The sequence below is a fragment of the Amycolatopsis sp. lyj-109 genome (assembly GCF_046548995.1).
GTDB lineage: Bacteria > Actinomycetota > Actinomycetes > Mycobacteriales > Pseudonocardiaceae > Amycolatopsis.
On sequence record NZ_JAJPWR010000005.1, the window covers coordinates 1 to 57671 of the forward strand.

The 57671-nt window shown below is 70.7% G+C and carries 24 protein-coding genes, 2 tRNA genes and 3 pseudogenes (1 of these 29 running past the window's edge); 23 read left to right on the plus strand and 6 right to left on the minus strand.

Annotated features, from left to right (window positions below; all coding sequences use genetic code 11):
- The first annotated feature begins 789 nt into the window (after nucleotides 1-789).
- Together cimA and ACLJQF_RS12175 are read left to right on the plus strand one after the other, a co-directional pair.
- Nucleotides 790-2394, plus strand: a complete 1605-nt coding sequence (gene cimA, locus ACLJQF_RS12170) for a citramalate synthase (protein WP_410608385.1) — start codon at nucleotides 790-792, stop codon at nucleotides 2392-2394.
- Nucleotides 2395-2486: 92 nt separating this feature from the next.
- A complete protein-coding gene (locus ACLJQF_RS12175; RefSeq protein WP_410608386.1) occupies nucleotides 2487-3254 on the plus strand; it encodes a fumarylacetoacetate hydrolase family protein in 768 nt (255 codons plus the stop codon).
- Between the two features lie 10 nt (nucleotides 3255-3264).
- Here the strand turns inward: ACLJQF_RS12175 and ACLJQF_RS12180 are convergent, their stop codons facing one another.
- Entirely contained in the window at nucleotides 3265-4512 is a 1248-nt protein-coding gene (locus tag ACLJQF_RS12180; protein WP_410608387.1) for an FAD-dependent oxidoreductase, read from the minus strand.
- Between the two features lie 410 nt (nucleotides 4513-4922).
- Here ACLJQF_RS12180 and ACLJQF_RS12185 point away from each other — a divergent pair, with 410 nt between their 5' ends.
- The 3 genes from ACLJQF_RS12185 (at nucleotide 4923) to ACLJQF_RS12195 (ending at nucleotide 6058) form a co-directional block, all read left to right on the plus strand.
- Nucleotides 4923-5762 carry an HAD family hydrolase gene (locus tag ACLJQF_RS12185; RefSeq protein WP_410608388.1) on the plus strand — a complete coding sequence of 280 codons (840 nt, stop codon included), beginning with the start codon at nucleotides 4923-4925 and terminating at the stop codon, nucleotides 5760-5762.
- A gap of 49 nt (nucleotides 5763-5811) precedes the next feature.
- Nucleotides 5812-5883 (plus strand) — tRNA-Gln (locus tag ACLJQF_RS12190).
- A gap of 102 nt (nucleotides 5884-5985) precedes the next feature.
- Nucleotides 5986-6058 (plus strand) — tRNA-Glu (locus tag ACLJQF_RS12195).
- Between the two features lie 821 nt (nucleotides 6059-6879).
- Here the strand turns inward: ACLJQF_RS12195 and ACLJQF_RS12200 are convergent.
- Nucleotides 6880-7185, minus strand: a pseudogene (locus tag ACLJQF_RS12200) (recombinase family protein); the annotation flags it as partial.
- A 397-nt stretch (nucleotides 7186-7582) separates the two neighbouring features.
- On the opposite strand from ACLJQF_RS12200, the gene ACLJQF_RS12205 reads away from it, so the two are divergent.
- Nucleotides 7583-7723, plus strand: coding sequence for a hypothetical protein (locus tag ACLJQF_RS12205; RefSeq protein ID WP_410608389.1), 141 nt, complete (start codon nucleotides 7583-7585; stop codon nucleotides 7721-7723).
- A 120-nt stretch (nucleotides 7724-7843) separates the two neighbouring features.
- Here ACLJQF_RS12205 and ACLJQF_RS12210 read toward each other — a convergent pair whose 3' ends face one another.
- Nucleotides 7844-9958, minus strand: a complete 2115-nt coding sequence (locus tag ACLJQF_RS12210; protein WP_410608390.1) for a phospholipase effector Tle1 domain-containing protein — start codon at nucleotides 9956-9958, stop codon at nucleotides 7844-7846.
- Nucleotides 9959-10158: 200 nt separating this feature from the next.
- Between ACLJQF_RS12210 and ACLJQF_RS12215 the strand changes: the two genes are divergently transcribed.
- Nucleotides 10159-10560: a hypothetical protein gene (locus ACLJQF_RS12215; protein ID WP_410608391.1), complete on the plus strand. Its 402-nt coding sequence runs from the start codon at nucleotides 10159-10161 to the stop codon at nucleotides 10558-10560.
- Nucleotides 10554-10694 (plus strand): hypothetical protein, encoded by a 141-nt coding sequence (locus tag ACLJQF_RS12220; protein WP_410608392.1) that lies wholly within the window; start codon nucleotides 10554-10556, stop codon nucleotides 10692-10694. The genes ACLJQF_RS12215 and ACLJQF_RS12220 overlap by 7 nt, the downstream gene beginning before the upstream one ends.
- 39 nt (nucleotides 10695-10733) lie before the next feature.
- Here ACLJQF_RS12220 and ACLJQF_RS12225 read toward each other — a convergent pair whose 3' ends face one another.
- Nucleotides 10734-11147 carry a histone-like nucleoid-structuring protein Lsr2 gene (locus ACLJQF_RS12225; protein ID WP_410608393.1) on the minus strand — a complete coding sequence of 138 codons (414 nt, stop codon included), beginning with the start codon at nucleotides 11145-11147 and terminating at the stop codon, nucleotides 10734-10736.
- 157 nt (nucleotides 11148-11304) lie between these two features.
- Between ACLJQF_RS12225 and ACLJQF_RS12230 the strand changes: the two genes are divergently transcribed.
- The 6 genes from ACLJQF_RS12230 to ACLJQF_RS12255 all read left to right on the plus strand — a co-directional run bounded on the left by ACLJQF_RS12230 (nucleotide 11305) and on the right by ACLJQF_RS12255 (nucleotide 18199).
- Nucleotides 11305-11769 (plus strand): hypothetical protein, encoded by a 465-nt coding sequence (locus ACLJQF_RS12230; protein WP_410608394.1) that lies wholly within the window; start codon nucleotides 11305-11307, stop codon nucleotides 11767-11769.
- Nucleotides 11770-11995: 226 nt separating this feature from the next.
- Nucleotides 11996-13333, plus strand: coding sequence for a helix-turn-helix domain-containing protein (locus tag ACLJQF_RS12235; protein WP_410608395.1), 1338 nt, complete (start codon nucleotides 11996-11998; stop codon nucleotides 13331-13333).
- A gap of 726 nt (nucleotides 13334-14059) precedes the next feature.
- The gene (locus ACLJQF_RS12240) at nucleotides 14060-14488 is read left to right on the plus strand and encodes a bacterial transcriptional activator domain-containing protein (protein ID WP_410608396.1); all 429 of its coding nucleotides are present in this window, start codon (nucleotides 14060-14062) and stop codon (nucleotides 14486-14488) included.
- A gap of 292 nt (nucleotides 14489-14780) precedes the next feature.
- The gene (locus ACLJQF_RS12245) at nucleotides 14781-15476 is read left to right on the plus strand and encodes an HU family DNA-binding protein (protein WP_410608397.1); all 696 of its coding nucleotides are present in this window, start codon (nucleotides 14781-14783) and stop codon (nucleotides 15474-15476) included.
- Between the two features lie 170 nt (nucleotides 15477-15646).
- Complete coding sequence (locus ACLJQF_RS12250) at nucleotides 15647-16108, plus strand: hypothetical protein (RefSeq protein ID WP_410608398.1); 462 nt, start codon at nucleotides 15647-15649, stop codon at nucleotides 16106-16108.
- 78 nt (nucleotides 16109-16186) lie between these two features.
- Complete coding sequence (locus tag ACLJQF_RS12255) at nucleotides 16187-18199, plus strand: tetratricopeptide repeat protein (RefSeq protein WP_410608399.1); 2013 nt, start codon at nucleotides 16187-16189, stop codon at nucleotides 18197-18199.
- Here ACLJQF_RS12255 and ACLJQF_RS12260 read toward each other — a convergent pair.
- Nucleotides 18165-19745 carry a hypothetical protein gene (locus ACLJQF_RS12260; RefSeq protein ID WP_410608400.1) on the minus strand — a complete coding sequence of 527 codons (1581 nt, stop codon included), beginning with the start codon at nucleotides 19743-19745 and terminating at the stop codon, nucleotides 18165-18167. The genes ACLJQF_RS12255 and ACLJQF_RS12260 overlap by 35 nt on opposite strands.
- 1336 nt (nucleotides 19746-21081) lie before the next feature.
- Nucleotides 21082-21525: pseudogene (locus tag ACLJQF_RS12265) on the minus strand (DUF2637 domain-containing protein); the annotation flags it as partial.
- A 525-nt stretch (nucleotides 21526-22050) separates the two neighbouring features.
- Between ACLJQF_RS12265 and ACLJQF_RS12270 the strand changes: the two are divergent.
- The 9 genes and pseudogenes from ACLJQF_RS12270 to ACLJQF_RS12310 all read left to right on the plus strand — a co-directional run.
- On the plus strand, nucleotides 22051-23634 hold the full coding sequence (locus ACLJQF_RS12270) for an MFS transporter (protein WP_410608401.1): 1584 nt from the start codon (nucleotides 22051-22053) through the stop codon (nucleotides 23632-23634).
- The gene (locus tag ACLJQF_RS12275; protein ID WP_410608402.1) at nucleotides 23631-25478 is read left to right on the plus strand and encodes a DEAD/DEAH box helicase; all 1848 of its coding nucleotides are present in this window, start codon (nucleotides 23631-23633) and stop codon (nucleotides 25476-25478) included. The genes ACLJQF_RS12270 and ACLJQF_RS12275 overlap by 4 nt, the downstream gene beginning before the upstream one ends.
- Nucleotide 25479: 1 nt before the next feature.
- Nucleotides 25480-26043: a hypothetical protein gene (locus ACLJQF_RS12280; RefSeq protein WP_410608403.1), complete on the plus strand. Its 564-nt coding sequence runs from the start codon at nucleotides 25480-25482 to the stop codon at nucleotides 26041-26043.
- 199 nt (nucleotides 26044-26242) lie between these two features.
- Entirely contained in the window at nucleotides 26243-26950 is a 708-nt protein-coding gene (locus tag ACLJQF_RS12285) for a response regulator transcription factor (protein WP_410608404.1), read from the plus strand.
- 312 nt (nucleotides 26951-27262) lie between these two features.
- Nucleotides 27263-28831: a class I adenylate-forming enzyme family protein gene (locus tag ACLJQF_RS12290; RefSeq protein ID WP_410608405.1), complete on the plus strand. Its 1569-nt coding sequence runs from the start codon at nucleotides 27263-27265 to the stop codon at nucleotides 28829-28831.
- Nucleotides 28832-28886: 55 nt separating this feature from the next.
- A complete protein-coding gene (hemA, locus tag ACLJQF_RS12295) occupies nucleotides 28887-30176 on the plus strand; it encodes a 5-aminolevulinate synthase (protein ID WP_410608406.1) in 1290 nt (429 codons plus the stop codon).
- Complete coding sequence (locus tag ACLJQF_RS12300; protein WP_410608407.1) at nucleotides 30173-31714, plus strand: long-chain-fatty-acid--CoA ligase; 1542 nt, start codon at nucleotides 30173-30175, stop codon at nucleotides 31712-31714. Before hemA ends, ACLJQF_RS12300 begins: the two co-directional genes overlap by 4 nt.
- Nucleotides 31715-31812: 98 nt before the next feature.
- A complete protein-coding gene (locus ACLJQF_RS12305) occupies nucleotides 31813-50247 on the plus strand; it encodes an SDR family NAD(P)-dependent oxidoreductase (RefSeq protein WP_410608408.1) in 18435 nt (6144 codons plus the stop codon).
- A gap of 5 nt (nucleotides 50248-50252) precedes the next feature.
- Nucleotides 50253-57671 (plus strand): annotated as a pseudogene (locus tag ACLJQF_RS12310) (type I polyketide synthase) (its annotated part continues 3873 nt past the right edge of the window); the annotation flags it as partial.

Here is a 57671-nt window from a genome sequence, read left to right on the forward strand (position 1 = left end):
CCCCGACGACCGGAGACCTCACCGTGGACGTGCTGGACCAGCCAGCACGACCCAGCACGCCCACCACCCACAACAAGATCAACAACCCAGCCTCAAGATCACCAAAAATCAAATCGGTGGATCCGGGTCGGAGGTCCTGAATGAGTCATTCAAGACGTTGGCTGAGCTGAGCTGCGCTGCCGGGTGAGCGAGTCACCGCGGCTTTGCCGGGGCTCTGCGCGGGGTGGCGGGGTTTCGGCGAGGTCGCTTCTCGTGGGCCGGGCCGAGGTCGGCGAGGCTGTGGCTGCCCCGGCGGCAGGTCCCCATGCGCTCGGCCACCGGCGAAGGGTCCCCTGGCGGCCGGCGTTGCCGGGACCCCGCCCGAGGAGGGGGAGGCGGCGGCAAGGCCGGGGTTGGGCAGTCCGGCCGGGGTCACGGAAGTCGGGGCGCGCCGTGCTGCAGCGTCTTGAATGACTCATTCAGGACCTCCGACGCCAGGAATGAGTCATTCAAGACACCCGGCGAGAGCCCCCAACGCCCCTTGGCCACTCACAAAGGGCTCGAGCGATCGACTCTGCCGGGGGACGGGTGGGCATGCGTGGGCGGACGTCCCGGATGGTGGGAGCTTCGCCCAGCTTCTGGACTTCCGTCGAAGCGCTGTGGCATGATGCGAACATGACCAGCTTCGCGATCATTATCGACGAGCGCGCCGGACGATAGCTCCACAAGAGCCCCCGGCGCGCAACCTCTCGCACCCATGCGGGAGGTTTTTTTGTTGCCTTGAAACGCCAGGAACGCTAGGAGAAGACCGTGACCCGCAAGGAGCCCGCCGATACCCCGCTCGGCGACGCCTTCCACCTCTACGACACCACCCTTCGCGACGGTGCGCAGCGGGAGGGCATCTCCTACTCCGTCCAGGACAAGCTCGCCGTCGCGCGGCTGCTGGACGAGCTCGGCGTCGGGTTCATCGAAGGCGGCTGGCCGGGTGCGCTCCCCAAGGACACGGAATTCTTCGCCCGGGCCGCGAAGGGCGAGCTGAAGCTGAGGCACGCCGCGCTCGTCGCCTTCGGCGCCACCCGCAAGGCCGGCACCACCGCCGACGTCGATCCGCAGGTCCGGGCCCTCCTCGACAGCGAAGCACCGGTTGTCACCCTTGTCGCCAAGTCCGACCTGAGGCACATCGAACGCGCTCTCCGCGTCGACGTCGACGAAGCCTGCGCCATGGTCCGGGACACCGTCGCCTTCCTCACCAAGGAAGGCCGCAGGGTCTTCCTCGACGCCGAGCACTTCTTCGACGGCTACGTGCATTCCCCCGAGACGTCGCTCAGGGTCCTGGACGCGGCCGCCCACGCGGGTGCCGACGTCCTCGTGCTCTGCGACACCAACGGCGGCCAGCTGCCGCTCGACCTGGCCGGAACCGTCCGGACCATCAAGGAAAAGACCGGATTCCGGCTCGGGATCCACTGTCAGGACGACACTTCCTGCGCCGTGGCGAACTCCGTCGCCGCGGTGCAGGCCGGCGTGACGCACGTCCAGTGCACCGCTAACGGTTACGGGGAGCGGGCCGGCAACGCCGACCTCTTCGCCGTGACGGGAAACCTGGTGACCAAGCTCGGCCTCGACGTCCTCCCGACCGGAGGCGCCGCCGAACTCACCCGGGTCTCCCATGCCCTTGCCGAAATCGCGAACATCGCCCCCTACACCCACCAGGCCTACGTAGGGGCGTCGGCTTTTGCCCACAAGGCAGGACTGCACGCGAGCGCGATCAAGGTGGATCCGTTGCTGTACAACCACATCGATCCATCTTCCGTCGGCAACGACATGCGGGTACTGGTCACCGAGATGGCCGGCAGGGCCAGCCTCGAGCTCAAGGGACGTGAGCTCGGGGTCGACCTTGCCGGCCGGCCCGAAGCGCTGACGAGCGCCATCACGAAGGTCAAGCGGCTCGAAGCGGAAGGCTGGTCCTTCGAGGCCGCCGACGCCTCCCTGGGTCTCCTGCTGCGCCAGGAGGCCGACCTCCCGGTGGAGGCGCCGTTCGAGCTCGAGTCCTACCGCGTGGTCCTCGACCACCGTCCGGACGGCGAGGTGATGGCCGAGGCGACGGTCAAGGTGCACGTCGGCGGGCAGCGCGTCATCGCCACCGCCGAAGGCATCGGGCCGGTGCACGCCCTCGACGCCGCCCTGCGGAAGGCGCTCTCGCCGCACCTGTCCTGGTTGGACACCGTGGAGCTCGCCGACTACAAGGTGCGCATCCTCCAGGGCCACCCCGGCACCGACGCGGTGACGCGCGTGCTGGTCGAAAGCACCGACGGCGAGCGCGAGTGGACCACAGTCGGCGTGCACGGCAACATCGTCGAGGCCAGCTGGCTGGCCCTGTGTGACGCGCTGGTGCACAAGAGCACCACCGTGGCCTGAAGCTGTGACATCCGGGCCTTCGGCCCGGGCCGGGGGCTCCGCCACCCGGAACCCCCGAAGGCCGTGGGATGGGCGCACGTAGACTGAGCGACGTGCGCCTAGCCCGTATTGCTCATCCCGGTGGTGTCGCGTTCGCTTCGGTCGAAGGGGACGGTGACGACGCCCAGGTCCTGGAGATCGCCGAGCACCCGTTCGGCCAGCCCAACTTCACCGGCAAGCGGTGGCCGCTGGCCGACGTCCGGCTGCTCGCGCCGATCCTGCCGTCCAAGGTGATCGCCGTCGGCCGCAACTACGCCAAGCACGCGGCCGAGTTCGGCAACGAGGTGCCCAGCGCCCCGATGCTGTTCCTCAAGCCGTCGACGACGGTCATCGGCCCCAACGCGGCCATCCGCCGCCCGGACGTCGGCCGCGTCGACTTCGAGGGCGAGCTGGCCATCGTCATCGGGCAGCCGGTGAAGAACGTGCCCGCCGCGCGCGCGGCGAGTGCGATCCTCGGCTACACCGTCGCCAACGACGTCAGCGCCCGCGACCTGCAGAAGTCCGACGGCCAGTGGGGCCGTGCCAAGGGCTTCGACACGTTCTGCCCGCTGGGGCCGTGGATCGAGACGTCGCTCGACGCGTCCGACCTCTCGCTCACGGCCGAGGTCGACGGCGAGCTCAAGCAGGACGGCCGTACTTCGGACCTCGTCCACAAGATCCCCGAGCTGGTGGAGTTCGTGTCCGGCGTGATGACGCTGCTGCCCGGCGACGTCATCCTGACCGGCACCCCCGAGGGCGTCGGCCCGATCGAGGGCGGCCAGAGCGTCTCGATCACCATCGAAGGCATCGGCACCCTGACCAACCCGGTCGAGAACGTCTAGCGCGTCCGGCTCAGCGCTGCACCGGCTCCATCGGCCGCCGGGCGAACGCCGGAGCGTGCTCCGGCCGCAGCCCCAGGCCGAGGAGGCGGGCCGGGAAGTACGACAGCCGCGGGAACCGGGCGAACAGCTTGATCATCGGCTCCGGCGGGCCGTTGCGCTTGCCGTTCATCACGCCGCGCACCACGGTCCGGTGCATCAGGCGCTGCAGCCCCTGCACCATCAGCGTCGGCGCGAGGCGCCGCGAGCGCACCTTCGCCAGCTCGGCCTCCGTCGGACGCCCCCGGCGCAGCGGCTCGGCCAGCAGCGTCGCCGCCGCGACCGCGTCCTGCACCGCCAGGTTGATGCCCACGCCGCCGATCGGCGACATCGCGTGCGCCGCGTCGCCGATGCACAGCAGCCCGTCGACGTGCCACTTGCGCAGCAGGTTGAGCCGCACGTCGAGGAACTTGACGTCGTCCATCGTCGCCAGCTCGCCCACCCGGTCGGAGAACTCGGGGCAGATCTGCGAGACGTTTTCCCGGAACGCCTCGATGCCGTGGGCGCGCAGGTCGTCGCCCTTCGGCGCGAGGTAGGCGACCTGGTAGAAGTCCGGCCGGGGGAGCGGCACCGCGAAGCGGCGGTCCCGCATCTTCGGCAGCAGCATGTTGCCTGCCTCGCCGTCGCCGCGTGAGAGCCGGAACCACCAGACGTCGAACGGGCAGTCGTACTCCCGCGGCACCAGGCCGGCCTCGCGGCGGGCCAGCGACCAGCGGCCGTCGGCGGCGATCACCAGGTCGGCGCGGATTTCGCCGGTCTCACCGGCGCTCGTGCGGTAGGTGATGCCGGCGACCCGGCCGCCATCGCGCACCAGGCCGGTGCATTCGGTCTCCATCCGCTGGACGAACGTCGGCTCCTTGCGCGCGCTTTCGGCGAGCAGGTCGAGGAAGTCCCACTGCGGCACCATCGCGATGTACGGGTGCGCCACCTTCAGCCGGGTGAAGTCGGCCAGCTTCATCAGCTCGCCGTTCTCCTGGGGGAACCCCGCCGCGGTCAGTTCGCTGTGCGGCAGCGCGTGGAACTTCTCGCCGAGGCCCAGTTCGTCGAGCAGCGTCAGCGTCGACGGGTGGACCGTGTCCCCGCGGAAGTCGCGCAGGAAATCGGCGTGCTTCTCCAGCACCGTCACCTCGACGCCCGCCCGGGCCAGCAGCAGCCCCGTGACCATCCCGGCCGGCCCGCCACCGATGACGACGCAGCTCGTGCGCTCGGTCATCTCGACCATCTCCCTTATTCATCGCTTGTTGAATAACCTGAGGATGCACCGGTCCGGCACCGGCGTCAAGGGGTGTGACCGGAGATACGCTGATCGGGCGACGGCCGGTGCGTCCGCGGCCCGGTTGCCGGAAACCGTCCAAACGCGACAGTTGGTCGAGCGTGTTCCGGTATCGCGCGGCTTCGGCGACGGTATGCGGATGTGCCCTTGTGGACGGAGCGGATTCGCAGTGGGGACAAGGGTTTTCGCCGAGGAATCGATTGCTGCCCCGCGAGAGCCCGCGCCGGTGGTGCGTTCCGCCGGATAACCGAATGGGGACGGCGCACCGACTGGGAGTAGAGCTGATGCGCCGGAACAGGCGAGCGGCAATCACCTCTTTGGCAGCGTCGCGAACGCGGCGGTTGCCCTAGCCTCACTGGGTGGATTTCGCCCTGGCACCCCGGACCCCTTCGCGAACCGCCCCGCCCGCCGCGGTGGCGTCCGAGCCCTGGGCGCCGCCCGAGCTGCGGTTGGTGTGCCTGGACATCGACGACACGCTCATCGACTGCACCGCCGCGATCCGCCGCAGCCTCCACATCCTCACCGGCCGGGGCGACCTGTGGCCGTTGTGGGACCTCATCACCGAAGAGCACGTCGCCCTCGTTGTCGCGGGCGAACTCGACTACGCGACGATGCACCAGCGCCGCACCGACTGCTTCCTCGCCGAAATCGGCATCTGCGCGGACGCCGAGCAGGTGAGCTCCTTCGAGCGCCGCCGTCGCGAATTGCTGGACCACTCCTGGCAACTGTTCGACGACGTCCTCGACTGCCTGGAGTGGCTGCGCGCCGCCGGCCTGATGCTGGCCGCGGTGACGAACGCCTCGGGTGGCCACCAGCGGAAGAAGATCGCGGACCTGGGCCTGGCGCCGTTCTTCGACCACGTCGCCATCGCCGGCGAGCTCGGGGTGGCCAAGCCGGACCCGGTGATGTTCCACACGGTGTGCCTCGGTCTCGGCTGCGCGCCGGCCCAGGCGGTCCACGTGGGCGACAAGCTGGACACCGACGCGATCGGCGCCCGCGGCGCGGGTCTGGGTGCGGTCTGGCTCGACCGCGACCGCATCGGCGAGCGCGCCCCCGACGGCGTCCACACGGTGGCCGGCCTCGCGGAGCTGCCTGAGCTGCTGGTTTCGGAATACGCGACGATCGGCGTCCCGGCCCAGCGCGGCAGCGTCACTCCCGCTGGCACCCCCGCGTTCACGGTCCGGAGCGCCGTGCTCTAGTATTTCTCCTCGTGCGGTGCTGAACCGGCCAGCCGGAGCAGTACCTCACTGGGGTATGGTGTAATTGGCAGCACGACTGGTTCTGGTCCAGTTAGTCTAGGTTCGAGTCCTGGTACCCCAGCTGCGGAGAGTGACCCCCCTGCGAAGCGGGAAAATCGCTTCTGGTAGGTTCTCTCCAGCAAGAAAACAGAAAAGCCCCTGGGAAACCAGGGAAAGATCCTAAGCCCCCGTCGTCTAGCGGCCTAGGACGCCGGCCTCTCACGCCGGTAGCGTGGGTTCGAATCCCATCGGGGGTACAAACAGCATCCACGCAAGCGGTGTTGACCGAGGTCAACACCGCTTTTTGCTGTGTGGATGCCATGGCGTCGGAGATCCTTTCCGCGGCTTGTGCCGTCTTGGGTAAGCGATCAACGGGTAGTTTAACTGTGATCGTCACCTCTTCACCGAGTCCATCGACGTGAACGCTGAGCTGAGTGATTTCGAACAACTCGTACAGCAGCTCCCGTGGCGCCTTCGCCAGGTTGATGGCGAGGAAGGGGAGTGCTTCCAGCAGGCTGAGGTCGGCCTCCTTCGATCCCGCCGATTGGTCGGCTGTGTCAAGCTCCGCGATGGCAGCGAGTGACGCGTTCTTCTGGCTCTCGAGGTCGTTGTAGCTCTCGCGGAGTCCCCGGGTGAAGGGGTCGTCGGGGTCTCCTTCGCGGGCCTGCCTCATGATCGAGTGCTGCTGACGTGCGATGGTGGCCAGGAGCTTCTGCCGGCGGGCCCGTTCGGCCTCCCTGCCTCGGTCGGCGGCATCTTCGACACCGCCCAGCTCTGCTTCGAGGATCGCTCGTCGTCGGGTGCCGAAGAGCCTGTCGGCGTAGAACCGGCAGATCGCCTCGAGGAGTTCGTCCTCGCGCACGCGGATCGACGTGGGCAGGCCGGGGTGGAGGTCGGGCGTGGCTTGGTTGTTCTTACGAGGCCAGCACAGGTAATAGACCGGCTTCTTCGGCTTCATGTCGCCGGTCATACGCCGGCCGCAGCTGTGGTGGACTCGGCCACGAAGGAGGTACTTGCGCTTGGTGAGCGGATGATTGTTGAGCGTGTCGTTGTTGCGGGAGCCGCGGTTCTTGGTGCGGTCGCTATTGATTCCGTCGAACAACCACTTGGGGATCAGCGGTTCGTGCGCGGGGTTCGGCGACCAGACCCACTTGTACTGCTCATTGACCCGACCACGCTTCGACGTGGTCGCGCGCCGGTTGAAGACCTGGTAGCCGGTGTACTTGGGGTTGCCGAGGATGTTGTACACGGCGCTTCTGGTCCACGCGCCCCGTGTGCGTGCCTTGCAGGGCGCTTCGGGTGGTGGGTACCTCTCGAGGTCGGCGTTCAGCCGGTGAGCGATCGCGGTGCAGCCGAGGCCTTCGTAGTAGCGCCAGTTGGCCATCTGGGTGACGGCTTGGCCGCGGAGACCGTCTGGTTCCAGCCGAGACTTGGTCTTGCCTTTCTCGGCCTTGACGGGGCTCGGGTGTGGAACGATCTTCGCTTTGTACCCGTAGGGCGGCTGGCCGATGTTCCAGCCGTCGCGGATGTGGGTGCAGAGGCCGCCCCATGACTGTTCGAGGGTGTTGAGGACTTCGTACTCGGCGATGGACTGGTTGATCCGTCGTTGAAGGACTCGTTGGGCCCGGCTGCCGGAGAGCGTCAGCGGCTCGTTGGACGCAAACAGCGGGACGTCGGCTCGTTCGAGCTCTCGCTCGACCGAGAGGCCTTCGAACGCGCGCCGGGCGACGCGCGAGGTTCAGAGACCCGCGGCGGGTGACGTCGGCTTCGATTGTTCGGGCTTGACCAAGGCCGCCTATGCCGCGGCCGGAGTCGACTTACCTCGCACGGCACAGACGCAAGACGGCGCCGCCCTGCGAATGCCGGCCACCGACCTCAAGCCTGGCGACCTGGTTTCTTCGGAACCAGTCCCTCCCACGTGACGCACGTCGGTCTGGTCATTTCGCGCCGCACGATGATCAATGCGCCGGACTTCGGTAAGCCCGTTCGCGTCGACCCGATCGGTACGAGAATTGTCGGGGCCGCACGGCCTGCGGCTTGAGTCAAGGCTCAGCGTGGGTAGCGCGATATCTGACCAGGTTCACTGGCTGGTAGTCGGCCATGGCAGCCATGCGTACTCGAGCGGCGTCTGAGACTTGTTCGGTGGGCGGCTCGAACTCACCGATCGGGCGAATCGACACTCCCCGGAATCGGCGTGTTGCACTGAGCGAGGCGTGCAATGTGCCGAGCGGGTCGGCCTCGATGGGAGCGTCCCGGAATGCCAGCCCTTGTTCGGTTGCCTTTTTCATCATCCAGCGCAGGCTGAGACCGGCCAAGCGGTTGTCGGCGAAGCCGCCGCCGACATCAGCGTGTGAGCCGGGGAACCAGACCTGTTCCACGCCCGGACTCCGCCGCCACAGCGCGGGCGGGAGGTTCCTCCGGTGCTCGTCGATCGCGAGCGCTTGACAGGCGGCATCCACGATCTGGCTCATCGCGGTGTCGTGGAACATCAGCCGACGCCAGCGCGGGTCAGCCAGGCGCAGCCGACCGGCCGGAATGCCCAGCGGGCCGACGGTCTCCCATACGCCCACGAACTTCACCTCGGTCTCGAATGCGTAGGAGTGCCGGAAGTCGATGGCGGTGAAGCTCCGCGGAGTGTGGCGTGACCGGGTTCGGTAGAGCGCGTAGGCCTCGTCGACACGATCGGCGTGCTCTCGGCGGAGGATCCCGACCGCCGAAATCATGCCCACGACGGTTCTGGTGACGTAGGCGCCGCGGCTGAACCCGAAGAAGTACAGCCGATCGCCTGGCCGGAAGTTCTGCACCAGCAGTCGGTAGGTGTCGAGTACGTCGAGTTCCACGGCGGCCCGGCTGCCGGACGTTCGGCAACGTTGGTGGAAGGTGAGTTGCATAGCGCCATCCGAGGAGGTTCCCGCGACCGCTCGGGCGATCCTGGTCACATTGGTCTGCCCCTGACCTCCCCAGGAGCCGTCGCAGCAAATGACCAGGTTTCGGGGTCCGGTTCGCCAGGTGGTGAACTTCGAACGTTTAAGGGGCTGTTTGGAAACCACCGCGGCCTGATCGGCGTCGAAACCGTCCGGCAGTTTCGCTCGCCACACGGTCGCGGACTCCAGGTTCGCGTCCAGCAGATTCGCCGGATTGACGTCGGCCCGGGACAGGGTCGCTTGGTAGAGGTTGGCACCTTCGAGGTTGGCGTGGCGCAGGTCGGCGCGGTCGAGATCGGCGCCGACCAGATTGGCCCCCGGCAGGGCAGCCGCCCAGAGCTTGGCGCCGGTGAGGGTGGCTGCCTGCAGGTTCGCCGAGCGGGCTTGGGCGTGCTCGAGGTCGGCGCGCTCCAGGACGGCGTCGGGCAGGCGTGCGCTGTTCAGTTCTGCGCGCCGCAGAGTGGCGTCGGTGAGATCGCTGCGGTCGAGGCGTGCCTGGTCGAGCCGGGCGCCGCCGAGGTCGGCGAACCTGAGGCTGGTGTCTCTGAGGTCCGCTGCGGTGAGGTTCGCTCCCCGGAAATCGGCGTGGTCGAGGCAGGCCCCGCGCAGGTCTGCGCCCGTCAGTTGCGCGCCGCTGAGGTCGGCATGGACGAGGTACAGGTCGCGCAGATCGGGCACGTGTCCGTTCCGGGCGCCGTGCTGGCACAGGACGGTCAGCGCGGCCTGGATGTCGGGGGCGGGCCGGCCGGGGAGATCGGGCTGGTACGCGGCCGGAGGGCCGGGTTCGGGCTTGCGCGGCGCGCGGTGGCGGACGAAGGAGGCCAGGACTTCGAGAATGGCCACGCGATCGTCGCGGGACTCGCGGACCAGGGCTTCGAGTGCGCGGATCGCGCCGACTCGCACGTAGAGCTCGGTGCCACCGAGTTGCGTGAGCGCGGTGGTCACCTGGCCCGCGGTATGGCCGCGGCGCGCCAGCCGGTAGTTGAACGCGGTGAAGAGCAGACCAGCGGCGACGGCGAGGGCGGCGCCGGCCGACGTGACCGTGACTCGCGCGTTCTGTTCTGCCGTGAGTTGTGCATCGGGGGTGGGTTGCGTGCCGGCGAGGAGCGCCGGGGCGAAGCGGATCGCCAGCAGGTAGGTGACGGCACCGGCCGCGAACAGCGTCCCGATCAGCGCACGCCGGGCGTTTGGCGAACGGCGGACAATTCGTACCTGGTCTCGATTGCCTCGCACGGCCCCTCTTCGCATGACGTCGTGATGACGACCGGCACCTGCATTCGGTGGTCATGATGCCTGGTGCGCCCATGAATCAGCCAGCTGGCACGTAATCGGCTTGTTACCGGCTGCTCGGAAGAAGATGCGGCGTGCATGATCCACCTTGGCGCCAGCCGTGTCTTGGTTCCCGGTGGAGCAAGCTTGCGAAGGGACACCTGATGGAACTGAGCGAGTTCATTGAGACGAGCGATGGCATCGACATTGGCGGCGTGTTCGCCTACCTCGAACGTCACCGTATCGTCGCAGGTCCAGGTTCATTTCGGAGTCTTGCTCCGAACGCCGACGTGCTCGCGAGCGGCGCGTTCTGGAGGGTGACCACCGCCGCGGCCGCGATCCTGATCGCGGTGTTCGTCCTCCACCGACACTTCCGTTCCCACCACCTCCGCTCCCGTGTCCGGTTCGAGCTGCTGCCGACGGCGACCTTCGATCCGTCGCCGCGGGCGGTGCTGGCGTTCGCGCATCAGCTGGGCGGGTGCGGCCGGTGCACGGGTGGGTGCCGAAGGGAGCGGTCGGGGTGCGGATCCGGTTCAGCACGGACGCGGAGTTCGGGAAGATGGTGATGAGCGTCGAAGGTCGCGAGTCGGTCACCGGTGTGTTGAACAAGCTGGTGTACCCGGACGTCGAGATTCGGCGCGTGCAGGGAGAAGCGGCCGTCGGCGACGAGGGTGAGGTGTCCTCGTCGCCGACGGAATGACTGCGATGTTCTCTCCCCAGTGATCGGCCGTCATAGTGGTTACTTCTTGGCGGCGGCGACCTGCTTCCGCGGGGCTCGCTTGCGCGGAGCCTTCACGGGCTCTTCCGCCTCGGTGATCTGGGCCTGCTCGAACGCGGCGATCACCTCGGAGGACAGACGTCCTCGTTCGGAGACTTCGTAGCCATTGGCGTTGGCCCAGGCCCGGATCTGCTGGTTGCGCTCGCGGTCGGTCGTGCTGGTCGCGGTTGATTGGCCGGTCGCGACGCGGATCTTCCGACCGCCGATACGGCGACCGGCGCCGATGAAGCGGGCGAGTTCGTCGCGCAGGGCAGCGGCGTTGTCCTCGGACAGGTCGATCTCGTAGCTGACGCCGTCGAGGGCGAACGGGATGGTGTGGGCGGCGGGCGTGCCGTCGATGTCGTCGAGCATCTCGACGAGGACCTTCTGGGCCATTCTCACTCCTTGAAGATGAATGTGGTGCTCCACTGTGGAGTGTATACGGGCCGGCCGCGTCAGGGAAATTTGTCCCCCTTCCTGTCCGCCTGCATCAAATGGAAGCACTCGTGCCGTGACTCGGATGAATCGCCGATCTGTGGGAGGAGAAGCCACCGTGAAGCCAGAAACGGCGACAGGGAGCAACGCGAATCTGCAAGTTGCACGTGCGGAGCTTGTGCTGGCCCGTCCGGCACACCTGCCGCTGGAGGCTTTGCCTGTCCGGCCGGACGATCCGCTCCAGTCGCTGGCCAATGCTCTCGGCGACGTACGCCCTGATCTGGGGGAATCGGTCGTCGTCTGTCTTGATCTGATTCCCCTCACGCCGGCGCGGATCCGCCATCACGCCCGACAGGTCGCTGGAGAATCCGGTACCGGTTACGGTGCTGCTCTGTTCGGAGCAGTGGCCGGGTTCGTGACCGATTTGATCGGAGAATTCCTGCCGATCGCGCGGGCCGCCGGCGCACGTCGGACGGCGATGAAATCGACGCAGCGGGTGACGAACAAGTTCGCGACGAATGAGCCGCTTTTCGCTGTTCAGGTGCTGATCCACTGTGCGTCGGAAATTCCCGGTCGGGCGTAGGCGCACTTGCGGAGCGTGATAGGTGCGTTCGACGTCTACCGCGGCGAGAACTACTGGCGCGTCCGCGGACCGCGGATCTTCGGCCGGCACTTCGGCGCGGACACCGTCGTCGTCCGGCGGTTGTTCGACCGCAGGTTCCGCACCGGGCTGGCCAAGCCGGCGCCGCGGTCGCTGGTGACCGCGAGTGAGATCGCGGCGTTGCCTCGTGAAGGTGGAGGACACGCCGATGTCCCCGATCGTGCCGCCGCCGCTGCGGGAAGCGATCGCGCGCCAGGACTACCCGGCGGTGCTGCGGCTCGCCCGGGAGCTGGCCGGATGGACCCAGACCGAGCTGGCGCACCGGCTGGGTTTTCACCCGAGCGTGATCTCGCGGTTCGAGTCCCGGCGGCGGCCGCTGCGCGATGTCAAGACACTGCAGCGGCTGGCCGAGGTCCTCCCGGTGCCCCTGGAAGCCTTCGGACTTCACGACCACGAAGGCGTGGCAACCCGGCGCGGCACGCCCGGTGCTTCTAGGGTGATCGGCAGTCCCGACCGGGAGGAGGACGACGTGCGTCGGCGCAGCTTCCTGAAGGTCGGCAGCCTGGCTGTCGGTGCCACCGTCGCCGGCGCCGCGCCACCCGCGGCAGCCAACCCGGCCGCCCTGGCACCGGACCCGGCCACCGTGCTCACCGCGCGCCTCTCCGACGTCCTCGTCGGCACCCCGACCGCTCATGGGGCGACGCTCCCCGCCGAACAGCTGACCCGCGGTCTCGCAGCCGCGCGCACCGCGTTCGGCAAATCCGACTTCCTCGCCTTAGCCGACGTGCTGCCGCCGGTTGTGCGGGCAGCTGAGGCCATCCAGGATCCCGGGGCGCTGGCCCAGGCGTACACGTTGATCACCCGTGCCCTCGCGAAACTGGCGCCCAACGGGCTGGAGTGGATCAGCGCCGACCGGGCCGTACGTGCCGCCGGCGCCTCGGGAGAGCCTTTGGTGCTCGCCGAGGCGGAACGGATGCTCTCGGGTGTGTGCCGCCGCGCAGGCCATCACGCGCAGGCGCAGGCTCTCGTTCTCGGCGCCGCGGACCGGCTCACGCTCGACGGGCGGGACCCGCGGCATCTGGTGCTGCATTCCAGCCTGCTGTGCACCGGCGGCTACGCCGCAGCCCGCGCAGGCGACGGCATCCGCGCCCGGGACCTGCTCGACGCGGCCGCCACGACGGCCGCGCGTCTCTCCGGCGATGCCGGCGCCCGGGCGGGAGCGAACCTGCTCAGCCATCGTGTCTCCGTCGAGCACCTGCTGGGCGACCCGGCCGCCGCCATCCAGCACGCCCGCACCGCCGGCCCGGTGAGGTTCCCCGACGCCGAACGCGAAGGACGGTTCCTGGTCGACCTCGCCGCCGTACACCTGGACCTCGGTAATCCTGGTTCGGCGTACAACACTTTGCTGGCCGCCGAACGTCGCGCGCCCGGGGAGGTCTACACCCGATCCGCCGTCCGGGACATCGTCGGAGTGCTGCTCACCCAGGCCCGCGTTCCCGTCCCGGGTATCCGCGATCTCGCCGCCCGCGTCCACGTCGCCAACTGAAGCCCGGCTCGAAGCTTCGGGTTACTCCTGAGCTGGCCGACGGCTGCTGAGGCGGTCTCGTCGTGACGGGATGCCTTGGCGCCGCCGGTAAATCGTGTCGCATGCGTCGCACTGCCGGGGAATGCCGTGGTTTCGTCGTTCGAGCAACGGCATGAACACCGGAGTGTCGGTGATACCGCACAGCATAGTGATCACTTCTGCTGCTTCGAGTGCTCCCGCGAGGCGGTGCCACTCTCCGTTGATGACCGGGTGAACGGTCTGCGCGTCGAGGTAGATCAGTGCGGCCGTCGCGACGTCTGGATCAGGGAGACTGGAAGTCGGCGCACGTGACCGCTCCGCGTTCGAGCTCGCTGAATGTCGACCGGTAGCCATGGACTGCGTCGGGTTCGTTGACAAAGATGATGTTGTCCTGGTGTCGCAGCGACGGTGAAGACTTTGCTCTGGCTTTCGTAGATCGTGAAGGGATCGATCGCCTTCGCGACGCTCGGAGGAACGATCTTGACTACCAGGCCGGGAAGGTTGGTTGCCGCCCGAAGAGCTCAACCGCCTCACGGAGCTGGCTGCGTTCCTTGCGCTGCACCCCGGGGTGACAGCCGACGAGATCTCCCGCCAGCTCGGCACGGATGCGCACCCCTGGTCGGCGGCGACCCGGCAGGGTTACATCTCCCGCCTGCGGACCTGGCTCGGCCGGGCCGAGAACGACGAGCTGTACGTACCGACTCGGAGGTGTTCCGGGACTTCGCGCGTCGCGGTCTCGCCGAAAGGGAGTGCGTCGTCGCGGACCTGCAGCAGGCACTGGATTTGGTCCGGGGAAAGCCGTTCGGCAACGTCCCGCCAGGCAGGTACGCGTGGAGTTTCTGGCTTCAGCGGGAGATGCTCGACGCGATCGTCGACGTGGCCCACACCCTGGCCGACGCCTATCAGAAGTCGGGCGACTTCGCGGCTGCGCGCCGGGCAGCGATGCGAGGACTGCTGGCCGAGCCGGTGAGCGAGATCCTCTACCGGGACTTGCTCCGTATCGAGTACCGCGCTGGAAACCATACTGGGGTGCGAGAGACAGCGGACAAGCTCACCGCGCTCGTGGCCTCTCTCGACGTGGAGCTGGACGACGAGACCAGTGTCCTGGTGAGCGCATTGCTTGCTCGCCGACCGTAAAACGGTTGCACTGTCGATCAATTGTTCGATTTTGCGATCGTCCTGTCGGGACGGTCCTGGTATCGAGCACATGTCCTATGAGGACGTTGCATCCTCTGCTCAGCTAGCTTGGAGGATGAACTCGCAGTTCAGGGGTTCGGGTTGTGAGCACGCCTCGCGGCGCGGGCCGGAATTCCGCACGACACAAGAGAGTTAAGCTGTGTCCGCTGTTTGGATTTGTGCGGCTTTGGTAATACTCTGTGCGCTGTCGGCCGTGATGGGCCTGACTGGAGTTCCGCTACGGAGGACTGGAATGACGAACAAGGCCCAGCTGATCGAGGCGCTGTCGGAGCGTCTGGGCGATGACAAGAAGGTGGCTGCGCAGGCCGTTGACGGTCTGGTGGACATCATCATCCGGACGGTCAACAAGGGCGAGAAGGTCAACATCACCGGTTTCGGTGTGTTCGAGAAGCGCGCTCGCGCGGCTCGTACGGCGCGCAATCCGCGTACTGGTGAGGCCGTGAAGGTGAAGAAGACCAACGTGCCCGCGTTCCGTGCCGGTACGACGTTCAAGGATGTCATCTCCGGTTCGAAGAAGCTGCCGAAGGCGACTCCGGTCAAGCGTGCGACTGCCGCTACCGGCACGCGGGCGACGGCCACGAAGGCCGCTGCGGCTGCCGCGCCGGTCAAGGCGACGACGACCCGCACGACCCGGGCGGCGGCGGCCAAGCCGGCCGCGACGCGTCCGGCGACCACGCGGACCCGCGCCACCGCGGCGAAGCCGGTTGCCAAGGCCACCGCGACGGCCACCAAGGCGCCTGCTGCCAAGGTGGCCCCGAAGGCCGCGGCGGCGAAGCCGGCCGCCAAGGCCGCTGCGACCACGGCGAAGGCGACCACCACGCGGGCGAAGACCGCCGCCGCCAAGCCGCCTGCGGCCAAGACCGCCGCGGCGAAGAAGCCGGCCGCTGCCAAGGCCCCGGCCAAGCGCACCTCCGCGGCCAAGAAGTAGTAACACCCCCGGCGACGATCGGAAGGGCCCTGCACCTGCCTGGTGCGGGGCCCTTCCCGTTCAGCGAAACAAGCTGCCGACGTGCGACGCAACGATTCTCGGGTGGTCTGACATCGGCCGGGACGGCGTGTGCGAGCCTCCGGCACAGGCGAATCTGGAATGGTTTCCGCATGACGCAGAACTGGGTGACGTTCCTGGTCGCGCTTCTGACGGCAGTCACCGGGCTGGCGGGTGCCATCGGTGGGCAACTCGTCAGTGCGCGCCGGGCGGTCAAGCTGTCGACGCTCGAACGTCAGGCGCGGATCGAGGACCACGACCGTGAGGAGCGGCGTACCGCCTACGCTCGATTCCTGGTCGCTACCCGGCTGGTGGGCCAAGCCGTCCAGACGGTCGACCCCGCGGCCCGCGAACCCGCTCTGTCAGCACTTCGCGAAGCTGCGGCCTACGTGGAGCTGGCCGGCCCCGAGGGGATCGAGGGCTTGGTTACCCGTGTCACCGACACTGCCGAGCGGTGGGTGAGCATGGCCCGCCGTGAAGGCCCGACCTCCGCGGGCACCCAGTCCGCGCATGACGGATACGAGGCGGCCCTGCTCGAAACGCGGGCACGCATGCGGACCGCACTCGGTGGCTGACGCCTTACCGTGCGCGGACGCTCGTGCGCGGTAAGGTCGGTCCACGTTCTGTGAGTCGCGGGCTGCGCTGGGGGTCGCATGGTCGTTCCGCACGAGGTCCCGCTGGGGCCGCGGGTGTTCGTCAACCGGATACCGGATTTCGAGCGGATGACCGAGTTCTGGCGTCGCCGCTCCGGCGTTGCCCGGGTCGGGGTGTGTTCCGGTCTGCCGGGCGTGGGCAAGACGGCGTTCGTCCGCCGGTGTGTCCAGCAGGCCAGGGACGAGGGCGCTTTCCCCGGTGGGGATCTGCACGTGGACTTCGGTCCGGTCGACGGCGAGCGGCTTTCGGTGTCCGATGCGCTGGCCTCCTGCCTGACCTCGCTGGGCGTGGCGAAGGAGGTGCTGCCCGCCTCATTGGCCGGCCGAGCCAACCAGCTGCGTTCGATGACCGCGGATCTGCCGGTCCTGCTCGTTCTGGAAGACGTCACCGACCCGGCGCAGGTTGTACCTTTCCTGCCGAACAGCCAGGCCAGTGCCGTCTTGGTTACCAGCAGTGGCCGGCTCGGGGAGCTGATCATGGACGGCGCCGAGCCCATTCCGCTCCAGCCGCTCGACGGGGCCGACGGTGCGCACTTGCTCCGCGAACTCGCCGGAGCGCGGGTTGACGCCGAACCGGACGCCGTGGCCGAGCTCGTCCGGCAGTGTGCGGGCCTGCCGGTCGCGTTGAAGGTGGTCGCGGCCCGGCTCGTCGCGCGCCCCGGATTGTCCGTCGCCGCGCTCGCCCAGCGGATCGCGGAAGACGACCGGGGATTCAGCGCGTTCTCCACCCGAGGGCAGGAGAAGCTCGCGGCGGTGTTCTCCACGGCCTATGACGCTCTCGACGCCGACGCGGCGAAGCTGTATCGGCTCCTGGGCCTTCTGCCTGGCGCCGACCTGGCGCCGGACACCGCGGCTGCGGTGCTCGACCGGCCCGCCGCTGCTGTCGCCGACCTGGTCGACTCCCTCGACGACGCCGGCCTCCTCAACATCGGCTCGACGGGGCGGCTGTCGCTGCACAAGATGGTCCGCCGCCACGCGGCGCACCTCGCCCGGCTCACCGACTCACCCGAGACCCACGAAGCGGCCAAGCGGCGGTTGGTCGAGCACCTGCTGGTCAAGGCAGCTTTCGCCGACCTGGCAGCGCTGGGACCGGGACGCTACCGGTGCACGCCCGGCGAGCTGACACGAGCACGCCGATCCCCGTTCACCGGTGCCGATGCCCGGCGCACCGCGCTGGATTGGCTCGATGCCGAACGCGCGAACCTCCTCGCCGCGCAGCGCATCGCGGCCGACGAGGGCTGGCATGACGAGTCGTGGCAGCTCGCCGAGGCGCTGACCGCGTTGTACGTGACCCGGCGATACCTGGTGGATTGGACGGTTTCCAGCGAGTTGGGCGCGGCTTCGGCACGTCAGGCCGGGAATGCCGTCGCGGAGGCACGGCTCCGCAGCTTCGTGTCGCGAGCCTGGAGCGACCTCGGCAGGCTCGATCGTGCCGAGGAAGAGCTGATCACCAAGGCCCTGCCCATCGCCGAGCAGTCGTCCGACGTCCGGCTCCGGGGATCCGTGTGGGAGATGGTCGGCCGGCTCAGAGACGCGACCGCACCTGGCGAGGCCGCGGAGGCCTATCAGCGCGCCATCGCGCTGTTCACGTCCCAGGAGGACGAGCGGGGAGTCGCGTTCGTGACCTTCTTCCTCGGCGGCTCGCAGCGCCGGAACGGTGACTGGGCGCGTGCGGAGGAGACGTTGCGCGCCGCCCTGCCGTTGATCCGTGCCGTGCCGGACACCCGGATGGAAGGCCGGTGCCTGGTCGAACTGGGCAAGACCCTGCGGGCGGCCGGGCGGCCGGGAGAAGCACGCCAGGAGTTCGCCCAGTCGGCCGAGGTGCTGCGGCAAAGCGGAGACCAGTACTACGAGGCCCAGGCTCACGAGGCGCTGCTGGTGATCGCGGAGGCCGCAGGCGACGAAAGCGCCGGGCGCGCCGCGCTGGCGCGGATGGCCGAGATCCACGTCCGCCTCAAGAGCCCGCGCGCCGAGGAGCTCATGGAGCGGCTGGCGCGGTTCCCGAAGGTGTGAACCGGAGCGAAAACTCGTGGACCCGCGCGCCGGTCCGGACGGTCAACGTCCGGTCTCCGAGGGTGCGGGACAGCCAGCAGCAGTAGACGGCGGAAGCGGCCGGCGCAACGTCTTCAGGCTGCCAGCCGGGGGAACCGACCCAGGCTTGTCCGGCACCACGGACCATGGCCGAGCATCCGTCGGGTGTCGCGGTGACGGCCAGCCGGGCACCGGGATTCGCGTCGAGGGTCGCCCTGGCCCAGGTTCGCGCCTCGGCCGCGTCGAGGACCTGGCATCGCACGATCGCGGCCGCGCGCTCGACGATCTTCAGCTCCAGCTCGGTTTCGTCGGCCACGACGTGGGCGTCCACCGGATACTCGGCTCGCATCGCGGCCGCCGGGATCCGGGTGAGATCGAGCGCCCCGTCGGCCGGTATGGCTGCCTGCACCACATGGGACCGGACTCGACGGTGCAGCGGTACGGGGAGCGGGATCCGGCGCACCGGCGCGTCCGGTCCGAGCGGAGCCAGCGCGAGCTTGTCGTAAATCAGATTCCGCAGGTTGGTGGCGGCCTCGCCGGTGTGCGCGAAGACTCTCGAGGTCACGGCGGCGTACTGCCCTGGCTGGTGTGACGCGCGCGCTTCCTCGACCTGGCTGAGCAGCGGTGCGTCCGGCACCAAGGCGGGTGCGCTGCGGGCGAGCAGGTGCGGGGGCGAACCCACGACCGTCTCCTCGGTGGGCGTGCTCAGCAACAGCGGCTTGTCCAGGGCGGCGGCGACAAGGCCGAGCGAGCCGTGGTCGGTCAGCACCTGGTCGGCGGCGATGAGGGCGGCCTGCCAACCGGCGTGCGGCGGCATCAGGACGAGCCCGGCGTCGAGCGCCGAGGAAAGCCACAGGTGGATTTGGTGACGTCCGTAGCGTGCCCAGATGTTCGGGTGGAGGACGGCGCAGACCTGGTAGGAGTCCGCGGGGAGTTCGCCGAGCAAGTGCAGGGGGAGGGAGTGCTGCCGGCCGAGCAGCGAGTCCGTGCGCCAGGTGGACGCGAGGGTGATCAGGATGCGGTCCCCGGTGCCGAGCTCGGCGCGGTAGTGGGCGCGCAGGCCGCGGCTGGCTTCCACCCGGTCGAAGGCGGCGTCGCCCACGACGGCGGTCTGGCCGGCGGTCGCGGGGCAGGCGGCGAGGAGCTGGGTGATCTGCTCGGGGTGCTGGAGGGTGACGGTGGCCTTGCCGTCGCGGAGCACCCATTCCGGGGGGAGACCGGCGATTCGCTGCCCGGTGCCGGTGCGGTCGGGAACGTACTTGTTGAAGCCGAGGCCGTGCGGGAGAACGATTGTGTGGGCCCGGATGTGCTCGAAGTCGATGTTCTCGCTCGCCGAGAGGGCGAGGTCGTAGTGGACGTCCCCGGCTGCGACCCTGGTCCAGGGGATCGGGGTGATGCCGGCGTCGCGCAGGAAGTCGGGTACGCCGTCGCTGAAGGCGGAGGTGGCGTTGACGGTGAAGACGAACCGGACCCGGAAGTCGTCACCGAAGAGGTCCAGGGCGTCGAGCAGGCGGTAGGTCGAGGTCAACGTCCGGGCGACGACGAGAACGGTCCGCTCGTAGCCGAAGGTGTCCCAAACGGCTCCCGGCTCCCGGCTCCCGGCTCCCGGCTCCCGGCTCCCGGCTCCCGGCTCCCGGCTCCTCTACTCATTGTATCAATGCCATCGCTCAGAGTGAATTCGGGCTGTTCTGCCTGGCTTCGGTGGTCAGTCGGAGCCTAACCAGCCGGGAGGTCGTGACCGGTCGCCGTGGGAGTGATCTCCGTTGCATTCCGCTCGTGATGCCGGGCTCGGGAAGCGTCGTCGTTGGTCGGTCATCGTTTCGTGGCCGCCGTTCGACCCGGCCATTGCTCTCTTCGAGATCCACAGGCGCAATCGGCGGCGGAATCGCTCTGGTGCTGGGGAGGCACGGTCGATGGCGAAAGCGGTAGGGGTACTTCTCGTCCCGGGCATCGGCTCGTTCCGGCCGGGAAAGCGAGGTGAAGAGAGGGACGAGCTGCCGTCCAAGACGGACCCCGTCCTGATCGCATGGCGGCGGCAGCTGGGAAAGGCCGCGGTGGCAGACCGATATGTCGAAGTGGAAGGGCGTCCGGTCCGGATCGTCTCGGTGAATTGCGGCGGGACGTCAGTGGAGTATGAGTTTTCGGTCGCCTGCTGGCGTTCGGCCTTGCATCGGGTGTGCGTCGGAAACAAGCTCGGGCATTGGTTGCGTGCCTGGGCCTGGATCCTGGTCCGGTTTCCGATCGTGTTGGCACTGGTCATCGGACCCGATCTGCGGGATCTGCCGGAGTCGCGCAGGTGGGGGGCCTCCAGGTCGTGGCGCTGGTGGCAGGTCCGCCGGGGCCTTCACGAGACGGTGCGGTCCTTTCCGTACGGCTCTCTTGTCCGGTTCGTATTGCTGACGACGGTCATCGGCGCTCTCGCGGGACTTGTCCTTTCGGGGTCGATCGAAACCGCAGTCGTCGGGCGGTGGAATGCTCTACCAGGTGGTTGTCGCGGCACGAGGTGGGCCGGAACGAGAGGCGATGGTGGCTGCTGTCCGGCGGGACCTGCAGCTCGTTCGAAAGCGTTCGTCCCGGGTCGTGGTGATCGCTCATTCCCTCGGTGGTTACCTCTCTTATCATGCGCTCGAAGGACTTCCGTCTCCGAGGAAAAAGGTAAGGGGGTGGAATTCGTCAGTATCGGTTCCGGGTTGCGGCCGGTCCACATACTCTCCTGCTTGCGAAGCACCGTGAAAGCGTCGTGCTTACCGGTTGTGTACTGGTGGCCGGTCTGATGCTGCTGCCAGAAGTCGTCCGATTGATCACCGGCCTCGCCGGAGCGCTCGGTGTCGGCTCTGCGGATTGTCCACAGACTGCTCAAGGTCTGTGGACAACTTGTCCGGCGTTGTGTCCTGGACCACATCGGCAGTCTGCATCAACGGCGAGCGGCGGCGCTGGAGAGCGCGATTCAGTAGTTCGACCGCGAGCAGGAGAGCCAGAGGTGGGCACGCGGCGACCATGATGCCGAAGGCGCTCAGCTCGGCGGCCGAGGCGATGTTGGCGCAGAGGGAGAGTGAGATCCCGAACACGAAGGCGAGCCAGGCCTGCCACCGGCTGCCGCTGCCGGACTTCCACAGCTCGACGGTGGCGATGGTGAGCAGGCCGTCGACGATGAGGGGCCAGATCCAGGCCGTCGTCTCGTCGGCGCCGAAGCGGAGGGCGAACCGGAGACCGTGCCGGTAGGAGGCGAACGCGGCGCCGAGTGCGACGAGCGCGGTGAAGAAGCACTGGACGCCGAGGGCGACGCCGTCGCGGGATGGCTTCTTCATCGCCGCCCCCGGCCGTACTCGACGAGGGTCAGAGTTGCGGAGATCTGCAGGTCAGAGGTGCTGCCCGGGTGCGTGGATGCTGTTCGTACCCGGTCGGGGGTACCAGCAGTAACCAAGCCCGTCTGACCCAGGTCAGGCGGGCTTTTTGGTGCGCTGGGGACCTCGTGCCGGAGAGTTGGGCCACCGGTGGGCCCGCGCCCGCCGCGGCGGGTCGTCGGCGGGCCGCATGGGTGGCTCTCGGCAGCGGCTCGGTGATCGCTCGGCCGCCGACGTCGAACCCACGGGCCCCCAGGGATGCATGGGCCGGGGCATGGAATCTGCTCGGCGGCAACCCTCAGCAAGGTATTAAATACCGCAAATCTTGAAATGGCCGGAGGGCACAAAATTACTCGGTTTGCAAGTTTGCCGGAGGGGCATATATTCGGTTCGGCTGCAATAGTCTTGACAAGAAATTCCTGACTTGACAGCCTCTCGGAGTCTGCTTATGGTCGTGCAGGTTCCCGCCGATCGATATCGAAGGTGTTCATGACCGCGCCTCCAACGCTGCCCAAGTTCAGGCAGCGGTTGATTCTTGCCGTTCTGATGTTGTGTTCACTGTTGATTTGGCTGGACAACACCGTCCTGAGCACCACGCTGGAGACGCTGGCGGACCCGGTCCGTGGCCTGGGCGCCGATCCCGGTGAGCTGCAGTGGGCAACCGGTTCCTACACGCTGGCGTTCGCCACGTTGATGTTCACCGCAGGCGCACTGGGCGATCGGTTCGGTCACCGAACCGTGTTTTCCGGCGGCCTGGTGATCTTCGCCGGCTCCTCGCTGTGGGCGGCGTACGCCAGTGACGCGGGCCAGCTCATTGCGGCTCGAGCCGCAATGGGAGTGGGCAGCGCGCTGATCACGCCCGCCATGCTGGCCATCCTCATGTGGACCTTCACCGGCCCCGCGCGGGCCGCCGCGATCGGCATTTTCTCGACGTCGGCCGGTGTCGGAATGGCCGCCGGTCCGGTGCTGGCGGGATTCCTGCTCGACCATTTCTGGTGGGGTTCGGTTTTCCTCATCAATGTCCCGGTCGCCGCATTGGCCTTGGCCGGGCTCGCCGTGCTGGTCCCGAATTTCCGCAGCCCTGCCCGGCGGCCGTTGGACCCCGCCGGAATGCTGCTGTCGATCAGCGGGCTGGTGGCACTGGCCTACGGGCTGATCCGGGCGGGACAGGTGGCCGAATGGGGCCGTACCGATGTCTGGGCGCCGATCGTCGTCGGGCTGGCACTGCTCGCTGGTTTCGTGCTCGTCGAACTGCGGGTCAAGCTGCCCAGCTTCGACCCGCGACTGCTTGCGCAACACACCTTCGGCGGCGGCAACGTGGCGCTCGGGCTCCTGCTCTTCGCCGTGGCCGCGATCACCTTCTACAACGCCTTCTACCTGCAGGGCGCCCTCGGGTTTTCGCCGATGAAGGCGGGGCTGGCCAACATCCCGACCGCGCTCGGCGCGCTCGCGGGGGCGCCTCTGGCCACGCGCCTGGTTCGGCGCTTTTCGCTACGGCCTGTCACCGTTCCGGCGCTTGCCGTGGCCGCGCTGACCATGGGCGGCTACGGGTTCCTCGGACTGCAGACCCCGCTCGCCTGGATCGAGGTCCTCCTGCTGGTCCAGGGGCTCGCGATCGGCATGGTGATCGGCCCCGTCACGGCCGCCTTGATCAGCAACCTGCCACTGGAACAGGCCGGTGCCGGATCGGCCGTCACCAACACCGTGCGGCAAACCGGCAGCGTGATCGGAATCGCGGTGGGCGGCACGATCATGTCGATCGCGTACCGGCGCGCCATCGAACCTGCGCTGGACGGTGTCCCGGGTCCGGTGCAGGACCAGGCGCGCGTGTCCGCCGAGCAGGCCCGCCACGCCGCCGCCGCGGCCGGCCGGCCCGCTCTTGCCCGGGCCGCCGACGACGCGTTCGTCCACGCCATGCACGTCGGCGCGGCCTGGATCGCGGTCATCGCGCTGCTCGGAGCCGTTGTGCTGCTGGTCACCTTGCCTGGCGCCGGAAAGAAGACGAGCGCGGCGGACGACGAAGAAGCTCCCGGCGCCACCCCGGCGGCGCGAAGTGTGCTGGAGTCCCGGTGACGCCGGTACGCGCCGCCACCGACGAGCTGGAAAACGGGCAACGCCCCCGCGTGGCCAGTGTGGACAGTGTGGACAGTCAAGCCACGTACCTCCTCGATCGTCACATGTTCGCCCTGTGGACCTGGACCGGCCGCGCCGTGGGCGCCGCCCCGCCCGTCGGTGACGTCGAATCCGTTGCCCTGGTCGTCCCGACGCCGGACCTGTCCGGGCTCGAGGTGTCCGACGTCGACTGCGCGCTGATCGAGCCGGACAAGCTCGCCGGCGCGCTCCTCGACTCGCCCGGCCGGTCGGTCGACGCCTGGCGGGCGCGGATCGAGGGCGGCGAGCCGACCCTGCCGATCGCCGGGCACGCCGTTCCCGATGCCACCGGCGCCGCCGTGACCTCGGCGGAGCACGCCGCGGCCGTCTTCCGGCACACCATCGCTGTCGCGGCCGAACTGCGCACGACGCTGACCGCCGAGCTGCGGCCGTACCAGGTCCGCGGCGTGAGCTGGCTGCGCGAGACCGTCGACGCACACGGCGGTGCCGTGCTCGCCGACGAGATGGGGCTCGGCAAGACGCTGCAGGCCATCGGCTACCTCGTCGGGCGCGCCGACGAGGGGCCGCAGCTGGTGGTGTGTCCCACGTCGCTGGTCGGGAACTGGGCACACGAGATCGCGCGGTTCGCCCCCGATCTGCGGACGGTGATCTGGCGTGGCGGGCCGCTGGGGGCGATGGCCGCCAGGACGGTCGTGATCACCGGCTATCCGACGCTGCGCCTGCACAGCCCGGTCCTGCTGGAGCACCAATGGGTCACGGCCGTTTTCGACGAGGCGCAGGTGCTGAAGAACTCCCGCACGCAGGTGTCGAAGGCCGCGCGGACCATCGCGGCCGAGGCGAGGATCGTGTTGACCGGAACGCCCGTCGAGAATCGCCTCGAGGAACTCTGGGCGCTGCTCAACCTGGTCGCACCGCAGCTGTTCGGGCACAGGGCGCAGTTCCGTCGTCGCTTCATCCGGCCGATCGCCGACGGTTCCCTCGCCGCCGCCACCCGGCTGCGCGCGGTGATCGAGCCGGTCGTGCTGATGCGGAAGAAGGCCCAGGTCGCCGGCTCCCTCCCGCCCAAGATCCACGCCGACCTGCGCTGCGATCTGACCGAGGAACAGCAGCACCTGTACGACCGGCTGCTGGACCGGGCGATCGACGACGGCTTCGGCAGCGGCGTCCAGCGCCAGGCCCGGGTGCTGGCCGCGTTGACCGCGCTCAAGCAGGTCTGCAACCACCCGACGCTGGTCGACGGCGGCTCCGCCGGCTCCGATGAACTGCCGGGGCGGTCGGGAAAGCTGGACCTGTGCACCGACATCGTGGCCAACAACCTCGAAACCGATTCGCCGACCCTGATCTTCACCCAGTACCGCAGGACCGGCGAGCTGCTCGTGCGCCACTTCGGCGAGCAGTTCCGGGTGTCCGTCCCGTTCTTCCACGGAGGCTTGAACCAGGAACAGCGGGCCGATATCGTCCGCCGCTTCCAGGCCGACCACGGACCCGAAGTGCTGGTGCTCAGCCTGAAGGCCGGGGGTACCGGGCTCACGCTCACCCGCGCCGCCGACGTCATCCACTTCGACCGGTGGTGGAACCCCGCGGTGGAAGCGCAGGCCTCCGACCGGGTCCACCGGATCGGTCAAACCCGGACGGTGACCGTCACCACGCTGACCACCAGCACCACGGTCGAGGAGCACATCGCGGCCATGCATTCACGCAAGTCCGCGCTCTCCGACATCGCCGACATGTCCGGCGTCGCCGAGCTGGCCCGGTTGGACGACGACCGCCTCGTCGCGACCCTGCGCCGGAAGCGGGGCAGCTGACATGCCGGACGACGACTTCGGGTACACGGCGTGGGGGCGGGACTGGGTCCGGCTCGCCCAGCCGTTGCGCCAGACCCGGCCCAACCCGCTGTTGCCGCGCGCTCGCAAGCTGGCGCGCCTCGGAGGTGTGCAGGTCACGATCGACGGGCGCGTCGTGCGCGGCGTCGTCCAGCGTGGCCGCACCGCATCGGTGGCCGCCATCGAGGTGGCGCCGATGCCGCCGGAGGTGATCGCGGGAATCACCGGCCACCTGTGCGGCGCCCGGCCCCTCCTGACCGACGAGGTGCACCGCGCGATCACCGAGGCCGGCCACTCGCCCGCACCGATCCTCGCGGGTGTCGACTGCTCCTGCCCGGATGGCTCCGGGAGTTGCATTCACGTGCTGGCCGTCTATTACGAGATGGCCCGCCGGGTCGATGACGATCCGCGCATTGCGCTCGACGTCCAGGAATTCTCCCGCGTCTCCTCGGGGAGCACCCGAGTCGCCACCGCGGCATTGCCGCAGCAGCGGTGGATCGCGCTCAATGCCCTTGATCCGGCGGACTACTTCACGGTGTCGAAGTAGTGGTGGCCGCGGTGAACTCAACCGGACAAACGGGAAGTTTCGCTGCCCTGGTGGTCGCGGCGACGGCTGCGTCCCGGGCAGTGGTCAATATCCACCGCACTACGCTATTGAGGGGTGGACACCTCTCATGACGCATGCCATGCTCGTCCATAGGGGTCAAACCCCGAAATTTTAACGTGAGCAATGGGGGATTACTGATATGGGTAGCCGTCAGATCGACTACTTTTTACCTGAAATGCGTGACAGGCGAGCGCCGGGCGGCACCTTCGACACCAACCTCCAGCTCGTCCTGATAATCCAAGACGACATTCGCCGGTACAGCATCGAGGGAATGTTTCGTTCGCTCGACATCCGGCTGACCGTGCAATTCATCACGGATGTCGGAGATCTCTCGACGTTCCGCAACGGCCAGTTGCTGATTTCTTCCCGCAATGCGGTGGAGCCGGTGCCCGCCGAGCTCGCCGAAAAGCTGCGCCTCGACAACATGCGGGTCCTGATCCTGGTGGATTCGGCCGACGTCGTCGAGCAATCCTGGGTCGATCACGCAAACGGTTTCCTGGACTGGGCGGATCTGCGCCCCGAGACCCTGCGCGAAGCGATCGTCGACGTGCAGACGGGCCGATTCCACGTGTCGCCGGCCCTGGCGCGGCGATCCGTGGCGGCGCTCGACCCGGCCGGTGACGACGCCACCTCGAAGCGCGCGTCGATGATCGCGCTGACGGCCCGGGAGCAGCAGGTGCTGCGCCTGATCGCCGAGGGGCTGAGCAACCGGCAGGTCGCTCGGTCGCTGAGCATCTCCGAACACGGGGTCAAGCGCACGGTCGGCATCATTTTGGCCAAGCTCAACTGTCCGAACCGGACGCTCGCGGTCGTTCGGGCCATGGAGTCGGGACTCCTCGTCATGTGATTCGTGCGGAGAGTGGCCGGGCCGCCTCGGCGGCCGAAGGACACCTTCGTCTCATCTGGTGCGCCGAAGGGCGCCTTCCTCCCGTTGGATGCGAGGAAGGCGCCCTTCGGCGCGCGCCGGCCTTGCCCCTTCATCTCCGCCTCGACGGCGTCGCTGCCCTCGGGGTAGCCGTTCGGCTACCCGGGCCGGGCCGCCTTCCGGCACTCCCTTGTAGCCAGTCGAACGATCTACCGCTTACTCCCATTGTGCGGCGAAGATTGACCCACCCTTCGGACGACGTCTCCATAGTTGGCTAAATCAAAGGAAGTTCCCATGAGCCTGCCCGGGCATTGGTGGAGTGCAAGTCAAAGTTATGTCTCGGAGATCCTCTCCCTGCTCGCGGCCGCGCCGGACCGCGATGTCGTCCATTGGCGTGGCCAGGCTTTCTCCGGTGGCGACCTGATCCGGTCCGTGACCGAAGCGTTCCTCGCGCTGCGCGATCGTGGAGTGGGCAAGGGAGATGTGGTCGCGATCCTGGTCGCCCCCAACAGCCCTGAGACGCTCACCGCGCGGTACGCGACGCAATTGCTCGGCGGCGCCGTGTGCTACCTGCGGACCACCAATCCCGGTACGAAGGTCACGGTCCTTCCGCTGGAGCACCAGATCCAGATCCTGCGCGAAACCGACGCGGTGACCGTTTACGCCGATGCCGAAAACGCGGCGCGCGCGGCGGAGATCGCCGATGGTGGCGGGATTCCGGTGACGCGGCTTCGCGACGGGGAACCCGCCGCGAGCGCCGATGTCCCGGACGCCGTGTCGTGGGAGCCGGACGCGCCGGCCTTCATCAACTTCACGAGTGGCAGCACGGGACGTCCCAAGGGCATCCGGTTGTCGGGCCGCGCGTGGGACGCCACCATGCGTGCCTGGATGGACCTCGGTCGCGAAGCCGGCTGCACGTCTCTGCTGGTGTCGACCCCGCTGAGTCACGGCGTTGCCCCGATGGCCGACGCGGTCCTCGCCGCGGGCGATGCGCTCTACGTCCAGGAGAGCTTCGACGCCGGGAAGTTCGTGGACACCGTCTCCGCGGAGAAGGAGGTCACGTGGACGTTCATGGCGACGACGCACGTGTTCCAGCTCATCGACCACCTGCTCGAGCGGGGCATCCGTGACCGGGCCGCGGTGGCGGCCGCCGGCCTGGCTTCGCTGAACCGGATCGTCTACGGCGGCAGCCCCGCGGCACCCGCCCGGATCGGCCAGGCGTTCCAGCTGTTCGGCCCGGTCCTGGCGCAGGGGTACGCCACCAGCGAGTCCGGCCGGATCACGACCCTGACGCCGTCGCAGCACGGCGAGCCGGACCTCGCGGCCACGGTCGGGCGGCCCTTCCCCGAGGTGGAGGTCGTCGTCTGCAACTCGGAATCGGGTGCGCAGCTGGCGGCGGGGGAAATCGGTGAGGTCCGCGTGCGCTCGCCTCAGCTGATGGACGGCTACAACGGCGACCCGGAACTGACCGCACGGGTGCTGCGTGACGGCTGGTACTTCACCGGAGACATCGGTTGTCTCGACGAGCGGGGATACCTGACCCTCTTGGGGCGGGTGGCCGACGTCATCAAGGTCGACGGCGTCAAGGTCCACCCGATCGTCGTCGAGTCGGAAATCCTTTCCTACCCCGGTGTCCGGCACGCCGCCGTCTACGGCGTGCGAGACGAGGACGGCAGCGAGCACATCCACGCCGCGATCGAATGCGATCCGGCCGAGGTCGTCGAAGTGGAAAAGATCCGCGCGGGAATCGCCGAGGCGTTTTCCCCGATCCACGTGCCCGAAAAGATCAGCATCTTCGACGCGCTGCCGATGAACCGGAACGGCAAGCCGGACAAGGTGCTCCTGCGGAAGACCACCGTCTAGTGCGGGCTTTTCGGTTCGTTTGTCAATCCAGCTGCTACGTCGAGAAGGCGAGTGAATGAACGTTCACCTGGCGTCATACCTGAGCGGGAAGACCGCCGAAGATCTTTCGGAAAGCAAGCGCGAATTCCTGGAGATCGGCCGTCGTTCCGGTGACTACCCCATGGCCAGTGCGCGGCGCGACGGGGTGGATTCGGAAGTGAGTGTCTGGTGCAGCAACGACTACCTGGGCATGGGGCAGAACCGCCAGGTCATCGCGGCCGTGCAAGCCACCATCGACATCCACGGCGTGGGCTCCGGAGGTTCCCGGAACATCGGCGGGAACAACCATTACCACGTCCTGCTGGAAAACGAACTGGCGGACCTGCACGGCAAGGAAGCCGCACTCCTCTTCGCGTCGGGGTACACGGCCAACGAAGGCGCGCTCACCGTGCTGGCGAGCATGCCGAAGGACACGATCGTCTTTTCCGATGCGAAGAACCACGCCTCGATCATCGACGGCCTCCGGCACAGCGGCGCCAAGAAGCAGGTCTTCCGGCACAACGACGTCGCCCACCTGGAAGAGCTGATCGCGGCCGCCCCCGCCGGCAGCCCGAAGCTCATCGTCGTGGAAACGGTCTATTCCATGTCGGGCAACGTCGCGCCGCTCGCCGAGATCGCCGACATCGCGGACCGCTACGGCGCCACGACCTTCATCGACGAGGTCCACGCGGTCGGCATGTACGGCCCGCAGGGCGCCGGGATCGCCGCGCAGGAAGGCATCGCCGACCGGTTCACGGTCGTGATGGGCACCCTGGCGAAGGGGTTCGGCCTGGTCGGCGGCTACATCACCGGACCGGCGGCCCTGGTGGACGCGGTGCGGACCTACGCGCGCTCGTTCGTCTTCACCACCTCGCTGCCGCCGGCGATCGCGGCCGGTGGGCTGGCGTCGGTCCGGTACCTGCGCTCCTCCGATGTCGAGCGGAAGCTCCTCTCGGAGAACGCGCGGCTCCTGCACCGCCTGCTGAGCGATGCCGACATCCCGTTCATTTCGGCGGACTCGCACATCGTTTCGGCCTTCGTCGGTGACGACGACCTATGCAAGCGGGCGTCCCGGCTGCTGTTCGAGCGGCACGGGATCTACGTCCAGTCCATCAACGCCCCCAGCGTGCCGGTGGGCAAGGAGATCCTGCGGATCGCCCCGTCCGCCGTGCACGAGCAGAAGGACGTCGAGAGCTTCGCCGACGCCCTGCACGGCATCTGGACGGAACTGGGCATCCCGGCTGCGAGCGCCCGGGACTGGGCCACGTCCGAGCTCCGCGCCGACGGCGCCCGCACCGTCGCGAAAGCCGGACTGCTGCCGCGATGACGACGTCAGTTGCCGGCGTGCTGGCCGAAACGGCGGCGCAGCGACCCGACCACCCCGCCGTGATCCACGAGTCCGGGCAGGTCACCTACGGGTGGCTGTGGGAGCAGGCGCGCCGCTATGCCTCCGTGCTGCGGGACAACGGGGTGCGGCCGGGCGACCGGGTCGTCCTGCTCCTGGCCGACACCCCGCAGTTTCCCGCGGTGTACTTCGGCGTGCTGGCCGCCGGCGCCGTCGCGATCCCGCTGAACGTCATGTCGACCGCGGCGGAGATCGGGCACGTGCTGAGCGATGCCGACGCCCGGTTCCTGGTGTGCGCCACCTCGTTGCTCGCGCAGGCGGGCGAGGCGGTGGAGCGGCTCGGCAAGGGGCTCTTCACCGTCGGCCCTGGCCCCGCGGGCACGGTCGACCTGGAGGCCGCGGCGCGGGACACCGCGCCGGTCGAAGAGGTCGTGGAGCGGGATCCCGACGAGGTCGCGGTCGTGTTCTACACGTCCGGCACGACGGGTGCGCCGAAAGGCGTGATGCTCACCCACCGGAACGTCCGGTACAACGTCGAGCGGATGGTCGCCACCCCGTACGTGTTCCGCGGCGACGACGTCCTGCTCGGGTGCTTGCCGCTGGCGCACAGCTTCGGCCAGATCTGCGTCATGCTGACCGGCTTCCGCGCCGGGTTGTCGATCGTCCTGATGTCGAAGTTCTCCGGGCGGGCGGCCCTCGCGCTGATGGTGGAACACCGGTGCACGGTGTTCATGGGCGTGCCGACGATGTACTTCGGGCTGCTCGACGCGGTGGCCAGGGGAGGGCCGGTGCCCCGGCTCGACCGCGTGTACAGCGGGGGATCGCCGCTTCCGGCCAAGACCCTCGACGACGTCCGGAGCGTGTTCGGCTGTCCGGTGTACGAGGGCTACGGGGCGACCGAGACGTCCTGCAGCGTCGCCTACCACTACCCCGGCGTGTCGTTCCGCCCCGGAACGGTCGGAGTGCCGATCAACGGCGTCACCGTCGGGATCGCCCGGCCGAACGCCGACCGGATCGAGCTGCTGCCCGTCGGTGAGGTGGGCGAGATCGTGGTGCGCGGGCCGAGCGTCATGGCCGGGTACCTCGGCCGTCCGGATCTGACCGCCGAGGTGCTGCACGACGGCTGGTTCCGCACCGGCGATCTCGGAAAGCTGGACGGCGACAGCTACCTCGCGGTCGTCGGCCGGAAGAAGGACCTGATCCTGCGGGGCGGCTACAACGTCTACCCGCGCGAAATCGAGGAGATCTTCGCCGGGCACCCGGCCGTGGCACAGGTGGCGGTCATCGGGGTGCCGCACCCGGTGCTCGGTGAGGAAGTCTGGGCGATCGTGGTGCCCGCCCGGCCGGAGGACGGCACCGACGGCTCGGCCGAAGAGCTCGTCGAATGGAGCAAACAGCGTCTCGCCGCGTACAAGTACCCCCGTCGAGTCGAGTTCACCGACGCACTCCCGACGGGGTCCAGCGGCAAGGTTCTCAAGCGGATGCTCGTTTCGAAGTACGAGGCGACCGTCAGCGCGTAGCAGGGAAACAGCACATCGGCGTAGCGCCCGCAGCATTGCTGCGGGTGCTACGCCTGCGCTCAGGCACCGTCCGTGACAACAGGTAGGGCAGCTCGACCATGGGTGAATTCCAGGCGGACACGTCGACATCGACCGAAGCGATCGCCATTGTCGGTATATCGTGCCGGCTGCCGCACGCGGAGAACCCCGCCCAGCTATGGGAACTGGTGCGCGACGGCCGCAGCGCGATCGGTGCGCCCCCGGCCGGCCGCCCCGAACTGCCCGCTCGGCCGGGCGGCTACCTCGAGGACGTCCGCAGCTTCGACGCGGGCTTCTTCGGCATCGGCCCGCGTGAGGCTTCGTCGATGGATCCGCAGCAGCGGCTGATGCTCGAGCTGGCCTGGGAAGCACTGGAGGACGCCAGGATCGTCCCGGCCGACCTGGCCGGCAGCCGGACCGGTGTCTTCGTCGGCGTCATCGCCGACGACTACGCCGCCCTCACGCACCAGCACGGGGTCGACGGCATCACCCGCCACACCCTGACCGGTCTCAACCGCGGCGTCCTCGCCAACCGGATCTCCTACACCCTGGGGCTGCACGGACCGAGTGCGGCCGTGGACACCGGCCAGTCCTCCTCACTGGTCGCGGTGCACCTGGCCGCCGAGAGCCTGCGCCGCGGCGAGTCCGCGATGGCCATCGCCGGTGGCGTCAACCTCAACCTGGTGCCGGACAGCACCATCGGCGCGGAGCGGTTCGGCGCGCTTTCGCCGGACGGCCTCAGCTTCACGTTCGACGCGCGGGCGAACGGCTACGTCCGCGGCGAGGGCGGCGCGTTCGTGGTGCTCAAGCCGCTGGCCGCCGCCGTGGCGGACGGCGACCCGATCTACTGCGTGCTGCACGGCAGCGCGATGAACAACGACGGCACGACCGAGGGGCTCACCGTCCCGAGCCCGGCCGGCCAGCGGGAAGTCCTGCGGCAGGCGTACGAGCGCGCCGAGGTGTCCGCGGAACAGGTGCAGTACGTCGAATTGCACGGCACCGGCACCAAGCTGGGCGACCCGATCGAAGCGTCGGCACTGGGCGCGGTGCTCGGTGCCGGCCGCGCGGACGGGGCCGAGCTGCGGGTCGGCTCGGTGAAGACCAACGTCGGGCACCTCGAGGGTGCCGCCGGCATCGTCGGCTTGCTGAAGGCGGCGCTCTGCATCCGCCACCGCGAGCTCGTGCCGAGCCTGAACTTCGCAACCCCCCACCCGGACATCCCGTTCGACGAGTGGAAGCTCGCCGTCCAGCGAAGGGCCGAGCCGTGGCCGCGGCCGGACGAGCCGCTCTACGCCGGGGTCAGCTCGTTCGGCATGGGCGGGACGAACTGCCACGTCGTGCTTTCGGACGGGCCCGCCGAGCGTGCGGCGGAGGATGCCGAGCCGGCTCCGGGTGTGGTGCCATGGGTGGTGTCGGGCCGGTCGGCCGAGGCGGTGGCCGGTCAGGCGGAGCGGCTGGAGTCGTTCCTGGAGGAGCGTCCTGGACTGGACGTCGCGGCGGTGGGTCGCTCGCTCGTGGTGTCACGCGCTCGGTTCGACCACCGCGCGGTGGTGGCCGGGGAGACCCGTGAGGAGTTCCTCGCGGGTCTGGGGGCGCTGGCCGCCGGGGTGCCTGCGGCCGGTGTGGTGTCGGGGCGCGTGGTGCCGGATGGCGCGGTGGCGTTCCTGTTCTCGGGGCAGGGCAGTCAGCGGCTGGGCATGGGACGCGAGCTGTATGCGAGCGAACCGGTGTTCGCGGCCGCGTTCGACGAGGTTGTCGCGGCTCTCGATGAGCATCTGGATCGTTCTCTCGCCCCGGTGATCGAAGGCGAACCGGAACTGCTTCAGCGGACGATGTTCACGCAACCGGCGCTGTTCGCGGTCGAGGTGGCCCTGTTCCGGCTGATGGCTCACTACGGGGTGACCCCGGATTACCTGGTGGGTCACTCGGTGGGCGAGCTGGCGGCCGCCCATGTGTCCGGTGTGTTGTCGCTTGAAGACGCGGCACGGCTGGTGTGTGCGCGGGCGCGTCTCATGGAGGGCGTTGCCGAGGGTGGCGCGATGGTCGCCCTCGACGTCGGCGAAGAACGGGTCTCGAGGTGGCTTCGTCCGGGCGTGGAGGTGGCCGGGTTCAACAGTCCGGGGAACACGGTGCTCTCGGGTGACGAGACCGCGGTGCTGGAAGTCCTGGAACTGGCTCGCGCGGAAGGCGTGAAGGCGACCCGGTTGAAGGTGAGCCACGCCTTCCACTCCGCGCACCTGGACGGAATGCTGGCGGAACTCACTGCGGTCGCGCGGGAGCTGACGCACTCGGCGCCCCGGATTCCGGTCGTTTCGAATGTCACCGGTGAGGTGGTCGACGAGTTCACGGCCGAGTACTGGGCAGTGCAGGCTCGGTCGGCGGTCCGGTTCGCCGACGGCGTCGCGACGCTGGCCGATCTCGGGGTGACGGCGTTCGTGGAGCTGGGTCCCGACGGGACGCTCGCCGGTCTGGCGGGTGAGTGCCTGGCCGGTGCCGAGGGTGTCGTCGTGGTTCCGGTGCTGCGCAAGGACCGTGCCGAGAAGCAGTCTCTCCTCGCTGCCTTGGGTGTGGTGCACGCCCATGGTGTGGAGGTGGAGTGGGAGCGGTTCCTGCCGGGTGCGGGTCTGGTGGAGCTGCCCACGTACGCCTTCCAGCGTCGGCATTTCTGGCTGGACGGCCCGGCGAACGAGCCGGAGCGGCCGTCGCCGCGAGGCGATGAGCTGGAGCTGGTGCGGGCCCACGTGGCAGCGGTGCTCGGCCACGGTTCGGCGCGTGACGTGGACATCGACACGACCTTCAAGGACCTGGGCTTCGACTCCCTCGCGGCCGTCGAACTCCGGAACGCGCTGAACGCGGCCACCGGGCTCTCGCTGCCCTCCGGCCTCCTCTTCAACTACCCGACCCCGGCCATCCTCGCCGGGCACCTCGGTGGCCTGCACCGCGGTCAGGACGTCGATGCGCACGAGGCCGTCGCCTCGGACGAACCGATCGCGATCGTCGGCATGGCCTGCCGGCTGCCCGGCGGGGTCGCCTCGCCGGAGGACCTGTGGCGCCTGGTCAGCGGCGAAGTCGATGCGGTCGGCGGATTCCCGGCCAACCGCGGCTGGGACCTCGACGCGCTCTTCGCCGCCGATCCGGACGACCCCGGCAAGACCTACGCCACCCGAGGTGGCTTCCTGCACGACGCGGACCGGTTCGATGCCGAGTTCTTCGGCATCAGCCCGCGTGAGGCGGCGGCGATGGATCCCCAGCAGCGGTTGCTGCTGGAGACGGGCTGGGAGGCCTTCGAGCACGCGGGGATCGACCCGGCCGTGGTGCGCGGCACCCGCACCGGCGTGTACGTCGGCGCGACCGCGCAGGAGTACGGGCCGCGGCTGCACGAGTCGTCCGGCGGCCACGACGGCTATCTTCTGACGGGCAGCACCGCCAGCGTCGCGTCGGGCCGGCTGGCCTACACCTTCGGGCTGGAAGGGCTGGCGGTGACGGTCGACACCGCCTGTTCGTCTTCGCTGGTGGCGCTGCACCTTGCCGCGCAGGCATTGCGGCAGGGCGAATGTTCGATGGCGCTTGCCGGCGGCGTGTCCGTGATGGCGACGCCGGGCATGTTCGTGGAGTTTTCCCGGCAGCGTGGGCTGGCGCCGGACGGGCGGTGCAAGGCGTTCTCGTCGTCGGCGGACGGTACGGGCTGGGCCGAGGGCGTCGGTGTGCTGGTGCTGGAGCGGCTGTCGGACGCGCAGCGCCGCGGACATCGGGTGCTGGCGGTGATTCGTGGTTCCGCGGTGAACCAGGATGGCGCGAGCAATGGCCTGACCGCGCCGAACGGGCCCGCGCAGGAGCGGGTCATCCGGGCCGCGCTGGCGAATGCCCGGCTGTCCGCCTCCGAGGTGGACGTGGTGGAGGCGCACGGGACGGGTACGCGGCTGGGCGACCCGATCGAGGCGCACGCGCTGCTGGCCACCTACGGCCAGGCTCGTCAGGAACCCCTTCGGCTCGGTTCGCTGAAGTCGAACATCGGGCACACGCAGGCGGCGGCGGGTGTCGCGGGCGTGATCAAGATGGTCATGGCGATGCGCAACGGCGTCATGCCTTCGACGTTGCACGTCGCCGAGCCGACGTCCGAGGTCGATTGGTCGGCGGGCGCGGTGGAGTTGCTGACGCAGGCGCGGGAGTGGCCGGAGCCGGATCGTCCGCGTCGCGCGGGTGTGTCGTCCTTCGGGATCAGCGGGACCAACGCGCACCTCATCGTGGAGCAGGCCGACGAGAGCGAAACTCCGGTGGTGGCGCCGTCGCCGGGTCCGGTGCCCTGGGTGGTCTCGGGCCGGTCGGGCGCCGCGCTGGCGGAGCAGGCGGATCGGCTGGTGTCGTTCCTGGAGGAGCGGCCGGAGCTGGACGTCGTGGCGGTGGGCCGCTCGCTGGCCGGGTCGCGTGCTCGGTTCGGCCACCGTGCGGTGGTCGTGGGGGAGACCCGTGCGGAACTGCTGGCCTCGCTGCGGGCGCTGACCCCGGGCAAGGCCGCCTCGGCGGGTTCGGTGGCGTTCCTGTTTTCGGGGCAGGGCAGTCAGCGGCTGGGCATGGGGCGTGAGCTGTATGTGAGCGAGCCGGTGTTCGCGGCCGCGTTCGAGGAAACCGTCGCGGCTCTTGACGTGCATCTGGATCGTTCGCTCGCCGGGGTGATCGACGGTGAGCCGGAACTGCTTGAGCGGACGGTGTTCACGCAGCCGGCGTTGTTCGCGGTCGAGGTGGCGTTATTCCGTCTGCTGGGTCATTACGGGGTGACCCCGGACTACCTGGTAGGTCATTCGGTGGGTGAGCTGGCGGCGGCTCATGTGTCCGGTGTGCTGTCCCTTGAAGACGCGGCACGGCTGGTGAGTGCGCGGGCGCGGTTGATGGAAGGTGTGGCCGCGGGCGGGGCGATGGTCGCCCTGAACGCGGGCGAGGAACGCGTTGCCGGGTGGCTCGAGGGCCGTTCGGGCGTGGACGTGGCCGGGGTCAACAGCCCGGCCGGCACGGTGATTTCGGGTGCCGAGACCGCGGTGCTGGAGGTCATGGAGCTGGCTCGCGCGGAGGGCGTGAAAGCGACCCGGTTGAAGGTGAGCCACGCATTCCACTCCGCGCACTTGGACGGGATGCTGGCGGACCTCACCGAGGTCGCCCGGACCCTGACCTATTCGCCGCCGCGGATTCCCGTGGTGTCGAACGTGACCGGTGCGCTGATCGAAGAGTTCACGGCGGAGTACTGGGCTGTTCAGGCCCGGTCGGCCGTGCGGTTCGCCGACGGCATCGCCACTTTGGCCGGTCTCGGTGTGACGGCGTTCGTGGAGCTGGGTCCCGACGGGACGCTCGCGGGCCTGGCGGGCGAGTGCCTGGCGGGAACCGAGGGCGTCGTGGTGACTTCGTTGCTGCGCAAGGACCGCGGCGAGAAGCGTTCGCTGCTCGCCGCCTTGGGCGCGGTGCACGCCCACGGTGTCGAGGTGGACTGGGCGGGGTTCCTGCCGGGTTCCGGTGTGGTGGAGCTGCCGACGTATGCGTTCCAGCGTGCGCGCTTCTGGCTGGACGCTCCGCGTTCCGGCGATGCGGGCAGCCTGGGGTTGACGGCGGTGGATCACCCGCTGCTGGCCGCGGTGATCGCGGAGCCCGACGGTGCCGGTGTGCAGTTCTCCGGGACGGTGTCGCTGTCGACGCATCCGTGGCTGGCCGACCACGCGATCGGGGGGACGGTCCTGGTTCCGGGGACGGTGTTCCTGGAGCTGGCCGGTCATGCCGCCGAGCAACTCGGCTACGCCGCCGTCGAGGAGCTCACCCTCCAGACACCCCTCGCCCTCACCGGAACCGCCGCCGTCTCGCTCCGGCTGACCGTCGATCGGGGCGACGCGCGCGGCGACCGCCGGTTCACGGTGTACTCGAGGACCGGCGAGGAGCAGTGGACCGCCCACGCGGCCGGTCTGCTCACTCCCGTCGCCGCCTCGCCGGGGGTTTCCCTGGACCAGTGGCCCCCGCGCGGTGGCATCGCCATCCCACTGGAAGGCGTCTACGACCGCCTCGGGGAGCTGGGTTACGGCTACGGGCCGGCCTTCTCCGGTCTCCGCGCGGCCTGGCGCGCCGGGGACGACCTCTTCGCCGAGGTCGTGCTGCCCGGCCCGCTGCAGGACGAAGCCGGCCGGTTCGGGGTGCACCCGGCGCTCCTCGACGCGGCCCTGCACCCCCTGGTACTGGTCCTCGAAGCGGCGCAGGACGACCGCACGATCCGCCTGCCGTTCTCGTTCTCGGGCTTCGCCGTGCACGCCGTCGGTGCCACCGTGCTCCGGGTCCGCTGGACCCACACCGGCCAGGACACCGCGCGCCTCGCCGTCGCGGACGGGGCCGGCGCACCGGTGGCGACGATCGGCACGGTCGCCCTGCTGCCGATCCCCCGCGATCGGCTCGCCCCGGCCGGCCCGGCCGTGGAATTCCTGTACCGGCTGGACTGGGCGGCCGTACCCGCGGCCGAGCCCGTCGCCGAGCAGCGGTGGGTCCGGGTGGGCGAGGCACCGCACGCCGACCTCGGCGCGCTTCGGGACGCTGTCGACGCGGGCCGTCCGGCGCCGGAGTTCATCGTCCTCGACGGCCGGGAACTCTCGGCCGGTACCTCGGCCGACGTCGTTCTGCAGACCCACGTGACGGCGGCACGCGGTCTGGAAGTGGTGCAGGAGTGGCTGACCGCCCCGCAGTTCGCCGGGAGCCGCCTGGTCGTCGTCCTGCCGGACGGCGCACTGCACACGGCCGCGCTCGTGGGCCTGATCCGCACGGTCCAGTCCGAACACCCGGGCCGGCTGGTCCTGGCCCACCTGGACGAGGGTGGGGCGGAGCTGCTGCCGTCGGTGCTGGCCTCGGGCGCGCCCGAAGTCGCGGTGCGCGGCGCCGAGTTGTTCGTGCCGCGGCTGGCGCGCGCGGCGGGTGCCGATGCGGGTGGGGCGGCCCTGGACCCGGAAGGCACCGTCCTGGTGACCGGTGGCTCGGGCACGCTGGGCAGGCTGGTGGCCCGGCGGCTGGTTTCGCACCACGGTGCGCGGCACCTGCTGCTGGTGAGCCGCCGTGGTGGCGAGGCTCCGGGCAGTGCGGAGTTCGTGGCGGAACTGGCGGCGTCGGGTGCGCGCGTATCGGTGGCTGCGTGCGATGTGGCGGATTTCGACGCGCTGGCCGCGGTGCTGGCCGAGGTGGCGCTCGAGCGTCCGCTGACGGCCGTGGTGCACACGGCGGGTGTGCTGGACGATGCGACGGTCGGGTCCCTGACGGCGGATCAGCTGGCGCGGGTGCTGCGCCCGAAGGTGGACGCGGCCTGGAACCTCCACCGGCTCACCCGCGACGGCAGGTTGGCCGCCTTCGTGCTCTTCTCGTCCATCGCCGGTCTCGTGGGCAACGCCGGTCAGGCGAACTACGCGGCCGCGAACACGTTCCTGGACGCGCTCGCGCAGTACCGGCGGGCGCACGAGCTGCCCGCCACCTCCCTCGCCTGGGGCCTGTGGGACAGCGTCGACGGCATGGCCGGAAGCCTCGGCGCCGCCGACGTCGCGCGGTGGCGGCGGAGCGGCATCGTCCCCCTGCGGCCGGAACTGGGTCTCGAGCTGTTCGACGCCGCCCTCGGCTCGGCGGAGCCGCTGCTGGTCCCCGCCGAATTGGACCTGGGCGCCCTGCGCGCCCGCGCCGAAGAGAGCGGGCTCCCCGGGCTGTACACCGGCCTGGTGCGCGTCCGCCGCCGGCAGGCGGCCGGTGCCGCCCGCAGCGCCGGCTCGTCCTGGGCCCAGCAGCTGATCCCGCTTCCCGCGGACGAACGGGCGCAGGCCGTGCTCCAGGCCGTGCGGGAGACCGTGGGACTCGTGCTCGGGCACGGGGCCGGTGCCGACATCGATCCGGGCCGGGCGTTCAAGGATTCCGGCTTCGACTCGCTGACCGGCGTCGAGCTGCGCAACCGGCTCGACGAACTGACGGGTCTGCGGCTGCCGGCCACGCTGGTTTTCGACTGCCCTTCGCCGGCGGCGGTGGCGGACTTCCTGCTGGAGCAGCTCGACGTGTCCGGCGAGGCCGGCGTCCCGTCGGTGGCCGCCCACGACCTGGGGGCGGACGAGCCGATCGCGGTGGTCGGCATGGGGTGCCGCTACCCGGGTGGCGTCGGTTCGCCGGAGGAGCTGTGGCGGCTGGTCGCCGAAGGCCGGGACGCGATCGGCGAGTTCCCGGCGGACCGCGGCTGGGACGTAGAGGCGCTCTTCGACCCGGACCCCGACAAGGTCGGCAAGTCCTCCACCCGCAGCGGCGGATTCCTTTACGAGGCCGCGGATTTCGACGCGGAGTTCTTCGGGTTGAGCCCGCGTGAGGCGACGGCGACGGATCCGCAGCAGCGGGTGCTGCTGGAGGTCGTGTGGGAGGCGCTGGAGCGGGGCGGTATCGATCCCGCTTCGCTGCGCGGTTCTTCGACCGGTGTCTACGCGGGGGTGATGTACCACGACTACGGGTCGCGGTGGGCGAGTGCTCCGGAGGGGTTCGAGGGGCACTTGCTGACCGGCACGATCGCGAGCGTGCTGTCCGGCCGCGTGGCCTACACGTTCGGTCTGGAAGGGCCGGCGGTGACGCTGGACACGGCGTGCTCTTCGTCGCTGGTGGCGGTGCACCTGGCGGCCCAGGCGCTGCGCCGGGGCGAGTGCTCGATGGCGCTGGCCGGCGGGGTGACGGTGATGTCGACGCCGAACACGTTCGTCGAGTTCTCCCGGCAGCGCGGGTTGTCGCCGGACGGGCGCTGCAAGGCGTTCTCGGCGGAGGCGGACGGCACGGGCTGGGCCGAGGGCGCGGGCGTGCTGGTGCTGGAGCGGTTGTCGGACGCCCGGCGGCTGGGCCACGACATCCTGGGCGTGATCAAGGGGTCGGCGGTCAACCAGGATGGTGCGAGCAACGGCCTCACCGCTCCGAACGGACCGGCCCAGCAACGGGTGATCCGGCAGGCGCTCGCCAATGCCGGGCTGGCGGCGTCCGAAGTGGACGCCGTGGAGGCGCACGGCACGGGCACCCGGCTGGGCGACCCGATCGAGGCACAGGCGCTCCTGGCGACCTACGGCCGGGAGCGGTCCGGCGAGCAGCCCCTGTGGCTCGGTTCCATCAAGTCCAACATCGGTCACACGCAGGCCGCGGCGGGTGTCGCGGGCATCATCAAGATGCTGATGGCGATGCGGCACGGCGAGCTTCCGGCGACGCTGCACGCGGACCGGCCGACGCCGCACGTCGACTGGTCGACGGGCGCGGTGGAGCTGGTCACGCAGCGGCGGGCGTGGCCCGAGGTGGCGCGTCCGCGCCGGGCGTCGGTGTCCTCGTTCGGGATCAGCGGCACGAACGCGCACGTGGTCCTGGAGCAGGGGCCGGAGCCGGTCGTGGCCGGTGCGCCGGTCGTGACGGGGCTGCCGATCGTGGTGTCCGCCAAGAGCGAGGCGGCGCTGGCGGCCCGCGCGGGGCAGATCCGGGAACTGCTGGCTTCGCCGGCCGTGGAGCCGGCGGCGGTCGCTTCGGCGCTGGCGACGCGGGTTCCGCACCTCCCGTTCCGCGCGGCCGTCCCGGGTGGCGACCGGGCCGCGGTGCTGGCGGGTCTCGAGGCGCTGGCTTCGGGTGCTTCCGCGGCGAATCCGGTGCGGGGCGTGACTTCCGGCGCGGGCAAGACGGTGTTCGTCTTCCCCGGTCAGGGTGCGCAGTGGCCGGGCATGGCACTGGAGCTCCTCGATTCCGCCCCGGTGTTCGCGGGCCGGCTGGCGGAGTGCGCGCAGGCGCTGGCGCCGGTCACGGACTGGTCGCTGCTGGACGTGCTGCGCGGTGCCGAGGGCGCGCCCGATTTCGACCGGGTGGACGTGGTGCAGCCCGCGTTGTGGGCGGTGATGGTGTCGCTGGCGGCGTTGTGGCGTTCGGTGGGCATCGAGCCGGACGCGGTGGCCGGTCACTCGCAGGGTGAGATCGCGGCGGCCGTGGTCGCCGGTGCGTTGCCGCTCGAGGACGCCGCGAAGATCGTCGCGTTGCGCAGCCGGGCGATCGGGAAACTGGTCGGTACCGGCGGAATGGTGTCCGTGGCGCTGCCGGCCGAAGAGGTCCGCGCGCTCATCGCCCGCTGGGACGGCGCGATCGACATCGCCGCCCACAACGGCCCCGCGAGCACGGTCGTCTCCGGCGACCCGGAGGCACTGGCCGTCCTCGTCGCCGAAGGCGAGGCCAAGGGATACCGGGCCCGCACCATCCCGGTCGACTACGCCTCCCACTCCGCGCACGTCGACCTGCTGGCGGACGAGCTGCGGGAGCTGCTGACCGGGATCACACCGCGTACCGGCGACATCCCGTTCTTCTCCACCGTCACCGGGCAGCCGCTGGACGGTGCGGAGCTCGACGGCGGGTACTGGTTCCGCAACCTCCGTCAGACCGTCCGGCTCGAAGAAGCCACCCGGGCCCTGCTCGACGACGGCCACCGCGTCTTCATCGAGGTCAGTGCCCACCCGGTGCTTACCTCGGCGCTTGGTGACACGGCCGCGGAGGCCGGGGTGGACGACACCGTCGTCGTCGGATCGCTGCGGCGCGACGACGGTGGACCGGACCGGTTCCTGGCCTCGGTCGCCGAGGCGCACGTCAACGGGGTGGTCGTCGACTGGCCGGCCGTGACCGGTGGCCCCGGTGCCCCGGTCGACCTGCCGACCTACCCGTTCCAGCGGCACCGCCACTGGCTCGAAGGAACCAGGAGCGCCGGCGACGCGGCCGGGCTCGGCATGGCCACCGAGCGACACCCGCTGATAGGGGCCGCGCTCTGGGCGGCGGACGCGGACAAGCTGGTCCTGAGCGGCCGGATCTCCCTGAGCACGCATCCCTGGCTGGCGGACCACGCGGTGGCCGGCACCGTGCTGCTCCCCGCCACCGCCTTCGTGGACCTCGCCATCCGGGCGGGTGACCACACCGGGCTCGACCAGCTCGACGAGCTGACACTGGCCGCCCCGCTGGTCCTCGCGGGCCGCGGCGGCGTGCAACTCCAGGTCGTGGTCGACGCTCCGGACGAGGACGGCCGCCGCGCACTGTCGTTCCACTCCCGGCCGGAGCTCGAATCCGCCGACGCGCCACCTCGCCCGTGGGTCCGGCACGCCACCGGCGTACTCGGCCACGCAGCAGGAAACCCGGAAGTGCCGGACGTCTCGGCCTGGCCTCCCGCCGACGCCGAACCGGTCGATCTGTCGGCGGCGTACGACACCCTTGCCGAACGCGGCTTCCACTACGGCCCCGCTTTCCAGGGGCTGCGGGCACTGTGGCGGGCCGGCGAGGAGATGTTCGCCGAAGTCGCGCTGCCGGAGGAGGTCGCCCCGGGAGAGTTCGGGATCCACCCCGCGCTGCTCGACGCCGCACTGCATCCGCTGGCGCTGGCCGAGGACGGCCGCCTGGTCCTGCCGTTCGCCTGGACCGGCGTCCGGCTGCACGCGGTGAACGCCGGCGCCCTGCGCGTCCGGATCACCCCGGACGGCTCGGGTGCCGCACTGTCGCTCGCCGACGCGAGCGGCGCACCGATCGCCTCGGTGAAGTCGCTCGGCCTGCGGGCCGCCGATCCCGCGCAGCTGGCCGGCTCGGGCACCCCCGGCGGGCCGCTGCTCGAGGTGGAGTGGACGCTCGCGCCGGAGCGCACCCCGGTTGCGGAATGGGCCGTGCTCGACGAGTTCGGCCACGGCCTGCCCGCCCCGCTGGGGAGCAGCGCGGACCTGGCCGGCATCGCCGGCACCCCGCAGCTCGTCGTCGTCCCCGTTCCCGCCGGGGACGGCCCCCGCGCCGTCGCGCACCGAGCCTTGCGCCTGACCCAGGACTGGTTGGCCGAAGAGCGCTTCGGTGACGCGCGCCTGGTCTTCGTGACCCGGGACGCGACCACCGCCCACACGGAGTCCGGCCTCGCCTCGGCGCCGGTCTGGGGACTGGTGCGGACCGCGCTGGCCGAGCACCCCGGCCGGTTCGGCCTGCTGGACGTGCCGGACTGGGACCTCTCCGAGGCCGAGCTGGGCCGCGCGCTGGCCGTCCCGGAACCGCAGGTGTGCCTCCGGGACGGGACGCTGCTCGTACCGCGGTTGGTCACCTCGCCCGCGACGAGCGCCACCGTGCCTGCCGTCAACCCCGGCGGCACCGTGCTCGTCACGGGCGCCACCGGCACCCTGGGCCGGCTGTTCGCCCGGCACCTCGTCTTCGAACACGGTGTGCGGCACCTCCTGCTGGCGAGCCGCCGCGGCCGGGAAGCCGCGGGCATGGTCGAGCTGGAAGCCGAACTCATCGCCCACGGCGCCGAGGTTTCCGTGGTCGCTTGTGACACGGCCGACCGCGCGGCGCTCGCCGCGGTACTGGCGGGGATTCCCGAAGCGCACCCGCTCACCGCGGTTCTCCACACCGCGGGCGTCCTCGACGACGGCACGCTGCAGGCCCTCACCCCCGGGCAGCTCGACACCGTGCTGCGGCCCAAGGTCGACGCCGCCCGGCACCTGCACGAGCTGACGGCGGACCGGGAGCTGGCCGCGTTCGTCCTGTTCTCCTCGCTGGCCGGCACGGTCGGCACCGCGGGGCAGGCCAACTACGCGGCGGCCAACACGTACCTGGACGCCCTCGCGCTCCACCGCCGGGCGGCGGGCCTGCCCGGCACGTCGCTCGCCTGGGGCCTGTGGGCGGACGGCAGCGGGATGACCGGGCACCTGACCGACGCCGACCGGGCCCGCATGTCCCGCGGCGGCATCGCCCCGATCGGCAGTGAGCAGGGACTGGCGCTGTTCGACGCGGCACTGGCGACCCGCCGTCCGGTCCTCGTTCCGGCGCTGCTGGACCACACCGGACTGCGCAGGCAGCGCGACGAGGGCACGTTGCCCGCCCTTTTCCACGGCCTGGTGCGCCCGGCGCGCCCCACCGCGGCCGGCGAGCGGGCCGGCGAGCGGGCCGGCGGCACCACCCTCCGGGAGCGGCTGGCGGCCCTTGCGCCCCAGGAACAGAAGCGGACGCTGCTGGAACTCGTCCGCGACGCGGTGGCTTCCGTGCTGGGACACTCCGACGCCGGCCGGGTCGCGGCCGACCGGGCCTTCACCGAGCTGGGTTTCGACTCGCTCAAGGCCGTGGAACTGCGCAACCGGCTGAACGCGGTGGCGGGACTGAAGCTGCCCGCGACGCTGGTGTTCGACCACCCCAGCACGTCCGAGCTGGCCGGCTTCCTGCGGAGCGAACTGCTCGGCCCGGCCGCCACGGCGGCAGTGGCCGGACCGGTCGCCGCCGCTCCGGACGAGCCGATCGCGATCGTGGCGATGGCGTGCCGCTACCCGGGCGAAGTCAGTTCCCCGGAGGAGCTGTGGGCGCTGTTGTCGGACGAGCGGGACGCCATCGGGCCGTTCCCCGCCGACCGCGGGTGGGAGCTGGACGATCTCTACGACGAGGACCCGGATCACGCGGGCACCTCCTACACCCGGCACGGCGGATTCCTTTACGAGGCACCGCGGTTCGACCCCGAGTTCTTCGGGGTGAGCGCCCGGGAGGCCACCGCCATCGACCCGCAGCAGCGGCTGCTGCTGGAAATCTGCTGGGAGGCGTTCGAGCGCGCGGGGATCGACCCGGCCTCGCTCAAGGGCAGCGACACCGGGGTGTTCGCCGGGGTCATGGCGAACGACTACGCGGGGCGGCTGAAGGACGCTCCCGAGGCCATGGAGGGCTACCTGTCGGTCGGCAGCACGGTCAGTGTCGCCTCCGGCCGGGTCGCCTACACCTTCGGCCTGCAGGGACCGGCGATCACCGTCGACACCGCCTGTTCCTCCTCGCTGGTCTCGATGCACCTTGCGGCGCAGGCACTCCGGAACGGCGAGTGCGGGCTGGCGCTGGCCGGCGGTGTGACCGTGCTGGCCACGCCGAGGATGTTCGTCGAGTTCAGCCGGCAGCGCGGACTGGCTCCGGACGGCCGGTGCAAGTCCTTCTCCGGCGGGGCGGACGGGACGGCCTGGGCGGAGGGCGCCGGCATCCTCCTGCTGGAGCGGCTTTCCGACGCACAGCGGAACGGCCGCCGGATCCTCGGCGTGCTCCGGGGAACCGCCGTCAACCAGGACGGCGCGAGCAACGGCCTCACCGCGCCGAACGGCCCCTCGCAGGAGCGGGTGATCCGCCAGGCGCTGACCAACGCGGGCCTGACCGCGGCGGACGTGGACGCGCTGGAAGCCCACGGCACCGGCACCACGCTGGGCGACCCGATCGAGGCCCAGGCGGTCCTCGCCACCTACGGGCAGGAGCGCCCGTCGCCCTTCCTGATGGGCTCCCTGAAGTCGAACATCGGGCACTCGCAGGCCGCGGCCGGCGTGGCCGGCGTCATCAAGATGGTGATGGCGATGCGGCACGGGGTGCTCCCCAAGAGCCTCCACATCGACGAACCCAGCCCGCACGTGGACTGGGCGACCGGCCGGGTGGACCTGCTCACCGCGTCCCGGCCGTGGCCCGAATCCGGACGTCCGCGCCGCGCGGGTGTTTCCTCCTTCGGCATCAGCGGCACCAACGCCCACGTCATCGTCGAGCAGCCACCGGCCGCGGAGCCGGTGCCGCCGGCCAGGCCGATGCCGGTCGTGCCGCTGGTGCTGTCCGCGCACACCGATGCGGCCCTCCTGGCGCACGCCGATCAGATCGGCGCGGCCCTCGCCGAATCCTCGCAAGAGGAGCTGGCCTCGGCAGGCCGTACTTTGGCGACCGGACGCGCCGGACTGCCGCACCGCGCGGTGGTCGTGGCCGCCACCGTCCCGGAAGCGGTCGGCGGGCTCGCGGCGTTGACCGTGCGCGGAACGCCGGTGGCCGGTCGCACCGCTTTCCTCTTCACCGGCCAGGGCAGCCAGCGGCTCGGCATGGGCCGGGAGTTGTACGCCGCTTACCCCGGCTACGCCGAAGCCCTGGACGCCGTCTGCGAGGAAATCGACCAGTGGCTGGAAAAGCCGCTGCTCGACGTGCTCTGGGGGGCCGACCCCGCCCTGCTGGACCGGACCGACTTCGCTCAGGCCGCGCTGTTCGCGACCGAGGTGGCGCTCTACCGGCTCCTCGAAGGCTGGGGGATCCGGCCGGACTTCCTCGCCGGGCACTCCGTCGGTGAACTGGCGGCCGCGCACGTCGCCGACGTCCTTTCGCTGGCGGACGCCGCGAAGCTGGTCGCGGCCCGTGGCCGGCTCATGCAGTCGCTGCCCGGCGGCGGCACGATGCTCGCCGTCGCGGCCGACGAGCGGGAAGTGCTGGCGCTGCTCGACGGACGGGAGGACCAGCTGGACATCGCCGCCGTCAACGGCCCGGCGTCCGTGGTCCTCTCGGGCGACACGGCCGCCGTCGAGGCGATCGGCGCGGAACTGGCCGCGCACGGGCGGAAGGTCAAGCGGCTGCGCGTCAGCCACGCCTTCCACTCCCCGCACATGGACGCGATGCTGGACGACTTCCACGCGGTCGTGAAGGAGTTCGCCTTCGCCCCGCCCACCATCCCGATCGTGTCGGCCATGACCGGGGAGCCGGTCGCCGCCGAGGAACTGACCACCGCGGAGTACTGGGTCCACCACGTCCGCCGGCCGGTGCGGTTCCTGGACGCGGCCCGCGCGCTGGCGGCCGAAGGCGTCCGGACCTTTCTGGAGCTCGGCCCGGACGGCGTGCTCAGCGCCATGGGACAGGACTTCCTCGATCCGGCGTCGCTGCTGGTCCCGGTCCTGCGCGAGGGACGCCACGAGCCGCACACGGTCGTCACCGCCGTGGCCCACGCGCACGTCCGCGGCGTGCCGGTGGCGTGGGGTGCCCTGTTCGGCGAGGACGGCCGGACCGCGGACCTGCCGACTTATCCGTTCCAGCGTCGGCACTTCTGGCTCACCGACGGACAGGGCAGCGCCGACGTCACCTCGGCCGGACTGGACTCCGCGCGGCACCCGTTGCTCGGAGCCGGAGTTCCGCTGGCGGATTCCGACGGTGTCCTGTTCACCGGCCGGGTTTCGGCCCGCAGCCACCCGTGGTTCGCCGACCACGCCGTCGCCGACACCGTGCTGCTTCCCGGGACGGCCCTGGTGGAGCTCGCCCTGCACGCGGGAGCCGAGGTCGGCTGCGAGCGGCTGGAGGAGCTGATCCTGCAGGAACCCCTGGTCCTTCCCGACAGCGGTGCGCTGCAGCTGCAGATCACCGTGGGCAGCCCCGATGCGGACGGCCGCCGGCCGGTGGCGATCCACTCCCGCGGAGACGGCGACGGCTGGCGCCGGCATGCCACCGGCAGCGTGGTGGTGGCCCTGCCCGGCAGCCCGGATCCCGATCTCGCGTCCTGGCCGCCGGCGGGTGCCGAACCGCAGCCGGTCGACGACCTGTACGACCGCCTCGCCGACCGCGGCTACGGGTACGGCCCGGCCTTCCAGGGACTCCAGGCGGCCTGGCGCTCGGGTGGCGACTTCTACGCCGAGGTACGGACTTCCGTCGACACCGCCGGATTCGCCCTGCACCCGGCGCTGTTCGACGCGTCGTTGCACGCGCTGCTCCTGGACGATCCGGCGGAGCTCCGGCTGCCGTTCTCCTTCGGCGGTGTTCAGCTGTCCGGAACCCGGTGCGACTCCCTGCGGGTGAAGCTTTCGACCGGTAAGGACGGCGCTGTCGCGGTGCACCTCGCCGACGACACGGGAACGCCGGTCGCCACCGTGGAGTCGCTCGCGCTGCGCGCGCTGCCGGACGGCACGCTGACCGGCGACGCCGGCCCGGACGTGTATGCGGTGGAGCGAACCGCGGTGGACCTTCCGGCCGCGGGTGCCGCGACCATCGCGGTGCTCGGCGCGAGCGACCTCGGGCTCGGCGCCGAATGCCATTCCGACGTCGCCGCCTTGACGGCGGCTGGTGCCGACGTGGTCGTCCTTCCGGTACGGCCGGCCACCCCGGAGGAGACGGGCCGGGTCACGGCCGAGGTGCTGGCGGTGGTGCAGCGGTGGCTCGGCACCGAGGCACCGGCGGGAGCGCGGCTCGCCGTGCTCAGCACCGGGGAACTGGGGCACAGTGCGCTGTCCGGGCTGATCCGCGCGGCCGAGTCCGAACACCCGGGACGGTTCCAGCACCTGATCACCGACGGCCTGCCCGCCGGTGACGAGCTGCGTGCGGCGCTGGCCGATCCCCGGCCACAGCTCGAGCTGCGTGGGGGACAGGCTTACGTGACCAGGCTGGCGAAGGTGCCGCAGCCGGTCCGGCCTCCGGAGTCCGGCGCCCGGTTCGACCCGGCGCACACGGTGCTGATCACCGGTGGCACGGGCGCACTCGGCGCGGCGGTCGCCCGGCACCTGGTGGTGGCCCGCGGCGCACGCAGGCTGCTGCTCACCAGCCGGCGTGGCGGTGCCGAAAATCTGGTGGCCGAACTGACGGCGCTCGGCGCCGAAGTCCGGGTCGCGGCGTGCGACGTGGCCGACCGCGGCGCGCTGGCCGGGCTGCTCGCGTCGATCCCGGCCGAACACCCGCTCACCGCGGTGGTGCACGCGGCCGGCGTCGTCGAGGATGCCACGGTGGCGGCCCTGAGCCCGGAGAGCCTCGCCCGCGTCCTGCGGCCGAAGGTGGACGCTGCCTGGAACCTGCACGAGCTGACCGCCGGACTCCGGCTGTCGGACTTCGTCCTCTTCTCCTCGGTGGCCGGCCTGGTGGGCAACGCCGGGCAGGCGAACTACGCCGCGGGCAACACCTTCCTGGACGCGCTGGCCGAGCACCGGCGCGGCGCCGGCCTGCCCGCGGTGTCCTTGGCCTGGGGAATGTGGCAGGGCGGCATGGCGAGTGACCTCGAACAAGCCGACCGGGCCAGGCTGCTGCGCAACGGAGTGCTGCCGATGCCGGACGAGCAGGCCCTCGCGGCGCTCGACCAGGTGCTGGCCGGGGACGACGCGGGTTCCCGGCCGGTGCTCGCGCCGGTGGCACTCGACCTCGCCGCACTGCGCGCCCTCGGGGACGCGCTGCCCGAGCTGTTCCGGGGCCTGGTGCGCACCGGGCGCCGGGCCGGCCGGCGCACCACGCCGGGGGAAATCCCGCTGGCGCACCGGCTCTCGGGGCTGGACGGGGCAGCGCAGGAGGCGCTGCTGCTTTCCTTCGTCCAGGAACAGGTCGGCATCGTGCTGGCCCACCCGGCACCGCGCACGATCGACGTCCGGCGTGGGCTGCTGGACCTGGGCCTCGATTCGCTCACCGCGGTCGAGCTCCGCAACCGGCTCACCACCGCCACCGAGCTGAGGTTGCCCAGCACGCTCGTGTTCGACCACCCGACCACCGAAGCCCTCGCCGCATACCTCCGGGGCCGGCTGTTCGGCGAAACACCGGATCCGGTCCAGCAAGCACTGGACGCGCTGGAAGCCGCCATCGCCGCCCCGGATTCGCCCGACGGTGCCGCTTCCGCGGAGACGATCGCCGCGCGGTTGCGCGGGCTGCTCCGGATGGTGGACGGCGGGTCCACGGTCGCGGCCCTCGAGCTGGAAACCGACGACGACCTCTTCGCGGTACTCGACAACGAACTCGGCAGGTAGAGATGAACAACGAGGAAAAGCTCCGCGACTACCTCAAGCGAGCGACGGTCGACCTGCGCGAGAGCCGCCAGCGGGTCCAGGAGCTGGAAGAGCGCGCGCACGAGCCGATCGCGATCGTCGGCATGGCCTGCCGGCTGCCGGGCGGGGTCGCCTCTCCGGAAGACTTCTGGGAGCTGGTGAACGCCGGGCGCGACGCGGTCGGCACCTTCCCCGAAGGCCGTGGCTGGGACCTGGAAAAGCTCTATGACCCCGACCCCGACCGGCTGGGGACCTCCTACACCCGGGAAGGGGGGTTCCTGTACGACGCGGACCGGTTCGACGCCGAGTTCTTCGGCATCAGCCCGCGTGAGGCGGCGGCGATGGATCCCCAGCAGCGGTTGCTGCTGGAGACGGCGTGGGAGGCCTTCGAGTACGCGGGAATCGACCCGACCGCGCTGAGGGGCACCCGGACCGGGGTGTACGCGGGCGTCATGTACGACGACTACGGTTCCCGGATCCCTCAGGCGCCCGAGGACTTCGAGGGCTACCTGCTGACCGGGAGCGCGGGCAGCATCGCGTCCGGCCGGGTGGCCTACACCTTCGGGCTGGAAGGGCCGGCGGTGACGGTCGACACGGCCTGTTCGTCTTCGCTGGTGGCGCTGCACCTTGCCGCGCAGTCGCTGCGGCAGGGCGAGTGCTCGATGGCCCTCGCCGGCGGGGTGACGGTGATGGCGACCCCGGGCACGTTCGTCGAGTTTTCCCGGCAGCGCGGGTTGGCGCCGGACGGGCGGTGCAAGGCGTTCTCGTCGTCGGCGGACGGTACGGGCTGGGCCGAGGGCGTCGGCGTCCTCGTGCTGGAGCGGCTGTCGGACGCGCAGCGCGGCGGGCATCGGGTGCTGGCCGTGGTCCGCGGCAGCGCCATCAACCAGGACGGCGCGAGCAGCCAGCTGACCGCGCCGAACGGGCCCGCGCAGGAGCGGGTCATCCGGGCCGCGCTGGCGAATGCGCGGCTGGCGGCGTCCGATGTGGACGCTGTGGAGGCGCACGGCACGGGCACGCGGCTGGGTGACCCGATCGAGGCGCAGGCACTGGTGTCCGCGTACGGCCGGGGCCGTGGGGACGGCAACCCGTTGTGGCTGGGGTCGGTCAAGTCGAACATCGGGCACACGCAGGCGGCGGCGGGTGTCGCGGGCGTGATCAAGATGGTCATGGCGATGCGCAACGGCGTCATGCCTTCGACGTTGCACGTCGCCGAGCCGACGTCCGAGGTCGATTGGTCGGCGGGCGCGGTGGAGTTGCTGACGCAGGCGCGGGAGTGGCCGGAGCCGGATCGTCCGCGTCGCGCGGGTGTGTCGTCCTTCGGGATCAGCGGGACCAACGCGCACGTGATCCTCGAAGAGGCGCCTCGCGAACGCGCTGACGTCGTCGAGCACCGGCCGGAATCCGGCGCGCCGGCACCGTGGTTGCTTTCGGCCAAGACGGAGACCGCGCTCCGGGCCCAGGCGAGCCGGCTGCTGGCCTGGCTCACCGCCCACCCCGAGGTGGCCGACGCCGATGTCGCCGCCGCCCTGACCGGCGCGCGCGCTCAGCTGGGCCGGCGCGGTGCGGTGCTCGGCGCCGACCGGGCCGGTCTGCTCGCCGGCCTCACGGCTCTGGCCGCGGGTTCGGACTCCGCGCATGTCGTGTCGGGTGCCGCCATCACCGGCGAGACGGCCTTCCTGTTCACCGGTCAAGGCGCGCAGCGGGCCGGGATGGGCGCCGGGCTGGCCGCCGCGTTCCCGGTGTTCGCCGCCGCCCTCGACCAGGTGTGCGTGGAATTCGATGCCCTGCTGGGGGTTTCGCTGCGCGAGGTGATGTCCGGCGAGACCGGTGGCCGGCTCGACCGGACCGAATTCACGCAGCCCGCGCTGTTCGCGTTCGAGGTGGCGCAGTACCGCCTCTTGGAATCGTTCGGCGTGACCCCGGACGTGGTGGCCGGGCATTCGATCGGTGAGCTGGCCGCGGCCCACGTGGCCGGGGTGTGGTCGACGGCCGACGCGTGCCGGCTCGTGGCCGCCCGCGGCCGGTTGATGGGGGCGCTGCCGGCCGGGGGCGCGATGCTCGCCGCCGCGGTGCCGGAGGAGCGGGCGCGAGAACTGATCGCGGCCGGGACGGTCTCGCTGGCGGCCGTGAACGCGCCCGCGGCGACGGTGTTCTCGGGCGAGACGGCGGCGATCGCCGCACTGGAGCAGCGACTGGTGGCCGAGGGCGTGAAGACGACCCGGCTGACGGTCTCGCACGCCTTCCATTCGGCGTTGATGGAGCCGATGCTCGCCGAGTACGAGCAGGTCGCCACCTCGGTGACGTACCGGGCGCCGCGCATTGCCGTGTGCTCCACGGTGTCCGGTGCGCCGATCGGTGACGAGCTGCTGACGCCGCGGTACTGGGTGCGGCAGGTGCGCGAGGCCGTGCGGTTCGCCCCGGCGGTGCGGTCGCTCACCGACGCCGGCGTGCGCCGGTTCGTCGAGGTGGGTCCGGACGCGGTACTGGCGGCGCTGACCCGCCACACGCTGAGCGACGAAGTGGCGGCCCGCTCGCTGGTCGTCGCGGCGTCCCGGCGCAAGCTCGACGAGGTGGACCGGTTCCTGCGGTTGCTCGCCGCCGTCCACTGCTCGGGCGTGGCCGTCGACTGGACGCCGCTGTCGGCCGGACGACCGACAGCCCACCTCGACCTGCCCGGCTACGCCTTCCAGCGCCGCAGCTACTGGGTGCAGCCCGGCGACGGTGCGCTCGGCGACCTGGGCCGCGCCGGCCTCGTCGCGCTCGACCACCCCATGCTGCGCGTCGGCGCGCCGCTCGCCGGCCGGGACGAATGGCTGTTCAGCGGCCGGCTTTCCACCACCGGCCAGCCGTGGATCGCCGACCACACGGCCTTCGGGACGATCCTGCTGCCCGGCACCGGGTTCGTGGATCTCGCGCTGGCCGCGGGCGCCCGGCTGGACCTGCCCGTCGTGGACGAACTGGTGCTGTCGGCGCCGCTGCTGTTCGACGGCGCCGCCGCGGTGGACGTGCAGGTCTCGGTGACCGAGCCCGACCACACCGGCCGCCGTCGCCTGTCGATCCACTCGCGTGCCGTCGCCGGCACCGCGCAGCCCGAGCCGGAGTGGACGCTGCACGCCACCGGCACCCTCGCCCCGGCCGACGACGTGCCGCCGGACTGGACCGGCTCCACCTGGCCGCCGGCCGACGGCACGCCGATCGACGGAACGCGGCTGTACGACCGGCTCGCCGAACTGGGATTCGGCTACGGCCCGAGCTTCCAGGGCGTGCGCGCCGCCTGGGCCGGTGGTGACGACGTGTTCGCCGAAGTGACCCTGGCCGAGCGGACGGCGGGCTTCGGGGTGCACCCGGCGCTGCTGGACGCGATCTTCCACGCCGCCCTCGACGGACTCGCCGGTGACCTGCCCGACGACAAGCTGCCGCTTCCGTTCTCCTTCACCGGAGTCCGGGTGTTCCGGCCGGGCGCCTCCGCGGTCCGGGCCCGGATCGGCCGGCTGGGTTCCGGGAAGGTGCGCATCGACGCCTGCGACGACACCGGCGCCGCGGTGCTGTCGATCGACGCCGTGCTCGCCCGCCCCGCGGACGCGCGCGCTCTCGCCGGTGCCCGCAGCCCGCTCTACGCCCTCGACTGGACGCCGGTGACGGTCTCCGCGGTGCCGGACCGGCACCTGGTGGCACTGGGCCGCCCGGTCGCCGGGTGCGCCGAGACGTTCGCGGATGCCGCGGCGTTCGCCACGGGCGAGGGCCACCACGGCTCGATTGTCGTCTGGTCGCCCGAAACCGCGGACGGCGACGACGTCCCCGCGGCCATCCGCACCGCCGTGCACGACGCCCTCGCGGTGCTGCGCGGCTGGCTCGCCGAACCGGGCAGCGCCGGTTCGACGCTGATCGTGCTGACCCGCAACGGCGCAGGTCTGCCCGGCGAGACGCCGGACCCCGCGGCCGCGGCCGTCCGCGGCCTGGTGCGCAGCGCGCAGTCGGAACACCCGGGGCGCATCGTGAACGTCGACCTCGCCCCCGACCTCGCCGACACGGACGTCGCGGACCTGCCCCGGCGGATCGCCGCCGCGGCCGCCACGGACGAGCCGCAGCTCGCGCTCCGCGACGGCGGCACGCTGGCACCGCGGCTGATCCGGTCGGCCACCGGCGATCCGACCGGCAGCACCTTCGGCGACGGCACGGTCCTGATCACCGGCGGCACCGGCGGCTTGGGTGCCGTCACCGCGCGCCACCTGGTGACCCGGCACGGGGTGCGCAGGCTGCTGCTCGTCTCGCGCCGCGGGTCCGCGGCGCCGGGCGTCGAGGACCTGGTCACCGAGCTGACCGCGCTGGGCGCCGAGGTCCGCGTCGCCGCGTGCGACGTCAGCGAGCGCGCCGAGGTTGCGGCGCTGCTGGAATCCGAACCGCTGACCGCGGTCGTGCACACCGCGGGCGTGGTCGACGACGGCACCATCGAAACCCTGACCGCCGAGCAGGTCGACCGGGTGCTCGCCCCGAAGGTCGATGCCGCCTGGCACCTGCACGAGCTCACCCGCGACCGGGACCTGTCGGCGTTCGTGCTGTTCTCCTCCGCCGGGCCGCTGCTCGGCGGGCAGGGCCAGGGCAACTACGCGGCCGCGAACGCGGGCCTGGACGCGCTCGCCCGGGCGCGCCGCAGCGCCGGTCTGCCCGCGCACGCGCTGGCCTGGGGGCTGTGGAAGCTCGGCATGGCCGAAGCGGTGAACGACCCGGGTGGCGACCACCTGGTGCGCCAGATCCGGGCGCGGCTCGGGTTGTCCCCGATCGAGCCGGACACCGGCATGCAGCTGTTCGACCACGCGCTGGCCACCGGCGAACCGATGCTGATGACCGCGCTGCTCGACACCCCCGCCCTCACCGCGCTGGGCCGGCTCGGCACGCTGCCCGCGGTGCTGCGCGGCCTGATCCACGTGCCGGCGCGCGGCCGGGTCGCCGACAGCCCGTTGCGACGGCGGTTGCTCGACGCCCCCGCCGAGGGGTGGGAGGCGTTGATCCGCGACGAGGTCCGCGCGATCGCCGCCGCGGTCCTCGGCCACGAGTCGGCCGACGCCGTCGACCCGGAAACACCGTTCACGGAACTGGGTTTCGACTCGCTCGGCGGCGTCGAGTTCCGCAACAAGGTGACCGCCGCCACCGGGGTGCAGCTTCCGTCCACGCTGGTGTTCGACTACCCGACCACCGCCGCGGTGGCGGGCTTCCTGCGTACCCGGGTCGACGGATCGGCACCGTCGCGACCGCTCCCGGCCAGGGCCAAGGCCAAGGCCGACGAACCGATCGCAATCGTCGGCATGAGCTGCCGGTATCCTGGCGGCGTCGAGAATCCCGACCAGCTCTGGGAACTGATCGCCGGGCGCGTCGACGCGATCACCCCGATGCCCGGCGACCGCGGCTGGGACCTCGACCGCCTGTACGACGCCGAACCCGGCAAGCCGGGCAAGAGCTACACCCGGGAAGGCGGATTCCTGCACACCGCCGGTGATTTCGACGCCGCCTTCTTCGGCATCGGACCCCGTGAGGCGGCGGCGATGGACCCGCAGCAGCGGTTGCTGCTCGAGGCGTCCTGGGAAGCGCTCGAAGACGCCGGTATCGATCCGACGTCCCTGCGGGGCAGCGACACCGGGGTGTACGCGGGCGTGATGTACCAGGACTACGGCCACGTGGCGCGCGAAGCCGCCGACGGTGCCGCGGAAGGCTATCTGGCGACCGGATCGGCCGGCAGCGTCGTCTCCGGCCGGGTGTCCTACGCCCTCGGCCTGGAAGGACCCGCGGTGACGGTGGACACGGCGTGTTCGTCGTCCCTGGTGGCCTTGCACGTGGGGGCCCAGGCCCTGCGTGCCGGGGAGACGTCGCTGGTCCTCGCCGGCGGGGTGACGGTCATGTCGACTCCGCTGCTGTTCCAGGAGTTCTCCCGGCAGCGGGCGCTGGCACCGGACGGGCGCTGCAAGGCGTTCTCCAGTACCGCGGACGGTGTCTCGTGGGCCGAGGGCGTCGGCGTGCTCGCCCTCGAGCGGTTGTCCGACGCGCAGCGGAACGGGCGCCCGGTGCTGGCCGTGCTCCGCGGCAGCGCCGTCAACCAGGACGGGGCCAGCAATGGCTTGACCGCCCCGAACGGCCCGTCCCAGGAGCGGGTGATCGCGCGGGCGCTGGCCAACGCCGGAGTGGCCGCGGCCGAGGTGGACGCGGTGGAGGCGCACGGCACCGGCACTACCCTGGGCGACCCGATCGAGGCGCAGGCACTGATCAACGCCTACGGGCCGGACCGCGCCGAGCCGCTGCGGATCGGGTCGCTGAAGTCGAACATCGGGCATGCGCAGGCGGCCGCCGGGGTCGGCGGCGTGATCAAGATGGTGCAGGCGCTGCGGCACGAGACGTTGCCGCCCACCTTGCACGTCGACGCGCCGTCGCCGCACGTGGAGTGGCCGGCGGGCGCGGTCCGGATCCTGACCGAGGCCGAGCCGTGGCCGGCCGGGGGCCGTCCGCGCCGGGCGGGCGTGTCGTCGTTCGGGATCAGCGGGACCAACGCGCACGTGATCCTCGAAGAGGCGCCCGCGGTCCCGCCGCGGGCGACCGAGGCACCGCGGCCGGCGGTGCTGCCGTTGCTGCTGTCCGCGCGGACGACGGCCGCGCTGCGAACCCAAGCGCGCCGGCTGCACGATGCCCTGCGGGAACGTCCGGAGCTCGACCTGACCGACGTCGCGGTGACGCTGGCGCTGCACCGCGCGCGGCTGGAGCAGCGCGCCGCCGTCGTGGGCCAGGACCGGGAGACGCTGCTGGCGGCCTTGGCACGCCTGGCCGCCGACGAGCCGGAGCCGGGTATTACCGGCCAGCCGGGCACGACCGCGTTCCTGTTCACCGGTCAGGGCGCGCAGCGGATCGGGATGGGCGCCGGGCTGTACCGGGCGTTCCCGGTCTTCGCGGCCGCACTCGACGAGGTGTGCGCGGAATTCGACGCACACCAGGGGCATTCGCTGCGAGACGTGATGTTCGGCGCGACGGCCGAGTCTCTCTTGGACCGCACCGAGTACACCCAGCCCGCGTTGTTCGCGTTCGAGGTGGCGATGTACCGCCTCGTCGAGTCGTGGGGCGTGACGCCGGACGCGGTGGCCGGGCATTCGATCGGCGAGCTGGCCGCGGCGTACGTGGCCGGGGTGTGGTCGTTGCCGGACGCGTGCCGGCTTGTGGCGGCCCGGGGCCGGTTGATGGGGGCGCTGCCTTCCGGGGGGAGCATGCTGGCCGCCGCCGTGCCGGAGGAGCGGGCCGCGGAACTGCTGGCCGAGCCGGCGGCCGCCGCGGTCTCGCTGGCCGCGGTGAACGCGCCCGACGCGGTGGTCTTCTCCGGAGACACCGAGGCGGTGGCGGCGCTCGAGTCGAAGCTGGTGGCCGAGGGC

Coding starts and splice junctions, on each gene's coding strand:
- ACLJQF_RS12290 (WP_410608405.1), top strand. CDS start 27,263: ATGAGCCTGCCCGGGCATTGGTGGAGTGCAAGTCAAAGTTATGTCTCG.
- ACLJQF_RS12180 (WP_410608387.1), bottom strand. CDS start 4,512: ATGGTCGAGATGACCGAGCGCACGAGCTGCGTCGTCATCGGTGGCGGG.
- ACLJQF_RS12285 (WP_410608404.1), top strand. CDS start 26,243: ATGGGTAGCCGTCAGATCGACTACTTTTTACCTGAAATGCGTGACAGG.
- ACLJQF_RS12305 (WP_410608408.1), top strand. CDS start 31,813: ATGGGTGAATTCCAGGCGGACACGTCGACATCGACCGAAGCGATCGCC.
- ACLJQF_RS12215 (WP_410608391.1), top strand. CDS start 10,159: ATGGAACTGAGCGAGTTCATTGAGACGAGCGATGGCATCGACATTGGC.
- ACLJQF_RS12250 (WP_410608398.1), top strand. CDS start 15,647: ATGACGCAGAACTGGGTGACGTTCCTGGTCGCGCTTCTGACGGCAGTC.
- ACLJQF_RS12280 (WP_410608403.1), top strand. CDS start 25,480: ATGCCGGACGACGACTTCGGGTACACGGCGTGGGGGCGGGACTGGGTC.
- ACLJQF_RS12255 (WP_410608399.1), top strand. CDS start 16,187: ATGGTCGTTCCGCACGAGGTCCCGCTGGGGCCGCGGGTGTTCGTCAAC.
- ACLJQF_RS12225 (WP_410608393.1), bottom strand. CDS start 11,147: ATGGCCCAGAAGGTCCTCGTCGAGATGCTCGACGACATCGACGGCACG.
- ACLJQF_RS12220 (WP_410608392.1), top strand. CDS start 10,554: ATGGTGATGAGCGTCGAAGGTCGCGAGTCGGTCACCGGTGTGTTGAAC.
- ACLJQF_RS12245 (WP_410608397.1), top strand. CDS start 14,781: ATGACGAACAAGGCCCAGCTGATCGAGGCGCTGTCGGAGCGTCTGGGC.
- ACLJQF_RS12300 (WP_410608407.1), top strand. CDS start 30,173: ATGACGACGTCAGTTGCCGGCGTGCTGGCCGAAACGGCGGCGCAGCGA.
- ACLJQF_RS12235 (WP_410608395.1), top strand. CDS start 11,996: ATGTCCCCGATCGTGCCGCCGCCGCTGCGGGAAGCGATCGCGCGCCAG.
- hemA (WP_410608406.1), top strand. CDS start 28,887: ATGAACGTTCACCTGGCGTCATACCTGAGCGGGAAGACCGCCGAAGAT.
- ACLJQF_RS12270 (WP_410608401.1), top strand. CDS start 22,051: ATGACCGCGCCTCCAACGCTGCCCAAGTTCAGGCAGCGGTTGATTCTT.